The sequence below is a fragment of the Antarctobacter albus genome, assembly GCF_900101505.1.
Taxonomy (GTDB): Bacteria; Pseudomonadota; Alphaproteobacteria; order Rhodobacterales; family Rhodobacteraceae; genus Antarctobacter; species Antarctobacter albus.
Window position 1 is genome coordinate 330,964 of record NZ_FMZI01000005.1, and the last position, 42,146, is coordinate 373,109.

Sequence of the window (42,146 nt, forward strand, 5' to 3'; positions counted from 1 at the left end):
GACATGACCGCCTTGTTGCAGGTCAGGTTCCGGCGGCCGAAGTAATGGGCATAAATCACGCGCACGTTGGCGGCGGCGATCAGGCCCTCGTTCAGCTCCTGCATGACCGGGCTTTCGACATCCGTCACCTTCATCAGGTGATCGACGTCACGGTACAGGTACGGCGTGTCCAGCGCCGCGAAGGGCTGGTAAAGCGAGCCCAGCGCGCCGGCGGTGTTGTGCGAAAAGGCGATGGTGCCCAGCGACACGGCCTCGGCCAATTCCTGCAGCTTGCCCAGCTGGCTGTTGGGGAAGACCTGCACGTTGATGTCGCCACCCGACGTCTGGCCCAGCGCCTCGGCGAACCAGTCGGCCTGGGCGCCCGCGACAGAGGCGACCTCGTTGTTGTGACCATAGCGCAGGGTCGTGGCGGCAAGGCCGGGACGCGCCAGGAAGGGTGCGGCCAGGGCGCCGGCGCCGGTGGCCAGCAGGGTACGGCGGGTCAATCCTTGAGACTTCAGCATCGGGTCTCCTCCCAGATTATGATGCGTTTTGATGTTTCATCATGCCTTGGCTTGGCCCCAATTCATGATTTCAACAGGCTTGACCAAGGTTATGGTTTTGAGCCACGCTTCGTCAAAGGAAATGAAATGACGGTTTTTGAGGTCCGTCAAAAGAGCGCAGAATGACGGACAGCACAAAACCACAACTTTCCGATATTGCCGCACGCGCAGGCGTTTCGCTGGCCACGGTCGACCGGGTCATCAACCGACGCAAGGGCGTCAAGGAACGCACGCGCGGGCGGGTCCTGGAAATAGCCCGCGAGATCGGGTTCCTCTCGACCGAGGACGCCGAACGCTATGGCACGGAACGCCCCCTGAACATGGTCATGCTGCTGCCTGCGGGATCGAACCCCTACCTGCGCCTGCTGGGTGAACGGGTAAAGGCGCGGATCGGACGATCGGGTATAAACGACCCGTTCCTGCGCTGTTTCTTTATTGAAAGTTTCGATGCCACCGCACTGGCCGAGGCGCTGCGCAAAAATGCTGCCTGGGCCGATGCCATCGCCTTTTTCGCCATCGAGCATCCCGAGGTGCGCGAAGCCGCGCTGGAAGTGGCCGCAGGCGGCACCCGGCTGGTCACCATCGTTTCGGACCTGGGAACCCTGCCGGATGTCGCCCACGTCGGGTTGGACAACCGAGCCGTCGGGCGGACGGCAGGGTTGTTGATAGGGCGGCTGGCGCATTCGGATACCGGGGCCGTGGCGCTGGTTGCCGGATCGCGCCACTACCGCGCCCATTCGGAACGCGAGGCCGGCTTTCTCAGCATCCAGGAAGAGATGTTCCCGCACCTGCGCGTGATCGGTATGCGCGAGGGGCATGATGACGCGGGCGAGAACTATCGTCGCACGCTGGCCCTGCTGGATCAGGCGCCGGATCTTGTCGGCATCTACAACGTGGGCGGATCATCCAACGGGATCAGCCGCGCCCTGCGCGAGCGCGACAGGACGACTGTCACCTTCATCGGTCACGGCCTGACACCGGACACGCGCCGCGCCCTGCTGGAAGGCAGCATGGACGCCGTCTTCGACCAGGACCCGGACCTGTTGATCGAGGCCGCGATCCGGGCGCTGTCGCAGCCCGAACCGCGCCCACGCCCCCTGCGGCTTGAAATCTACTTCCGCGAGAACCTGCCCTGACACCACCTAGCCTGCCAGGTCGGCACCGCCATGCCGCGCCTCGAAACGCGCCAGGTCGCGCGCATCTGGGGCCTGCCCGGTAAAGGTCTTCACGTAGTTGGGGATCCGCGCCAGGCGCAGGCCGACATCTTCCTGCACCTGCATCGAGATATAGCCGATCTGCACCAGGTACATCGTGCGCGCCCGCACGTCGGCTTCATCCGGATCAAAGCCGAACCGCTCGAACATCGCCCGGATGGCCGAAAGGCGCAGTTCGTCCGTGGAATTCACCTTGGCGGCGATGGCGTCGGACTGGTGCGCCCAGCCCCGCACCGCCAGGTCCAGCCGGGGTTCGAACCCGCCCCCGGGCAGGAACACCCCGATCACCGAAAGCACCGCCTCGGTGATGGTCTCGGCAAAGCCCTCGGTCGCCTGGACAAGGCATCGGGTGTTGATCTCTTCCCAATCGTCCAGCAGCGCCTGCAGCAGGGCCTCCCGGTCGTCGAAGAACCAGTAGAAACTGGTTCGCGACAGGCCAAGCCTGCTGGCCAGCGGCTGGATCTTCACCGCGTCGATGCCCGAAGCGATGAAAGCCTCGCGCGCCGCGTCGAGCCAAAGCTCTCGCGATCCCCGCCACCCTTTCGTTTTTTCGTCCGTATCCTGCGTCATGACGGATCTTCTAGCAGCAGGACCGAGCTGCCACAAGAAAACTCGACACACATGAACACAAACTTGACATAGATGAACATTCAGTGCATCGCTGGCCCGTCAACACGCGGAGGCCCCATGTCCAACGATCCTCTTCTGCAGCCCTACCAGCTCAAGCACCTGACGCTGCGCAACCGCATCATGACCACCAGCCACGAACCGGCCTACCCCGAGGACGGGATGCCCAAGGAGCGCTACGCCGCCTATCACGCGGAACGGGCGAAAGCGGGCGTGGCGCTGACGATGACAGCCGGTTCGGCCGCCGTATCCAAGGACAGCCCCCCTGTCTTCAACAATATCCTCGCCTACAAGGACGAGGTCGTGCCGTGGATCCGCAACCTGACCGATGCCTGCCACGAACACGGCAGCGCGGTGATGATCCAGCTGACGCACCTGGGCCGCCGCACCGCCTGGAACAAGGGCGACTGGCTGCCCTCGGTTTCCTCTTCGAAACACCGCGAGCCGGCACACCGGGCGTTCCCGAAACTGGCCGAGGACTGGGACATCGAGCGCATCATCGCGGATTTCGCCGATGCCACCGAACGGATGCAGGCCGGCGGTATGGACGGGGTCGAGCTGCAGGTCTATGGCCACCTGCTGGACCAGTTCTGGTCTCCGCTCACGAATGATCTTGATGGCCCATATGGCGGTCGGACGCTTGAGTCGCGGATGCAATTGCTGAACGACGTTCTGGACGGCATTCGCAAACGGGTGGGCACCGAGTTCATCGTCGGCCTGCGCTATACCGCAGACGAGGCCGAAGCAGGCGGCATCACCTCCGAAGAGGGGATCGAGATTTCGAAACGCCTCGCCGCCGGGGGAAAGGTCGATTTCCTGAACGTCATTCGTGGCCGCATCCATACCGATCCCGCCATGACGGACGTGATCCCGGTGCAGGGCATGAAGAACGCGCCGCACCTGGATTTTGCCGGCGCGGTCAAGAAGGCCACGGGCATGCCCACCTTCCACGCCGCCAAAATCCCCGACGTGGCCACGGCGCGCCACGCCGTCGCGGCGGGTCTGCTGGACATGGTCGGCATGACCCGTGCCCACATGGCCGACCCGCATGTGGTGAAAAAGATCATCGAGGGGCGCGAGGATGACATTCGTCCCTGCGTCGGCGCCACCTATTGCCTCGACAGGATCTACGCCGCGGGTGAGGCACTGTGCATCCACAACGCCGCCACAGGGCGCGAGCTGACCATGCCGCATACGATCGCGCCTGCCGCCGACCGCAGGAAGGTGGTGATCGTCGGCGCAGGCCCCGCCGGTCTTGAGGCCGCCCGCGTCGCCGCCGAGCGCGGCCATGACGTGACGGTGTTCGAGGCGCAGCCCGACCCCGGCGGACAGGTCCGCCTGGCCGCGCAGAACCCGCGCCGGCGCGAGATGATCTCGATCATCGACTGGCGCATGGCGCAATGTGCCGCGCGCGATGTCGAGTTCCGTTTCAACACCTGGGCCGAGGTCGAGGACGTGACCGCGCTCGACCCCGACGTGGTGATCGTCGCCACCGGCGGCATGCCCAACACCGAACTCTTCGAGAGCGGCAAGGAGCAGGACCTGGTCGTCACCGCCTGGGACATGATCGCGGGCGACGTGAAACCCGGCCAGAACGTGCTGATCTACGACGAAAGCGGCGATCACCCCGGCCTCATGGCCGCCGAGGTCGCGGCCAACGCCGGCGCCACGGTCGAGGTGATGACCCCGGACCGGACCTTTGCGCCGGACATCATGGCGATGAACCTGGTGCCCTACATGCGCGCATTGCAGGACAAGGACGTGACCTTTACCGTCACCCGCCGCCTCCTGGACGTGGCCCGCGACGGCAACGAGTTGAAGGCAACGATCGGCACGGATTACAGCGATCTCAAGACCGAGAAACGCTATGATCAGGTGGTGGTGAACTATGGCACGCTGCCGATGGATGACCTGTATTTCGACCTGAAACCGCTGTCGTCGAACGGCGGGGCCGTCGACTACGACGCGCTGATCGGCGGCCAACCGCAGACCGTGACACGCGGCCCGGCGGAGGGGTTCCAACTGTTCCGCATCGGAGATGCTGTCAGCGCCCGCAATACCCATGCGGCGATCTATGACGCGCTGCGACTGGTCAAGGACATCTGAAACCGGCGAGGTTCACGCGGGTATCCCATGAAAAGAAGGGCGGCACCGGGGCCGCCCTTTCCTGTTTCCTCGCACGCTGGTTGGCGCGGCTCAGGCCGCTTCGGCGGCCAGCTCTGCCACGCCGGTCCCCAGCAAGTGCAGCAGATGTGGCGCAAAGCTGTGCCAGACGTCCATGCGGAACGCGGTTTCGCCATCGCGCCACAGCAGGACCGTCACGCCGTCGAAGTTGATCCGGCGCCCCTCGCCCACGGCGATGCTGTCGGGGTTGCGCGGCATGCCCAGCGTCAGAAGATCCACGGCACGGGGACCGTCCAGCACGAAGGTGACCTCGCGACCCGACACGTCGACCAGGCTGTGGGGCAGCGTGCCATAGACCTCGTCACAGGCCGCCTGCATACCCGCCGCCAGCGTCTCTGGCGCATGCAGCATCCATTCGTCGGGACCAAGGCACAGCGCCTGGGACTCACCCGACTGCGCGCGCTGGCCGATCCGCGTGGGCAGCGTCAAGCCCAGCGCCGCGTTGAGCGGCGCAAGATCACCGCGCGCCCGCAGGGACAGCCGTGCACATGGTGCGGCAAGGCTGACCCGCGCTACCGCGCTTTCCGCGAGGACCGAGGGGGTGAAAGAGGAAATCGGTGCGTTCATGACAGGCTCCTCAGATCTTCAGACGGGCGTTTTCGGGATCGACGAAGATCGTCGAGGTGATCTTTGCCGCGATGGTGCGGTCGGGCATCGGGATATGGACGGTCTCGCCCATCTTGTCGTGTCCGCCCTCGACCAGCGCCAGGGCGATGGGCCGGCCTACAGCGTCCGAGTGATAGGAGGAGGTCACATGCCCCACCATCTTCATCGGCACCGGCTGGTTCGGGTCAAAGACGATCTGCGCGCCTTCTTCCAGCCTGGACTGATCATCGGTCAGCAGGCCGACAAGCTGCTTGCGCCCGGGCGCGACAAGGTCAGGCCGTGCCAGCCCGCGCATGCCGACGAAGTCGGGCTTGTTCTTGCCCACGGCCCAACCCATGCCCGCGTCATAGGGCGTGACGGTGCCATCGGTATCCTGGCCGACGATGATATAGCCCTTTTCGGCCCGCAGGACGTGCATCGTCTCGGTGCCATAGGCGCAGATGCCATACTGCTGACCGGCCTCCCAGAGGGTCTCCCACAGCTTGCGGCCCATCGGTGCGGGCACGTTGACCTCGAACCCGATTTCGCCGGTAAAGCTGATGCGGAACAGCCGCGCGGGCATGCCCGCAACGGTGCATTCCACGCAGGACATGTGCGGGAAGGTCTCATCCGTCAGCTCCACGCCCTCGACCAGCCCGCCAAGCAGCTTGGCGGCGTTGGGACCGTTCAGCGCGACGGTCGACCATTGCTCGGTGGTGGAGGTCAGCCAGACGTTCAGGTCGGGCCATTCCGTCTGGAGATAGTCCTCCATCATGTTCAGCACCCGCGCCGCGCCGCCGGTGGTGGTGGTGACGTGAAAGCAGTCATCGGACAGGCGACCGATAACACCGTCATCGCGGATGAAGCCATCATCGCCGCAGAGCAGGCCATAGCGGCAGCGACCCGGCGCCAGCTTGGTCCAGGGGTTGGTGTACATGCGGTTCATGAACTCGACCGCATCCGGTCCCTTGACCTCGATCTTGCCCAGCGTGGAGGCGTCGAAGATCCCCAAGGACTTGCGCGTGGCGACGCATTCGCGGCGCACGGCAGCGTCCATGTCCTCGCCCGCCTTGGGGAAGTACCAGGCGCGACGCCACTGGCCGACCGGCTCAAACACCGCGCCGTTTTCCTCGGCCCAGCCGTCGATCTGGGTCTTGCGCGTCACCTCGAAGTGTTCGCCCCGGTGGTAACCCGCGAAGGCGCCGAAGGAGGTCGGCGTATAGGGCGGGCGGAAGGTGGTCAGGCCCACCTGCGGCTGCTTCTTGCCCAGCGCGTCGGCGGCGATGTTCAACCCGTTGATGTTGGACATCTTGCCCTGGTCGGTCGCCATGCCGTTGGTGGTGTAGCGCTTGACGTGCTCGATCGAACGCATGCCCTCGCGCACGGCCAAACGCAGGTCCTTGGCGGTCACGTCGTTCTGGTAGTCGACAAAGGCCTTGGCCTTGCCCGGGCTGCGGTCGGTCGGCAGTTCCTTGTGCGTGGTGCCGGTGCCGGGGCGATCCGCCTCGACGGCATAGGCCATCGTCGCAGGCGCCTTGCCCAGCGCCGCGGCCACCTCACGCCCCTTCTCGGCACCGTCGTTCAAAACTGCCTCGATCCCCCAGAGACCACGGCTTGCGCCTGCGATGACGCAATCCTCGGGCGTGTCCTTGGGCAGGAAGGTGGTCAGGTCGTCGTCCCAGGTGAGCGAGCCCTTGGTGTGCGAGAACAGGTGCAGCGAGGGGGTCCAGCCGCCGGACATAAGCACCGCGTCGCAGGCAATGGTATAACCATCGCCGACGGTGCCGCCCTTGACCGGGTTCACCCGCAGGGAATTGACCCGCAGGCGCCCTGTGGTGCCGGTGGCCGTATGCGCCAGCTTGACCTTGATGCCACGGTCCTGTGCGGCGGCCAGCAGATCCTCGCGGACGGTGTCGCGCGTATCGACAATGGCCTGAACACGGGCGCCGGCATCGGCCAGATCAAAAGCCGCGTACCAGGCAGAATCATGCGCAGTCAGGACAACCGGCTTCTTGCCCACCAGGACGCCGTAGCGGTTCAGGTAGGTCTGCGCCGATCCCGCCAGCATGACGCCGGGACGGTCGTTGCCGTGGAAGACCAGCGGCTTTTCCAGCGCGCCCTGCGCCAGCACGACCTGACCGGCCCGCACCCGCCACATCCGTTCGCGCGGCGTGTCGGCGGGCAGCTCCGGCAAGTGGTCGGTCAGCTTCTCGACCATGCCGATCATGTTCTGGTGGTAATAGCCGATGGCGGTGGTGCGGGTCATGATCCGGACGCCAAGACCCTTCAGTGCCTCGACTTCCGCCGCCAGCCAGTCCCAGGCCGGTTTGCCGTCGATCTGCGCCTGCGGCTCGGACAGCAGCGTGCCGCCTGCCTCCGGGTTCTCATCGACCAGGACGACCTTCAGCCCGTCCACGGCTGCCGCGCGGGCGGCGGCAAGCCCCGAGGGACCGGCGCCGACGATCAGCACGTCGCAATGCAGGTAACGCGAGGCGTAGTGGTCCGGGTCTTCCTCGGTCGGGGAGACGCCCAGGCCGGCAGCGGCGCGGATGAACGGCTCATAGACCTTGTGCCAGAAATTCTTGGGCCACATGAAGGTCTTGTAGTAGAAACCCGCAGAGAACAGCATGTAGGCGGCATCGTTGACCGCGCCGATGTCCCACTTGAGGCTCGGGTACTTGTTCTGCGAGGTCGTCTCCAGCCCCTGCCAGATTTCCTGCACCGTGGCGCGGGTGTTCGGCTCGAACCGGCCCTTGCCGCGACGGGTGCCGACCAGGGCGTTCGGTTCTTCCGATCCGGCGGCGACGGCGCCGCGCGGGCGATGGTACTTGAACGACCGGCCCATCAGGTGCACGCCATTCGCCAGCAGCGCCGACGCGACGGTGTCGCCCTGCACGCCCTTGTAGGACTTGCCGTCAAAGGTAAAGGTGACGGGCCGACCGGTGTCGACGCGGCCCTTGCCCGCTACGCGAAACTGGCTCATTTCAGGCCCTCCGTCAGGCTGGAGAGGTCGGGGCGCGGGGCGCCCGCCTTGTAGGTGGTCAGGAACTTGTCCGAAACAGTGTCGCGCACGGCGTTGAAGAACCGCCCGCAACCGTGGAAATGCCGCCAGCGCTCATAGTGCGGACCCTTGGGGTTGGCGCGGATGAACAGGAACTCCTCCCACTGGTCGTCGGTCTGGCCAGAGGGGTTTTCGGGGCGGATGACATGCGCCTGGCCGGCATAGGTGAACTCGGCCTCGGGCAGCGTCTCTTCGCAATAGGGGCAATGGATCAGAAGCATCTCGATATCCTCAGTGAGCCACAGCCGCGGCGGCGGCCTCGTCGATCAGGCGGCCGGTGCGGAACCGTTCCATCGTGAAAGGTGCGTTGATCGGGTGCGGTTCGTTCTTGGCGATGGTCCAGGCAAAGGTATGCGCCGCGCCGGGTGTCGCCTTGAACCCGCCGGTGCCCCAGCCGCAGTTGACATAAAGCCCCTCGACCGGGGTCTTGGAGATGATGGCCGACCGGTCCGGGGTCACGTCCACGATGCCCCCCCATTTCCGCAGCATCCGCATACGGTTGAAGATCGGGAAGACCTCTGTGATCGCGGCCACGGTGTGCTCGATCAGCGGCAGGCCGCCGCGCTGGCTGTAGGACGTGTACTGGTCGGTGCCAGAGCCGATCACCAGTTCGCCCTTGTCGGACTGGCTGATGTAGGCGTGCACCGCGTTCGACATGACCACGCAGGGGAAGATCGGCTTGACCGGCTCAGAGACCAGCGCCTGCAGCGGATAGCTTTCCAGCGGCAGGCGGACGCCGGCGGTTTCCATCACGACCGAGGTATGGCCTGCGGCAGAGACGGCGACCTTCTTGGCCTTGATGAACCCCTTGGCGGTCTCGACGCCGGCCACCGACCCGTCCGCGTTCCGGCGGATCGCCGTGACCGCGCAGTTCTGGATGATATCCACGCCGCGCATGGCGGCGCCACGGGCATAGCCCCAGGCCACGGCATCGTGCCTCGCCGTCCCGGCGCGTTCCTGAAGCGCACCGCCCATGACGGGGTAACGCGCGTTCGGAGAGATGTTCAGCGGCGGGCAGTAATCCTTACACTCCTGCGTCGTCAGCCAGCGGTTGTCGACGCCATTCAGGCGGTTGGCATGGATGTGCCGCTTGAAGCTCTGGACGTCATGCACGTTGTGCGCCAACATCAGCACGCCGCGGCGCGAATACATGACGTTGTAGTTCAGTTCCTGGCTGAGGTTCTCCCACAGGTCGACCGCGTGATCGTAGAGCTTCGCGCTCTCGTCATAGAGATAGTTCGAGCGGATGATGGTGGTGTTGCGGCCGGTGTTGCCGCCGCCCAGCCAGCCCTTGTCGATCACCGCGATATTGGTGATGCCGTGCTGCGTGGCAAGATAATAGGCGGCACCCAAGCCATGACCGCCCGCGCCGACGATGATCACGTCGTACTCTTTCTTGGGCTGGCTGTCGGGCCATTGCTCGGTCCAGGCCTTGTGGCCGGTCAAGGCGTTCTTCAGCAGGCTGAAGGCACTGAAATGGGTCATGGTCGGCACCTCTGGGGAATACTGCCGCGCAGCCCTACTGGCGTCCGGCGCGACTCGCAGGTATGATTGCGCCATCCAACCCGCAGGTTTGCGCCATGGCCAAACGCACCAGTTCAAAACCGCCCGCCCCTGCCCCACGCAAGCGGCTGAGCGTCGCCTTTCTGCTGGCGGACAGCTTTACCCTGTCCGCCTTTGCCAATTTCGTGGACGTTCTGCGGCTGGCCGCGGACGAGGCGGACATGTCGCGGCCCATCCTCTGCGACTGGGCGGTGCTGTCGGACACGATGACCCCGGTTCGGTCCAGTTGCGGCGTGCGCGTCACGCCGGACACCTCGCTGCGCCGGGCGGGCAAGTTCGATTACATCGTGGTGGTCGGCGGCGTGATGGGCGACAAGCCCGCGCTGAGCCGGGCGGAAAGCGCCTTTCTGACGGCGCGCGCCGAGGCCGGAACGCCCGTCGTGGGCCTCTGCACCGGGGTTTTCCTGCTGCACGAGGCGGGGTTGCTGGACGGCTATCGCTGTTGTGTCAGCTGGTTCCACCATCAGGATTTCGTCAACCGTTTCGACTCTGTCCAGCCGGTCTCGGACCAGATCTTTGTCGTCGACCGGGACCGGCTGACCTGTTCCGGCGGGCATGGCTCCGCCCACCTTGCCGCCTTCCTGGTTTCACGCCACGTCGGCCAGTCCGCCGCCATCAAGAGCCTGAACATCATGATGATCGACGAGGCCCTGCGCGGGGACGAGGCACAGCCGGGCCAGCAAACCGCCCGCACGCCAAGGGACGACCTGGTAAAACGCGCGATCCTGCGCATGCAGCAGAACATCGAGGTGCCGCTGTCGATTGCCGCGCTCGCCCGGCAACTGGGGGTTGGCAGGCGGACACTCGAACGGCGCGTGCTGGCCGATCTGGGACAGCCACCCTCGAAACTCTACCTGGATATCCGGCTGGACCGCGCCCTGCAAAAACTGCGCAGCACGAATGATCCCGTGGCCGAAATCGGGCTGGCCACCGGGTTCTGCGACGGCACCCACCTGGCGCGCGTGCTGAAGGCCGAACGCGGCTTTGCCCCGGGCGAATACCGCAAGGCCCAGGCCAGCCCGCAAGAGGACCTGCCCGCCGTCGGCATCCTGCTGAATCCAAGAGGCTGAACGCCACCGGTCGCAAATTCGATATGCAGAGTCGCAATTCTCGACGTGGCGGAAAGCGCCTCGTGCGATTGCGGCGCAAGAGGCACGGGGGCGGTCCGCCGACTCGCCGACCTTATCGACATTGCAACGCGATCAATCTCCCGCCGCAGGGCGGGCACACAGCAGAAAAGGTGCCGAATGCTGCGCGAATCTGATGTTCTTTCGACGTTGATGCGCCGAAAGCCCGATTATTCCCTCGCACAGGAGTTGTATTGCGATCCGGGCGTGTTCCAGGCCGACATGGACCGCATCTGGTACCGTGAATGGCTCTTTGCGATCCCCTCCTGCGAGATCCCCAAGCCCGGCAACTACATCGTGCACGAGATCGGCGCCTACTCCGTCGTCATCGTGCGCGGCAACGACGGCCAAATCCGCGCCTTCCACAACTCATGCCGTCATCGCGGGTCTGTCCTGTGCAAGACAAAGAAGGGCACCGGCCCCAAGCTGGTCTGCCCCTATCACCAGTGGACCTACGAGCTGGATGGGCGCCTGCTGTGGGCGCGCGACATGGGTCCCGATTTCGACGCCTCGAAACACGGGCTCAAGCAGGTACACTGCCGCAACCTGTCGGGCATGGTCTACATCTGCCTGGCCGATAACGCCCCCGCGATCGACGAGCTGGCCGCAGAAACCGCGCGTTACCTGGCGCCGCACGACCTGGAAAATTCCAAGGTTGCCTATGAAAGCTCCATCGTCGAGCTGGGCAACTGGAAGCTGGTCTGGGAAAACAACCGCGAGTGCTATCACTGCTCTGGCAACCATCCCTCGCTCTGCCGCACCTTCCCCGAGGATCCCCGCGCCATCGGCAACGACGAAAGCGGCGAACTGACCGGACTGCAGCAGGAGCACAGCGCGCGCTGCGAGGCGGCGGGTGCCCCCTCGGCCTTCAAGATGTCGGGACTGGGCGACTGGCGTTTCGTGCGCACGCCGCTGCTGGACGCCGGCGAAAGCTATACGATGGACGGCAAGGTCGCGGTGACGAAACCCAATTCCAACCTGCCCTTCCGGAACGCCGGCTCGCTGTTGAAATTCAAGTATCCCGCGACCTGGAACCACTTCCTGTCGGATCACGTCCTGCTGTTCCGTGTCACGCCGATCAGCGCAACGGAAACCGAGGTCTGCACCAAGTGGCTGGTCCACAAGGATGCGGTCGAAGGACAGGACTATGACCTCAAGCGCCTGACCGAGGTCTGGATCGCGACCAACGACGAGGACCGCGAAGTTGTCGAGAACAACCAGCGCGGCATTCTCTCGCCCGCCTACCAGCCCGGCCCCTATTCGCCGACCCACGAAGGCGGCAACATCCAGTTCGTCGACTGGTACGCTAACACGATGATCCGCGCGATCACCGGTGGCGTCACCCCGATCGCGGCGGAGTAAGAACATGGGACTGGACATGGACCTCACCGCTTCGGCGGATGACGGCATCTGGACCGACGCCGAGCCGCTGGTCTGCTGCGCGGTCGTGCCAGAGGCACCGAACACCGCGACCTTCAGCTTTGTATCGCCCTCCGGCGCGCAGTTCAGCTATGACCCGGGGCAGTTCCTGACGCTGGAACTGCCCGTTCCGGGCGGCACGGTCTGGAACACCTACACGATCTCGTCTTCACCCTCGCGGCCGCTGACCATCGCGGTCACGGTCAAGGCGCAGGCGGGCAGTGTCGGCACGCGCTGGATGCTGGGCCACCTGCAACCGGGGATGAAGATCAAGGCAATCGGCCCCGCCGGGATCTTCTCGCTGCCCCGCAAGGAGCAGAAGAAATACCTGTTCATCTCGGCCGGGTCCGGCATCACGCCCTCGCTGTCGATGACCACCTACCTCTACGACCGTGGCACCAACATCGACGTCACCTTCGTGCATTGCGCCCACCGTCCGCAGGACATCATCGCGCGCCAGCGGCTGGAACAGATGGCCTCGCGCGTGCCCTCGCTCAAGCTGTTCTTCATCGTCGAGGAGGATGATCCCTACCGGGTGTGGACCGGGCTGCGCGGGCGGCTCAACCAGCTGATGATCGGCCTGATCGCGGGCGACTACCTCGACCGCGAAGTCTATTGCTGCGGACCCGAGCCTTTCATGAATGCCGTGCGCGAAATGCTGATCGCGCTTGGTTACGACATGGACCGCTACCACCAGGAGAGCTTTACCGCCCCGGTCAAGGAAGAAGAGCAGCTGCCCGAGCATGACGACGTCATCCCGGACGAGGAGGCCAGCGCCAGCATCGCCTTCGCCCGTTCCGAGGTCACGGCGGACTGCACCGAGACGGACACCGTCCTGGCCGTCGCCCGCGGCGCCGGGATCGTCATCCCCTCGGGCTGCACCTTTGGCGTTTGCGGCACCTGCAAGGTCAAGAAGACCTCCGGTGAAGTGCACATGGTCCATAACGGCGGCATCTCCGAGGACGATATCGACGACGGTTACATCCTCGCCTGCTGCTCCAAGCCCATCGGCGCCGTCGAACTCGACGTCTGATACTCTCCGGCCCGCCTTGGCGGGCCGGGGTCGTTTGTCGTTGCGGGCACTTCGGAATCCGGCACGCCAGCGGGGGTGTGGCGGGCGGCATGATCTTCTCGAGCCAGAGGAGATCCCGCGATGACTGAGACCTTGACCCGCACGCTGCGCAGCACGCGGGACCTGCGGATGCTGCCGGGGCTGACCCGGGGCATTCCGCTTTGCGAGGTGACGGACGGGGCCCAGGTCGAGCGGATCGACGCGGCCTCGATGGACATCCTTGAAAATGTCGGCGTGATGTTTCGCGACCCCGTCGCGCTGGCCGACTGGAAGACGGCGGGTGCCAGGGTCGAGGGCGAGATGGTCTACCCGGACCGTGGGTTGATCCGCGACCTGATCGCCACGATCCCCACCGACTTCACCTATTCGGCGCGCAACCCGGCCGACAACCTCCGCCTTGGCGGGCCGCATTCGCTCTTTGTGCCGATGACCGGCGCGCCCTACCTGCGCGACCTGGACGACGTGCGGCGCATCCCCACGCTGGACGACCTGGCCATGTTCCACAAGCTGGCGCACATGGAACCCAGCCAGCATTCCTCGGCCCATCACATCGTCGAACCCTGCGACCACCCGATTTCGTAGCGGCACCTGCGCATCACCTATTCCTCGATGAAACACTCGGACAAGACCTTCATGGGCATGACCACCAGCCCGAAGAACGCCGAGGACGTGATGGAGAGTGCGCGATCCTCTTCGGCGAGGACTTCATGGAGCAGAACCCGGTCACCACCGGCAACTGCAACTCGCCGCTGGTCTGGGACGAGACGATGCTGGGCGCCATGCGCGCCTTCTGCCGCCGCAACCAGCCGGTGCTCTGCTCGTCCTTCGTGCTGGGCGGGGCCAACACACCCGACAGCGTGCCGGCCACGGTCGCGCAGCTGAACGCCGAGGCGCTGAGCGCGCTCGCCTATACCCAGATCATCCGCCGCGGATGCCCTGAACCAGGAGTATTGACTGAGAACTCCCCGTCTGGCCCCGCCCTTGCCGGCTGGTCTTCTTTGCACTCCTCGAAATCGACGATCGGCTCGCAGGGATCGTGGAAAATCTCTTTGAACAAGAGAGCCCCGGCGAGGTCATGGAACCCGAAGGTTGCCGCGCTGGTGGCCTTCCTGGCGGCTGGGGAAAGCGGCTTTGTCGCGGGGCAGGTCTACACGGTGGACTTAGACCGCATGGCCAAACTGAGCCTGCCGCAATAGCGGCAGGCGCGCGGCTCAATCGTCGCGCGCGCGCCATTCCTTGTAGCGCAGCACCGCATTGGCGCCGATCCGCTGGAAGGGCTGCGGTGGCAGGCGCCTGGGCTGTACCTCGGCGGCAAAATGCCGGGTGATGTCGCTGTCGACGCCGCAGGCCAATTCCGCCGCGCCGATCCCGGTCAGCGTGCCGCGCGCGGTGCCCAGCCCGTTCTGCACGCAGCCCGAGAACAGCCCCTCGTCCAGCCGGCGCATGACCGACACGCTGTTGAGCGTCAGGCAGAGGTGCCCGGCCCAGGAATAGTCCATCTTCATACCGCGCAGCTGCGGGAAACGGTCGTCGAACTTGCATTGCATGACCCGCGCGGCCCGTGCCACCTGGCCCGCGCCGATCTGGTGCCCCGGCGCCAAAGTGGCGCAGGTGCGCGTGACGATCCGGTTGCCGCCCTGGCCGCTGTCGTTGCGGCGCACCGTGGTGTCCATCGGGTCCGAGGGCGTGATGCCCCAGCGGCTCTGCCCGCCGAGGGCTTTCAGGGTCTCGGCGTCCAGTTCCGGCGTCATCACCGCGTAGAGAAAGAGCTGCATCAGCCGCTCCTACTCGAAGCCGAAGCTCTCGAGATGGCCGTTGACGGTCAGGGTGCCCGCCCGCAGCGCCCGCGCGCCGCGGATTGACCGCTTGACGTTGGCGGTAAAGATCGAAGCGGCCAGGCCGTACTCCGTGTCATTGGCCAGGGCGATCGCCTCGTCGAAGCCATCCACCGTCAGCACCGACGGCACCGGGCCAAAGATCTCTTCCCGGGCCTGGGACGCGTCCGGAGCGACCTCCAGGATGGTCGGCTCGACAAAGCCGTTCTCGGCCTTGCCGCCCATCACCACCTTGGGCCCCTTCAGGCAGGACCGGTCCTTGTCGAAATGCGCGGCGGATACCAGCGCACCCACCCGGCTCACCGGGCCCAGCGGATCGCCCATCCGCCATTCCCGGGCATGGGCCTTTACCCGTTCCAGCAGGGCCTCCTTGATGCCATTCTGCACGATCAGGCGCGAGGATGCGGAACAGTTCTCGCCCATGTTCCAGAAGGCGCCATTGACCACATGGGCCGCCACCCGGCCCAGGTTCTCGGCATCTTCCAGCACCACGGCCGGGTTCTTGCCGCCCATCTCCAGCGTGACTTCCTTGAGGTTCGATTCAGCCGCGTAGCGCAGGAAGCGCCGCCCGGTTTCCGTGGAACCGGTAAAACTGAGCGCATCCACGTCCATGTGACGGCCCAGCGGTTCGCCCACCTCCGGGCCAGTGTCCGGCAACACGTTGAAGACGCCCGCAGGCACGCCCGCCTCCATCGCCAGTTCGGCGATACGCAGCGCGGTCAGCGAGGTCTCCTCAGCCGGTTTCACGATCACCGAACAGCCCGCCGCCAGCGCCGGGCCGATCTTTCAGGCCAGCATCAGCAGGGGAAAGTTCCAGGGCAGCACGAGGCCGACGACCCCCACGGGTTCGCGGACAACCAGCGCGATGTGATCGTCCGAGGCCGGAGAGACCTGGTCGTAGATCTTGTCGATCAGTTCCGCGTGCCAGGTCAGGCAATGGATCGTCTCGGGCACGTCCACGGTCTCGCAGTCGTAGATCGTCTTGCCGCTGTCGAGGCTTTCAATCACCGCCAGTTCACGCGCGTTGCGCTTCATCAGCTTGGCCAGCCGGATCAGCACTTCCTTGCGCTGACCGGGATGCAGGCGCGACCAGCGGCCATCCTCGAAGGCGTCCCGGGCCTTCTGCACGGCAAAACCGACGTCCTCGACCCCGCAGGCGGCGACCTGCGCCAGAACCGCCCCGGTGGCCGGGTTCACGCTGTCGAAGGTCTTGCCTGATTGCGCGGGCCGAAAGCTGCCGTCGACGAAAGCCTGCACCGGCAGGGTCAGCCCGGCGGCGAAGGCCTTGTATTCCCCACGGGTCAACAGATCGCTCATTCTGCTGCCTCCGCCTGGGGTCCAGCCTCGATCTCGGCCACGGTACGTTTGAGGACGCGCACCACCTGTTCCATCTGCCGCCTGTCGTCCTTGTTGAGCCGGCGCAGCGGCGGTCGCGGCGGGCCGGCGTACTGGCCCATCTTCTCGCAGCCGTGCTTCACGCACTGGATGAACTTGCCGCCCTGCTCCAGCACCCGCATCAGGGGCATCATCGCCGACATGATCCGGCGGCCCTTGTCGAAGTCGCCTTTGACCCGGCAGGCGCGCCAAAGCGAAATATGCTCCCCCGGCAGGAAGTGCGATCCGGCGCAGACCCAGCTGGCCCGCGCCCTCGACATCGCCCTGTTCGATCAGCGCGATGAACTGGTCGTGCTGGTCCGCCGCAACGCTGCGCTGCTCGGCCATCGAGCGGTTGCGCGGGTTGTAGAAGGACATGCCGATCCGCGTGTGGTCGATCAGCAGACGCCACAGGCTGGGCCTCAGGAACTCGTTGTCGACCATCTCGCCGATGATGGCGTGAAAGCGCTGGTTCATCAGCGCACGCCCGGCGGCATCCCCCTCCCGGATCGCCTTGCGAAACAGCTCCTGCGTGTCTTTCAGCTGCATCACCTGTGCCTCGGTCGCGTTCTCCGCCGGAAGCTGGTGCAGCGCCTCGCGCAGCGGCGGACGCGAAATATAATAGGTCTGCGCAAGCTCTGCCTCGTCGAGGTAGCTGCCGGGCTCGAACACCTGAGTCAGAATTCTGCGCCGCACGTCCTCGACGCGCCGCGCCTTCTTGCTAATCGCCTGCTCGCCCATGCCGTCAACTCCGATCCGTTCCGGTCGGGCGCCTGCGCTGGCCAACACCTTTCGTCGTCCGCCCAACCCAGTAATACATTTTGTCTACAATGAAACTTTATGCAGCCTGACAAGCAGTGGATCATCGTCCGAGCACACGGGGCGTCTGCCGACTCCATGCACCAGCCGCCTGCCGGCATTGCGAGAAAGCACCAAGGGGAATGAGACAGGCCCGGCACATCGTCTTAGCCCTGGTCGAAGACATCACGCATATCGCCTTTGCCTGCGCGGTGCATCCGCTGCGGATCGCGAACCTGATTTCAGCTCAATCTCTGTATCGCTGGTCCTACGCCTCGCTTGACGGGAAAAACGCGCGCAGTTCGGACGGAACGCAGATCGCGGTGCACCACGGGTTCGACGCCCTGCCCGATAGTGACCGCATCTTCGTATTGTCTGGCATCGGGATGCAGACCCAGGACCACTCGGTCCTGCTGACCTCTCTGCGTCGCCAGGACCGGCTGACCCGGACACGGATCAGCGCGCTTTGCTCCGGCAGTTGGGTGCTGGCCACGGGCGGCTTCCTGAACGGGTGCGATGCCGCGATCCACCGGGACTACCACGACAGGTTCATGGAGGCTTTCCCCGAGGTGAACCTGATGCGCAATGTCTTTGTCGCGAACGGCAAGTACCCCACGGCCTCTGGCGGAACCGCGACGGCGGACCTGATGCTGCACCTGATCGCGGAAGACCACGGCCAGGACCTGTCCGTCGCATTGGCGGACCAGATAGTCTACAACGCCGTGCGCGAGGCGACCGCCGTGCAGAAAGTGTCGCTCCAGTCGCGCAGCGGCATACGCAATCCACATCTTGCCGCCGCCATCACCCGGACGCGCGATCACCTCGACAGTCCGATTGCCCCCATGATCATCGCGCAAGACCTGGGGATCTCGACCCGTCAACTCGAACGGCTCTTCGGGAAGGACCTGAACGCCTCACCGAAAAAGTACTACATGAAGATGCGGCTGGAACGGGCACGGCACCTGTTGGTTCAGACAGAGATATCGATCCTCGACGTGGCGCTTGCCTGCGGTTTCAAAATCCCCGGCCATTTTGCAAAGGTCTACCGGACGACCTTTGGCGTCACACCCATTATGCAGCGCGGGCGGCTGTCCCGGTCCGCCCCAAGGCCCTATGGCCATGATTCTCTGGCGGGCCGACGAGGACGCAAAGGGCCGCGAAGCGGCCAGCAAACCGGTCGCACAAGCCACGCCGCACAACCAATGGAGGTGGGAAAGCCCGCGTTTCGGGCAGATCGCCCTTGATCCGGGCACCTATGGTGTACCACCCTTGGCCCCTGGCCGGCGGACGTGTTCAAGCCGGCAAATCCCTGATTTCCGGTACATCTTCGGCAACCAGTGGGCCATTCTTCGCTAGACCATGTTGGAGAAAGGAGGGGCTGGCAGCGTTCCGAATGAACCAGCCCCCTCCCCCAATAGACCAATTTTGCGGCAAGCGCCGGCGCTGCTGACGAACTGGGCAAATCCCCGCAAATATCTAAATTGATGACATAAAAACTGAAACCCGCACTCCATGGACCGGCGATTTTTGGCGATGCGCCCACCTTCCGTTAGAAAAATTGTTTCTCTTGGGTGAATGTTTTGTTTGAAAAGTGCCAATTTTCCGTCATCATGACCACAGGTCCATTCGACCGCGAATGTGGTTCAAAATGGTTCCCAGCTCGCTGGCATTGGTCTTCCGTCGTGTTTTTCGGTGTCAGCCAAGTGAGCCGGCCAAGAAAGACCGGAACAAGACAAAGTCCAAGAGGGAAGACGAAATGTCACTCGACGTAAGCGCAATATACGCCGAACAAGTCACACTGAATTCACTGGTCCAGAACGTCCTGTACGCCTCTGGCACCGTGGGGGCGATCCTGGTCGTCGTGGGGCTGTTGCTGATCGATGCGGGCACCGCCCGCCGCAAGAACCTTTTCAACTCGACCATCGAGAAGACCCTGGGGTTCTTCCTTGGGTTCGCCACCTACTACGTCATCGGCTTCGGCTTCTGGGCCGCGCAGTACTACATCATGGTTGACGCCACGCTGATGGACTCTATCAAGGACTGGTGGATCGGCGGTGCCATGACCAACGTGCACGCACATGACGTCGACCCGGCTGTGTTCCCCGGGCTGAACACCTTCCAGATCTTCATCTTCTTCCTGGCGGTCTTCGCGGGGATCATCAACATCCTGCTGCATTTCTCGGTTTCCGAGCGGATGAAGCCGGCGGCCTATTACATCACCTGCGTCGTCGCCACGGTGGTGTCCTCGGCGCTGAGCCTGGCAACCTGGGGGTCGGTCGGTCCGCTGACCAACATGGGCTTCCACGACTTCTTCGGCGTGGGCTTCGTCTACATGTTCCCGGCGGGCATGCTGCTGGTCTTCACTCCGATGCTGGGCAAGCGCCCCGGCATGATGGAGCCGCACCCGCGCGTGTCGGCCTACCTGGCCCCCAGCATCGGCCTCTGTGCCCCCGGCCTGCTGATGATCTTCGCCGGTCTGCCGATGGTCATCCTGTCCTGCATGTTCTTCTTCGATCCCGAAGCCCTGGCGGTCAGCGTGACGATGGCGGAAACCAGCGTCGGCGTGGCCCTGAACAACTACGCTCTGGTCTGGGCGGGTGGCGCCATCACCGGCATGATCCTGGCCTACAAGTCGGGCAACTACGCCTACACCCTGCTGGGTCCGCTTGCAGGCTACGTTGCGGGCGCCTCGGGCTTTGACGTCTACATGCCCTGGCAAGCCTTCATCGTGGGCCTGGTCGCGCCGATCGCCTCCTACATCGTGTACGAGTTCACGCTCAAGCGCGGCATCGACGAGCACAAGCTGTTCCCGCTCTTCATCGGCGCCGGCTCGCTTGGCATGATCTGCGTGGGCATCTTCAAGGCAGGTACACCGCGCGGCGGCTACCTGGGTATCGAGGAAGGCGCCTATGCCTTCCAGCACGGTGAGATCTCGCTGGTGATGCAGCTTGTCGGTATCGTGACTTGCCTGGGCACCGGCGCAGTGACCGCCCTGGTCCTGTCGGTGATCCTCAAGGCCACCGTCGGTCTGCGGATCGACGACGACGACCAGATCGACGGGCTGGACAAGCTCTACTGGGATCTGGAACCGGATGTCGTCACCCACGCGGACAACGTCCCGCGCAGCTGACGCCAAGCCCCCAAGGAAAGGCCCCGGACGTCACGCCGGGGCCTTTTTGCTTTCGACGCAGCTTGTGGCGGGTTGAACCCATGTCCTACCATGCTGCACAAGCACAGCCGGACAGCCCTGACGGACAAGCAGATGCCGAACACCAGAAATGCCGAAGTCGCGCCCGATCACACCATCGGGGAAACCGTGCGCATCGTGGTCGACAAGCTTTTGGTACGCATCCAGTCAGGGGAGTACCCGCCCGACTCGCGCCTGCCCAGCGAACGCGCCCTTGCCGCGGAACTGGGCGTGTCACGCAACACCGTGCGCGAGGCATTGGATGTCCTGGAAAGCCGTGAACTGATCCGCCGCCGGCAGGGCAGCGGCAGCTTTGTCACCTACCAATCGCACCGCGCGGAGGCACCGATGCCCGGATCCGTCGGCGAACGCACCAGCCCGCTGGACCACCTCATCGTCCGGTCGATCATCGAACCTGAGATGACACGCATGGCGGTGATGAACATGACGCCCAAGGACCTCGACGGGCTGGCCCAGGTCGTGGCCCAGATCGAGACCGTGCGCACCGATCTGAATGAATTCATCCGCTGCGAGGAAGAGTTCTATCGCTCGATCGCACGGGCCACCCGCAACCCCCTGCTGGAGGCCTGCTACGAGCTGACAATCGAGGTTTGCCGTCAAAGCTTCCGGACCGCGCTGATGCGCAAGCACCTCACACCCGGCCGCATTCAAAGCTACCAGGCGCGGTTCAACTCTCTGTTCAATGCAATTGCCACGCGCGACGTCGAGGCCGCTGTCGAGATCACCAAGCTGCACCTGGTGGAAGAACAAAAGCTGTTCCTGCACGAGGGTTGACCGTCGCGACGCCCCCGCCCCGTCAGTCGATGATCTCGCGCGCCGTCAGTCCGGTCTGAATTTCGCCCATCTCGACCCGCTGCTGCCAGAGCTGGCCAACCCGGCCCATGTGGTCGCGAAGCAGCTCTTCGTGGCGTTCCAGCCAGTCGGGGACGGACAGGAACTCGGCGATCCGGGCCCGGCCTTCGCGCAGACGTACCACCGGCCAGTCCCCGATCAGGGCATTGTTGATGCCGAACATATGTTCGCCCCACCAGCGCGCGGGGCCAAAGGCATGAGTGACCGGCTCCATCTGTTTCATCGTGGTCAGGACAGAGACCGGGTGAACCGAGGCCACCTTTTCCACTGCCGCGTGCCAGATTTCCAGGATGGCAACATATTCCCAACTCACCGCGCTCCAGGTCCCCGGGTAGCGGCTGTTGTATTCCTTGAAGAAGGCACTCGGCTTGTTGAAGAAGAACGCCTTGCGCGCCAGTTTCGGGTCGTCGAAATCCGGGAACTGGAACAGCGATCCTTCCATGAAACTCTCGGAGGTCCGGGCCACGATGCGTTCGTAGTTGTCCAGAGTGCAGGACAGGATGCGCCCCTTGAACCCCTTCTCATAGGCGTATTCCGTCATCGCGTGCACCATTGGCGTGTAGCTGGTGCACCAGCACAGGACGTCCGGTTCCGCCTCCAGCATCGGCCCGACGATTTCGGCCACGTCGGTCTGTTCGGGATCGTACTGGATGTCCTTGACCACTGGCAGGCCCTCGGCCTCGAAGGCTGCGCGATAGGTCGCGGTCGACGGCAGGCCCAGCGCGTCCTTCTGGCTGCAAATCGCAATGCGCCGCAGATGCGGTTCGTTCTTGGCCAGCCACTCCACCCCGGTCACGTTGTAAACCGGGTGCACCTCTGACGGCGCGATCAGATAGCGCGTGTCCGGTGACAGGTCGCTGGGCAAAAGGGTCGATGTCAGGACTCGATTTTCCGTCAGGAAGTTGCGCAGCGGGGTGAAGGTATCCCCGCCCAGCATCATCAGCAGCTTGACCTGCTCGCTCAGCACCAGATGACGCGCGCCCTCCATCGCCCGTTCAGGCTCGTACCCGCAATCGAAGGGGACGATTCGCAACGGGTACCTGCGGCCGCCGATCAGGATGCCGCCGGCCTTGTTCAACCATTCCGCCCAAAGCCGCACGCCATTGAGCCCCGGCAAGCCCCAGGAACTGACGGGACCGCTCAATGGGGCCAGGAAACCGATGCTGACAGGCTCGTTCATGCCCACCCGGTCGGAGGGAAACATGGATGTCACGGCGATACGGTGAGCGAAGCTGGAGTTGAGCATACCAATTGCTACCACTCAAACCGCCTATCTCAAAACATGATTTTCTTTATCTGACGGGAAATTTGTTGCCTGATGTGAAAAATTATTGACAGGACCCCTGATCAATGGCCAGATTTGGTTCAACCAAAAAGAACCAATTGATGCCTGTCAGACATGGGAGACAGATATGACCAAGAAACGCGTCGCGATCATCGGAGCGGGCCCGTCCGGACTGGCCCAACTTCGCGCATTCCAGTCCGCCGCGGACAAGGGCGAAGAGATCCCCGAGATCGTTTGCTTTGACAAACAGGACAACTGGGGCGGCCTGTGGAACTACACGTGGCGGACCGGGCTGGACGAAAACGGCGAGCCGGTCCACTGCTCGATGTATCGCTATCTCTGGTCCAACGGCCCCAAGGAAGGTCTTGAATTCGCGGATTATTCCTTTGAGGAGCACTTCGGCAAGCAGATCGCGTCCTATCCGCCGCGCGCCGTTCTCTTCGACTATATCGAAGGCCGGGTGAAGAAGGCCGGCGTGCGTGACTGGATCCGCTTCAATTCCGCCGTGCGCTGGGTCAACTACAACGCCGACACCGGCATGTTCACGGTCACGGTCCATGACCACGCCAAGGACCACGTCTACTCCGAGGACTTCGATCACGTGATCTGCGCCTCTGGCCACTTCTCGACCCCGAACGTGCCCTACTACGAGGGTTTCGAATCGTTCAACGGCCGACTGGTCCATGCGCATGACTTCCGCGACGCGCGCGAATTCTCGGGCAAGGACATCCTCGTCGTCGGTTCCTCCTACTCGGCCGAGGACATCGGGTCGCAGTGCTGGAAATATGGCGCCAAGTCGATCACCTCCTGCTATCGCAGCGCGCCGATGGGCTTCAAATGGCCCGACAACTGGGAAGAAAAGCCGGCGATGGAAAAGGTGGACGGCAACACAGTCTACTTCTCGGACGGCACCACGCGCGACGTGGACGCAATCATCCTCTGCACCGGCTACAAGCACTACTTCAACTTCCTGCCGGACGACCTGCGCCTGAAAACCGCGAACCGCCTGGCCAGCGCGGACCTCTACAAGGGCGTGGTCTATGTTCACAACCCCAAGATGTTCTACCTGGGGATGCAGGACCAGTGGTTCACCTTCAACATGTTCGACGCACAGGCATGGTGGGTGCGTGACGCGATCCTCGGCAAGATCGACCTGTCCAAGGTCTCGAAGGACGAGATGATGGCAGACGTGAAGGAACGCGAGACCCGCGAAGAGGCGGATGACGACGTGAAATACGCGATCCGCTATCAGGCCGACTACATCGAGGAACTGGTGGCCGAAACCGACTATCCCAGCTTCGACATCGACGGTGCCTGCCAGGCCTTCTACGAGTGGAAGAAGCACAAGGCAGAGGACATCATGGGCTTCCGCAACAACCGCTACAAGTCGGTGATGACGGGAACGATGGCGCCCGTGCACCACACGCCCTGGAAAGACGCGCTGGACGACAGCATGGAAGTCTACCTGCGCAACTGATGCGAATGGCCTCCGGGGCTCCGAGCCCCGGACCGACCTGCGGCACGCGGCGCATTTCGCTCCCGTCGCGACGAACCGCAGCCCCTGCGCCGGGATCACAACGGGCCATGCCCTGCGTGTTCCCGGCATTTTCATGTCCGATATACCGCCCCTCCCCTGTCAGGAACGCCCGTGACACCTCCGCAGGGCGCCGGATGCACATTTCAAAAGCTCTTTTGGCCCAAAATGCACCTTGGGGAAAATTATTTTCCCAACAAGGATTGCGTCTTATGCAACCATCGGCGACAGATTTGATGCCCCATGTCCGATTTGTGCCCATTTTCGTCTGATCGGGGCAGCGACTCCCAGCTAACTATGACGGAAGATGGACCAAAGGAGTCCGAATCTATGCACTACTCAGGGTTCAAGGTCATCAAGGAAGCGCTCACCGGCCATCGCGGCTGGGGTCCGGCCTGGCGCGATGCCACGCCAAAGGCGCAATATGACTACGTCATCATCGGCGGCGGCGGGCATGGCCTCGCCACGGCCTACTATCTCGCCAAGGAGTTCAAACAGGCCCGTATCGCGGTGCTTGAAAAGGGCTGGATCGGCGGTGGCAACGTGGGCCGAAACACCACGATCATCCGCTCCAACTACCTGCTCGACGGCAACGAGCCCTTCTACGAATTCTCTCTGAAGCTTTGGGAAGGGCTGGAGCAGGACCTGAACTACAACGCCATGGTCAGCCAGCGCGGCATCCTGAACCTGATCCATTCGGACGCCCAGCGCGATGCCTTCATCCGGCGCGGCAACGCGATGATCCTGAACGGCGCGGACGCCGAACTGCTGAGCACAGCCCAGATCGTCGAGCGTTACCCCTTCCTGAACGTGAACAACGCCCGTTTCCCGATCAAGGGCGGGCTGGCCCAGCATCGCGGCGGCACGGTCCGCCACGACGCGGTGGCCTGGGGCTATGCCCGCGCTGCCGACCGGCGCGGCGTCGACATCATCCAGAACTGTGAAGTCACCGGCTTCCGGATCGAGAATGGCACCTGCAAGGGTGTCGAGACCTCGCGCGGTTTCATCGGCGCGGGCAAGGTCGCTTCCTGTGTCGCGGGCTCCTCCTCGCGGCTGATGGAGAAGGCCGGGATGCGGCTTCCGATCGAGAGCCACGTCCTGCAGGCCTTTGTGTCCGAAGGTTTGAAACCCCTCCTCCCTGGGGTAATCACCTTCGGCGCCGGCCACTTCTATTGCAGCCAGTCCGACAAGGGCGGCCTGGTCTTCGGCGGCGACCTCGACGGATACAATTCCTACGCGCAGCGCGGCAACCTGCCGGTGGTCGAGGATGTCTGCGAAGGCGGCATGGCGATCTTCCCCAACCTGGGCCGTGCGCGCCTGTTGCGGATGTGGGGCGGGATCATGGACATGTCGATGGATGGCTCGCCCATCATCGACCGCACCCATATCGACGGGCTCTATTTCAACGGCGGTTGGTGTTACGGCGGCTTCAAGGCCACCCCGGCCTCGGGCTATGCCTATGCGCATCTGCTGGCCACCGACACCCCGCACAAGACTGCCACCGCCTATCGCTTCGATCGTTTCGCCACCGGCCACATGATCGACGAAAAGGGCATGGGCAACCAGCCCAACCTGCACTGAGCGAGGACCGGACATGCTGATAAACCACCCAATCCTTGGCCCCCGCGACGCTGCCGAATTCGTCTACAAGGGCGACGCGAGGCTGATCCACCGCCCCGACTGGCAGGCGGACGACGCAGTCGCACAGTTCACCGACTACGGCTATTTGCGCGACAACCCGGCGGGCCTGCACCGCGAATTGTGGTTCCACGAACAGGGCGACCGGTCCTGGCTGGTCGTGACCCGCGACACCACCACACATGAAATCACCAAGGTAGAGCTGGCGCGCGATGTCGCGCGGGCCGAGGGGCGCTCCAGATGAGTGACAAGAACCGACTGAACGGCGGCCTGATCGAACGCAACAGGCCCATGTCCTTCACCTTCGACGGCAAGCGCTACGGCGGCTATGCCGGGGATACGCTGGCCTCGGCACTCTTGGCAAACGGCGTGCGCCTGATGGGCCGGTCCTTCAAGTACCACCGCCCGCGCGGCGTCCTGACCGCCGGTTCTGAAGAGCCGAATGCCATTGTCGAGTTGCGCAGCGGCGCCCGGAAAGAGCCGAACACCCGCGCCACCACGGCGGAACTCTTCGACGGGTTGACCGCCAATTCGCAGAACCGCTGGCCGTCGTTGAAGTTTGACGCGATGGCGATCAACGACCGGCTGTCGACCTTCTTTGCCGCCGGGTTCTACTACAAGACCTTCATGTGGCCCGCCGCCTTCTGGGAAAAGCTCTACGAGCCGATGATCCGCCGCGCCGCGGGCCTTGGCACGCTGGCGCATGAACCGGACCCGGACTGCTATGACAAGGGTTTCCTGCATTGTGACGTGTTGATCATAGGCGCGGGTCCTGCCGGTCTTGCAGCCGCGCTGACAGCCGGGGAATCCGGCGCCCGCGTGATCCTCGCCGACGAGGATTTCCTGCTGGGCGGCCGGCTGAACGCGGAAAACGGCCTGCTGGCGGACGAGGACGGCGTGACCTGGGCCGCGCAGACGGTGGCCCGCCTGCAAGCCATGCCCAACGTGCGGGTCATGCCGCGCAGCACCGTGATCGGCGCCTTCGATCACGGTATCTATGGCATGGTCGAGCGGGTCAGCGATCACCTGGCGGAACCCGCCGCCGGAAAACCCCGGCAGATCCTGTGGCGCATCTATTCCAAGCGCACGATCCTCTCTGCCGGGGCCACGGAACGGCCCATCGTCTTTGAAAACAACGACCGGCCCGGCATCATGCTGGCCTCGGCCATGCGCAGCTATGCCAACCGCTGGGCGGCGACACCGGGCAAGGCCGTGGCCGTCTTCACCAACAACGACGACGGCCACCGTACTGCCGCCGACCTGCACGCCAAGGGCGTCAAGGTCACGGTGATCGACACCCGCCCCGACGCCGGAGTGACCCCGGACTACGAGATCCTCTCCGGTGCCCAGGTGATCGACACCAAAGGGCGGCTCGGGCTGAAATCCGTTGATGTGAAGCTGTCGAACGGCGGCACGCGGACGCTCTTTGTCGATGGCCTGGGTGTTTCCGGTGGATGGAATCCCAACGTTCACATGACCTGTCATCAGCGCGGACGCCCGCAATGGGACGAGACGCTTTGCGCCTTTGTGCCCGGCGGCACAATGCCGACCGGCCTGATCCCCGCGGGCGCCGCCAATGGGGCCTTCAGCACCCATGCGGCGCTCAGCTCGGGCCAGGACGCGGCGGCCACTGCCCTTGGCGACCTTGGCCTGACCGTCACCCGCCCCGACCTGCCGGGCGCCGAGGACGCGCCGGTGCGCGTCGCCCCCTTCTGGCACGTCAAAGGCGCCAAGCGCGCCTGGGTCGACCAGCAGAACGACGTGACCGCAAAGGACGTGAAACTGGCGCATCAGGAGAACTTTACCTCGGTCGAGCACCTCAAGCGTTACACGACGCTGGGCATGGCCACGGACCAGGGCAAGACCTCGAACATCGCCGGTCTGGCCATCATGGCAGAGGTCGCGGGCAAGCAGATCCCGGAGGTCGGCACCACCATGTTCCGCCCGCCCTACACCCCCACCGCCATCGGCGTGCTGGCCGGTCGGTCGCGGGACAAGGACTTTCGCCCGGTCCGCAAGACCCCCAGCCACTACTGGGCCGAGGAACAGGGCGCCGTCTTTGTCGAGGTCGGCATGTGGCTGCGTGCGCAATGGTTCCCGAAACCCGGTGAAACCCATTGGCGCGAAAGCGTCGACCGCGAGGTCCTGCAGACCCGGAAATCGGTCGGAGTCTGCGACTGTACCACGCTGGGCAAGATCGACGTCCAGGGCGCCGACGCGGCCGAGTTCCTGAACAAGATCTATGCCAACGGCTTTGCCAAGCTGGCCGTGGGCAAGACACGCTATGGCCTGATGCTGCGCGAAGACGGCATCGCGATGGACGACGGCACCGCCGGTCGCCTGGCCGAGGATCACTTTGTCGTCACGACCACCACGGCCAATGCCGTTCCGGTCTTCCGGCACATGGAATTCGTGCGCCAGTGCCTGTACCCGGACATGGACGTGCAGCTGATCTCGACCACCGAGGCCTGGGCGCAATACGCCGTCGCCGGCCCCAACTCGCGCAAGCTGCTGCAAAAGATCGTCGACCCCGAATTTGACATCTCGAACGAGGGCTTCCCCTTCATGGCTTGTGGCGAGATCACGGTCTGTGGCGGGTTGCGGGCGCGGCTGTTCCGGATCTCCTTCTCGGGCGAACTGGCCTTCGAGATCGCGGTGCCGACCCGCTATGGCGACGCGCTGATGCGCCGGCTGATGAAGGAGGGCAAGGAGTTCGACGTGACTCCCTACGGCACCGAGGCGCTGTCCGTCATGCGGATCGAAAAGGGCCACGCTGCGGGCAATGAGCTGAACGGAACCACCTCCGCTTTCAACCTCGGCATGGGCCGCATGGTGTCCAAGAAGAAGGACTCGATTGGGTCGACCCTGTCGGAACGCCCCGGCCTGAACGAGGAGGACGCGCTGAAGCTGGTCGGTTTCAAGCCGGTCAACGCGGAACACAAGGTTCCTGCCGGTGCGCACCTGATGACGAAGGGCACGCCCGTCGATGCGGCGCACGACCAAGGCTATATCACGTCGGCCTGCTACTCGCCCAACCTGGGCTGTCACATCGGCATCGGCTACCTGAAATCCGGCGACACCCGCCTGGGCGAGGTCGTGCGCCTTGTCAGTCCGCTGACCGGGGTCGACCACGATGTCGAAGTCGTCAGCGCCCATTTCGTCGACCCAGAGGGGGAACGTCTCCGTGCATGATCTGAAACCCATCACCCCGCTTGGCGCCGTCGACCCGCGCGTCGACAATATCGGCCCGCTCACCCTGACCGAGATCACTTCAGTCGCCCTGGCCTCGGTCGCCGCAAGGCTGGGGTCCGAGGAGGCCACTCGCAAGACGCTGGGCGAGCTGATCGGGGCCGAGGCCCCCGCCCCGTCACGCCATGCAGGCGACATGTTGACCGCCTTCTGGACAGGCCCGGATCAATGGATGGTCGAGGCGCCCATCAGCACCCACGAGGATCTGGCCCATCGGCTGGTCGCGGCCTTTGGCACCGATGCCAGCGTGACCGAACAGACCGACGCCTGGTGCCGCTTTGACCTGAAGGGAGAAGACCACCCGGCAGTGATGGAACGGCTTTGCGCCGTCGACCTGGCCAACTGGCAAGGCGGCGAGGTGCAGCGCACCACCATCGACCACCTAGGCTGTTTCGTACTTGCGCGCGATGCCCGCACCCTGTCGGTGATCGGCCCGCGCAGTTCTGCCGGATCTCTGCATCATGCGTTGATCACCGCCTGCCGGTCGGTATTCTGAACGGATCAGACCGAGGGCACCGGACGGTTGCCCTCGGTTCTGTAAAGGTTGATCCGCTTGCGATCTTCCTGCGGGCTCAGCCCGTATTCGGCCCGGTAGTGACGGGTAAAATGCTTGGCGCTGGCATAGCCCACCGCCGCCGCTACATCGGCCACCGCATCGTTGGTATACATGACGATCTGCCGGGCCGCTTGCATCCTGAGCCAGCGAAAATAGGTGGTCGGGTTCTGCCCCGTCGCCTGTTTGAAGCTGCGTTCAAGGTGACGGGGCGAAATATCAAGCCTTTCCGCCAGCTCGGCGACCGAGACAGGCGTCGTCATGTCGGCGGCAAAGACCTCGATCGCGCGGGACACGATGGGCGAAAGGTCATCTTGGATGCTGCCGGTCAGATGCACCGGCACCGATTGCTTGACCCCGATCTTGCGCATCATCGGATGCTGGAACCAGCAGGCCACCTCTGTCGCCACATGACCGCCCAATGCCGCGTCGATGAAGCCCAGCGCCAAGTCAAAGGCCGCGGCCGCGCCAGAGGCCGTGACGCAACGTCGTGACACCTCGATGACCTCGTCGCTGTGGGGAATGTCCGGAAACTCGGTGGCAAAAGCCGCCTCATAGCACCAATGCACGGACAGTCTTTCGCCCGGGACCGCACCACTTCGGACCAGCGGAAAGACCCCCCCGCTGATCGCGCCCAGCGTGCAGCCGTGCCGCCCAAGCCGTCGCAGATGTGCCGCGCTGCGCGGGTCGGCAAACTTGACTGCCGGCGCTGAAAGCAACAGCAGGTAATCCACCTCATCTACGTCTTCCAGCAATGTCTGTGGCTCAAACGGGATGCCCGCGCTGGACTGCACCGCCTGGGGCGCTTCGGCCACCAGTGTCCATTCAAAGGCGGTGGTGCGCGAAATCTCGTTCGCGGCGCGCAGGGGTTCGATCACCGATGTCAGGCAGGCCATCGGGAATCCCGGGAACAGGAGGAAGCCGATCTTCTTCGTCATCAGAACCAATCTCCGACCAATCCGACCAATTTTTAACCACAGGAATATTTTTTTGCAATGGAGTGAATTTTCGCTACACTAAGACCATATACAAGTGACCGGAATTTGAGGCTAAATCCAGAGAGACCGCATGAATGTAGAGTCGTCGAAAACCATGACCAAGCTCATCCAGGATCCGCACAGCCTGCGCGAGGAACGAGAGAAGGTACTGGAGGTCGCCATCGGTCGTGAAGTCCGGGCCTATCGCAAGCAACAGGGGATCACGGTCGCGGAATTGTCCCGGCTGACCGACCTGTCCATCGGGATGCTGTCCAAAATCGAGAATGGCAACACCTCGCCCTCTCTGACAACCCTGCAGACACTGGCCAATGCCCTCTCGGTCCCGTTGACCGCCTTTTTCAAGGGCTACGAGGAACGCCGCGAAGCCGTGCATACCAAGGCTGGCGAGGGTCTGGAAATCGAACGGGCCGGCACCCGCGCAGGCCATCAGTACAACCTCCTTGGTCATATCGGGTCGAACTCCAGCGGCGTGATCGTCGAACCCTACCTCATCACGCTGAACACCGAATCCGACACCTTCAAGACCTTCCAGCACGACGGGATCGAGATGATCTACATGCTGGAGGGCAAGCTGGGCTACCTGCACGGCAACCAGCACTACCCGCTGGAACCGGGCGATACGCTGTTCTTTGACGCCGACGCACCGCATGGTCCCGAGGTGCTGATTGAACTTCCGGCGCGCTATCTCTCGATCATCTGCTATCCGCAAAAGACCTGATCACCGGGCCCGGTGACGCAAAAAGCCCCCGCAGTGCGGGGGCTTTTCCGTTCCCTGTCACTTTTGCAGTGGCGGTTCGGTGTCGAGATCAGGCCAGACACCGGGCGAGGTCGGCAGGCCGTCATCATACTGGCTGAGATAGTCCAGCATCATCGGACGGTTGTCGATGAACCCCTTATAGGTCGCCAGTTCCTCGGGCAGGTCGCGGATCACCCGGTGCAGGCGGCGCCCCCATTTCGGAATACTCACGATGTCCTGGAAGGCGATCAGGTAGCAGCGGATCGGGAACAGCAGCGCGTTCGAGCGCGGCAGCCGGTAGAAGGTCTGCAGTTCGACACGCAAGTGCTGCTTGGACCCGATGTTTTCCGGTGTCAGGGTCGTCTTCTGCACACCCCATTTGTGATAGTTCTCGGGGCTGGTATCCAGCAGCGGGTTGACCGTCATGGTCCAGTTCAGCCGCCGCGCCGGGGCGCCCTGCTGGATGTTGAGCAGGAATTTCAGCGCCCGCTTGAAGATCCCCATCTCATGCGCCAGCGGCACGGGTGCGTGCCACTCGAAGAAATCCATGCCGATGTCGAAATCCAGGCTCCAGTCCGCCTGGGTCGTGATCATGCCCGCGTCCATGTAGAGCATGTCGTTACGCTGATCGAGCACCGCGTAATCGCCCTGCGCCTGCCGCGTGATGTACTCCAAAGGCCCGCAGGGCAGTGTCGTCTCGTCGAGGAAGGTAAAGGTATGGTCGATGCCCATCGGCTTGTTGATCCAGCGCCAGCGATTGCCGTCGCGGTGCAGCTCGAACAGGTCCGGGTAGTCCTCGGACTTGGACACCATGATCAGTTCCAGCGTGTCCCAGCCGGCCAGCGTCATATGCGGCAGAGACTGGCAACGCAGCGGATCGTCGGCCAGGACGATGGCCCGGTCCCGCATTTCCGAAACGTAATGCTCGTCGACGTCGAACCGCTTTTCGTAGACCGACCCCTCTGGCCCGCCCCGGTGCTGCTCCATGTTCACCGAATACATGTAGCTGTCTTCGTGGAACGGGAACGGAAAGCGCTTGATGGCCCAGTCCGAATTCCGGAACGAATAATCGTCGCGGAAGGTCTCTTCGTTGAATTGAATCGTCATGGTCGCTCCCCCTATCGGTCCAGAACCAGCGTCTTGCCGACAAAGCGGCTGACGCAGGGCATGATCTTCTTGCCGCTGGCATGTTCGTCATCATCCAGCCAGTGATCGCGGTGGATGAACTCGCCATCCGCCTCGACGACATCGGTCTCGCACTGACCGCAGGCACCGCCGCGACAGAGGAAGGGCGCCTCGACGCCGCAGCGTTCGATTGCTTCCAGCAGGCTTTCGTGTTCGCCTACCTGGATGACGATGTCGGACTTGCACAGGCGCACCTCGAAGGGTTTGCCGGGCTGCGGGGCCAGGAATTCCTCGGAATGCACGTTCTCATCCGGCCATCCATGCGCGGCAGCGGTCTTGTGCACCCACTGGATCATGCCCTGCGGCCCGCAAACGTAAACATGCGTGCCCAGCGGCTGACCATCCAGCAGATCCTCCAGCGCGATGGCCTGTTTCTTGTCGTCGTAGTAGACATGCACCTTGTTCGGATGGCGCGACGTCAGCTCGTCCACATAGGTGCCCAAGGCCTCGCTGCGGCAGGCGTAATGCAGCTCCCAGGCGCCACCCATCCGTTCCAGGTGCGCGATCATAGCCATGAAAGGCGTGATGCCGATGCCGCCGGCAAGAAAGACATGCTTGCGCCCGCGCAGGTCCAGCGGGAACAGGTTCACCGGATAGGTGATCGTCATCGCGTCGCCGACCTTGACCTTCCGGTGCATGAAGAGCGAGCCGCCACGGCCCTCATCATCGCGCCGGACGGAGATGGCGTATTTGGAGGAATCCGCCGGATCGGACATCAGCGAATAGGGATTGAGCCGCGTGCGGCCGTCGTCGTTCATCTCGACCACGGTATGCGCGCCCGCCGAGAACGGCGGGAAGGGCAAACCGTCACGGCGCGTGAATTCGAACCGGGTGACCAGATCGTTCAGGGGGACAATGGCGCTGACCTCGACCTCGATCTTCTCGGCGCCTGCCTTGGCTTTCTGGGGGGCAGCACTCATTTGTATAGCTCCACGGGTTCGGGCACGTTTCCGGGATCCTCGGCGTCCACCCGGACGCCCTGGAAGGCAGCCAGCCGGCGCGAATAGTGATCGCGCACGAACAGGTTCAGCCCGCAATGCGAACAGACGAAGGGATCGGTCATCACGTCCTCGGTGATTCCCTTGCAGTGCACGCACTGCATTCGACGCGCGACCGATCCGCGATGTTCGGTCTGAATCGCGGAATGCGGGATGCCGGCGGTCATCGCCTCGTTCTGGGCCTGTCCCATCAGCCCCTCGGTCCCGGTCAGGTAGACCTGCAGACCCATGTGGGCGTCCGAGAGCACCCGGCGGATGCGCTGGACAGAGGCCTCGTAGGTCGGGCCGACATAGAACTGCGCCGGTTCCAGAGCCTTCAGGCGATCGACATAGGTCTCACCCGTGGCCTTGGGGATATAGATGATATGCGCCGCGCGAAAGATCGACGCGTCCTGCGCCGCGAGGTCCAGCAGGGCCTCGGCGCCCTCGGCATCCGCGATCATCAGATGCGCCTTGCCCGGTCGCGGTTCAAGCGTGCCATAGACAGGCCGGCTCCGGATGCTTTCGGGGAATTGGAACTTCGACATGCTGCCGTGTCTCCCTTGGGATTCTTGGTGGCAAAAAGGCGCGGCCCGGGGGTCGCGCCTTCTGCATGGCCGGGCGTCAGCCCTTGGCGGTGCGGATTTTCTTGTCCTTGTCGTAGAAGGGCATTTCTTCGGCGACGCAGGGGATTTCGGTGCCATCCGCGTTGCGCACCGTCATCTTGGTTCCGGGAACCGCACAGTCGACCGGCATCCGCGCGATCCCGACCGTGTGGTCGAAAAGGTCCGACCGCATGCCGTAGGTCACGACACCGACCGGCTTGCCGTCCTTGAGCAGTTCGGCGCCCTCGTCCGCGGCAGTGGTGCCTTCGAGGCGGACACCGTAGATCTTGAACCGCTCCTTGCCTTCCAGCGCATAGTGGTTCTCGGCGCCGCGGAAGCCCTTCTTGCCAGGGGAGACGGTGAATTCCAGCCCCAGTTCCCAAAGCGAGTCGCCGCAGGCGCTGCCATCGGCAAAGGGATAGGTTTCCGAGTTGTCGCCCGGGTAGAACAGCAGGTAACTTTCGGTCCGCAACAGGTCGAGCGTCGAGAACTGGACCGGGCGGATACCCATGTCCTTGCCGTCTTCGAGGATGGCATCCCACAGCTCGATCGCGTGGCGGCCCTCGCAGAAGATTTCATAGCCGCGCTCGCCGGTGTAGCCGGTGCGCGAAATCATGACCGGCTTGCCGAACAGCTTGGTCTGGATGATCCCGAAATATGCGAGGTCGCGGATGCCCGCGACGTGTTTTTCCAGGAAGTCCACGGCCACCGGCCCCTGCAGCGACATGTCGTGCAGGTCATCATCGAAGATCATCGAGACGTTCTTGCCGTAGGCGGCCATTGCCAGGCTTTCGTGGCCGGTCCCGGTGCCGTGCACCAGCAGCCAGTAGTTGACCGAGACGCGGTAGATCACGCAGTCGTCGATGAACAGGCCGCGGTCGTCCAGCATCGCGGCATAGACCGCGCGGCCCGGCATCAGCTTGTCCACGTTGCGGGTGGTGGCGCGGTCGATCACGGCCGCCGCGTGCGGACCGCTGAGGTGAACCTTCTTGAGGCCCGACACATCCATAAGGCCGGCCTTGGTGCGCACCGCCTCGTAGTCTGCCTTGGCGCGTTCGTCGGAGTGGTCATAGAACCAGGCGGTTCCCATGCCGTTCCAATCTTCCAGTTCACCACCGATTTCCGCATGACGCTGAGCCAGCGCCGACGTCCTGTAGATGATCGCCATTCCTTGTCTCCCTGACTCTTAGGTTTGGAGATATTGAGACCGATCCTCCGGAAAAAATCAATACCTGTGTTAAGATTATTTTCCTGACGGGAAACGCATCACAAGCATGATAGCCGGAACGACCATAGGGTAAGACTGACACAAATCTACCCTGCGAGTGAAATAAATTTGACATGATGAATGAGATTCGCTTCCCATTGGTAAAATAAGTTGCACCAAAATCAAAATCCAACACACAGGGAGATAAATAATGGATGGCAACCTGAACGCCCTGACCACGGTGTTCACCGAGTTCTACTACTGGGTGACCGTGGTCTTCATGTTCCTGATTCACGTCGGGTTCTGCATGTACGAGGTCGGCGCGAGCCGCCGGCGCAACCATATGCACACGCTCATGAAAAACGTGATGGTGATCCCGCTGGTTACAGTCACGTTCTTCTTTTTCGGCTGGTGGATCTACTGGGCCTTCCCGATGTTCCCCTTCTTCGGCGGGCTCAACCACGAGATGGGCTCTGGCAACCTGCCCTGGGCACAGACGATGGGCCCGAACGCCGCAGACCGAATCACCGGTGTGTTCTGGGCAGCCTTCCTGCTGTTCTCCTGGACGGCAGCCTCGATCGTGTCGGGTGCCGTGATCGAACGCATCCGCTCCTCGGCCCTTTGGGTGCATGCGGTGCTGATCGGCTCTGTCTGGTGGATCATCGATGCGGCCTGGGGCTGGCACTATGATGGCTGGATGGTGAAATTCCTCGGCTATCACGATGCCTATGCATCCGGGGTGATTCACGCGATTGCGGGCGGATACGCACTGGGCGTGATCGCTGTTCTGGGTCCGCGCATCGGCAAGTTCGCCAAGGACGGCACGCCGCGCGACATTCCCCCGCACAATCCCTGGATGCTCACCATCGGGATCTTCCTGATCTACACCGGCTTCTGGGGTTTCTACGCGGCCTGCAACGTGCCCGTGATTTCTCCTGAAGGTATCGGCGGCCAGATCACCGGCACCACCTGGACGGCCACCAACATCTACCTGGCGCCGACGTCCTTGTCCGGCATCACCTTCAACTTCCTGATGTCCCTCTCTGGCGGCCTGATGGCGGCTTACGTGGTGTCCAAGGGCGATGCCTTCTGGACCTTCTCCGGCGGTCTTGCCGGGGTGATCACCGCCTCCGCGGGCAACGACCTCTATCACCCGGTACAGGCGATGCTGATCGCCGCCGTTGGCGTGGTCATCGTCTATCGCCTGCACTTCTGGGTCGAACGCCGGTTCAAGCTGGACGATGCCGTCGGCGCCGTCGCAGTACATGGCTATGCCGGTTTCGTGGGCCTGATCATCGCGGGCTTTGTCCTCTGGGGCGCGCCGTCTTCGCCTTATGAAGGCTACGCCACCGTCAACCCGCTGGGGCAGTTCATCGGCGCCATGATCATGTTCTTCGGTCTCGGGTTCCTGCCCGCCTTCGCCGTGTCCAAAATTCAGGCAGCGATGGGCGTGTTGCGCATTCCCGAGGAGGTCGAGCTTGAAGGTCTCGATTACGCCGAACACCATGCCTACGAGGAGGCCAAGGAGGCCATCATCGAGGCCGACAAGGCCCACCTGGCCACCAAACTCACCCCCGCAGAATAAGGAGCGTCCACTATGTCCTCGATTGGTTACGAAAGCTGGGCCGTAGACCTGGCGGATGTTGGTCCGATCTACCCCTTCCAGGGGTCGGAAATGCTGATGGTCGCGCTTGGCGTGATCTTCTGGCTGGGCTGGCACCGCATCCAGTTCGTGCGGGAAAGCGAACACCTGGAACGCGCCAAGAAACGCGCCCTGGACCATGAAAAGGTCCAGCAAAGCGTCGAACGGTACTGATCACGAGTCCGGCAAGGGCGGGCACATCGCCCGCCCTTGCCTCTCAGGAAAAATTTTTTCATCTTAGTTGCGGCATCGCTTTTCCGGTGCTAGCCTGAACCGGTCAGCCCGAACCGGGTAGAATCAAGAAAGTGGAGCGACACCAGAATGTGCGGAATTGTCGGACTGTTCCTGAAGGACAAGGCGCTAGAGCCCCAGCTGGGTGCCTTGCTCACCGATATGCTGATCACCATGACCGACCGCGGCCCCGACAGCGCCGGGATCGCGATCTATGGCGCCGAGGACACCTCGGCCTCGAAACTCACCGTCCAGGCCGAAGACCCGGACACCGCCTTTGACGGCCTCGCAGACAAGATGGCCGCAGCCCTGGGTGGCAAGGTCACACTGACCCGCAACGACACCCACGCGGTTCTGCAGGTCCCCGCCGGCAAAGCGGAGGAGGCCCGTACCGCCCTGCGCGAAATCGCTCCGGAGGTCCGCGCGATGTCCTTTGGCGACACGCTGGAAATCTACAAGGAAGTCGGCCTGCCCAAGGACGTGGCAGCGCGTTTCGACATCGCCAAGATGTCGGGCACCCACGGCATCGGCCACACCCGCATGGCCACCGAATCCGCGGTGACGACACTGGGCGCGCACCCGTTCAACACCGGCTCGGACCAGTGCCTGGTCCACAACGGCTCGCTCTCGAACCACAACTCGCTGCGCCGCAAGCTGCAGCGCGAGGGTATCCATATCGAGACCCAGAACGACACCGAAGTCGGCGCGGCCTACCTGACATGGAAGATGCAGAACGGCGCGACGCTGGGCGAAGCTCTCGAGGCCTCGCTCGAGGATCTCGACGGTTTCTTCAACTTTGTCGTCGGCACCAAGGACGGCTTTGGCGTCGTCCGTGACCCGATTGCCTGCAAACCCGCCGTCATGGCGGAAACCGACCAATACGTGGCCTTCGGCTCTGAATACCGGGCGCTGGTGAACCTGCCGGGCATCGAAACCGCCCGCGTCTGGGAACCTGAACCCGCGACCGTTTACTTCTGGACCCACGACCAGGCCCCCAACCCGAAAAAGAAGGCGGCATGATGCAGACCTACGATCTTCAAGCCAACAGCCTGCGCGAGCTGAACGCCGCGCTGCATGCCCAGGCGAATGACACCAACCAGACCAGCTGGGAAATCGTGAACCCGCGCGGCAGCCACGCCGTCGCTGTGGGCCTCGACGCGCCGATCGAGGTCAGCGTCAAGGGCTCGACCGGCTACTACACCGCCGGCATGAACAAGCAGGCGACCGTGCATGTGCACGGTTCTGCCGGCCCCGGTGTCGCCGAGAACATGATGTCCGGCACCGTGGTCATCGAAGGCGACGCCAGCCAGTACGCCGGCGCCACCGGCCACGGTGGTCTGCTGGTCATCAAGGGCAACGCCTCGTCGCGCTGCGGCATCTCCATGAAGGGGATCAACATCGTGGTGCACGGCAACGTCGGCCACATGTCCGCCTTCATGGCACAATCGGGCAACCTGGTGGTCTGCGGCGACGCGGGCGACGCCCTGGGTGACTCGATCTACGAGGCGCGCCTCTTCGTGCGCGGCTCTGTGAAATCGCTGGGCGCGGACTGCATCGAGAAAGAGATGCGCCCCGAACACATCGAAATCCTGCGCGACCTGCTGAACCGTGCCGGAAGCGATGCCAAGCCTGAAGAGTTCAAGCGGTACGGCTCGGCCCGTCAGCTGTACAACTTCAAAGTCGACAACGCGTATTGAGGGAGACATGAGCGTGAAAGACATCAAGGACAAGACGCCCCCTCGGACGATGCCCATCCAGTCGGCGACCTTCTCGAACCCGATCAACGCCGAAATCCGCCGCGCGGCGGCCACCGGCATCTATGACATCCGCGGCGGCGGCGCCAAGCGCCGGGTCCCGCACTTCGACGACCTGCTGTTCCTCGGCGCCTCGGTCTCGCGTTATCCGCTCGAAGGCTACCGCGAGAAATGCGACACCAAGGTGACTCTGGGCACGCGCTTTGCCAAGAAGCCGATCGAGCTGGACATTCCGATCACCATCGCGGGCATGTCCTTCGGCGCGCTTTCGGGCCCGGCGAAAGAGGCCCTGGGCCGCGGCGCTTCGGCGGCGGGCACCTCGACCACGACCGGTGACGGCGGCATGACCCCAGAAGAACGCGGGCATTCCTCCAAGCTGGTCTACCAGTACCTGCCCTCGCGCTACGGGATGAACCCCGACGATCTGCGCAAGGCGGATGCGATCGAGGTCGTGGTCGGTCAGGGCGCCAAGCCCGGCGGCGGTGGCATGTTGCTGGGCCAGAAGATCTCGGACCGCGTGGCCGAGATGCGCAACCTGCCCAAGGGCATCGACCAGCGGTCCGCCTGCCGTCACCCCGACTGGACCGGCCCGGACGACCTGGAAATCAAGATCCTCGAACTGCGCGAGATCACGGCCTGGGAAAAACCGATCTACGTCAAGGTCGGCGGCACCCGCCCCTACTATGACACCGCCCTGGCGGTGAAAGCGGGCGCCGACGTGGTCGTTCTGGACGGCATGCAGGGCGGCACCGCCGCCACCCAGGACGTGTTCATCGAACATGTCGGCCTGCCGACACTGGCCTGCATCCGCCCTGCGGTTCAGGCCCTGCAGGACCTGGGTGTGCACCGTGAGGTCCAGCTGATCGTCTCCGGCGGTATCCGCACCGGCGCCGACGTGGCCAAGGCCATGGCCCTGGGCGCCGACGCGGTGGCCATCGGCACCGCCGCTCTGATCGCTCTTGGCGACAACGACCCGCGCTGGGAATCCGAATACCAGAAGCTTGGCACCACTTCCGGCGCCTACGACGACTGGCACGAGGGCCAGGACCCGGCGGGGATCACCACCCAGGACGCCGAGCTGCAAAAGCGCCTCGACCCGATCGAGGCCGGACGGCACCTGCGCAACTACCTCAGCGTCATGACGCTGGAGGCGCAGACCATCGCCCGTGCCTGTGGTCACAACAACCTGCACAACCTCGAACCCGAGGACCTGTGCGCGCTGACGATGGAAGCGGCTGCAATGGCCCGCGTTCCACTCGCCGGCACTGAATGGTACCCCGGCAAACCCGGCTTCTGAACCAACACGGCGCGGCCTCTTGTAAGAGGCTGCGCCGCTTCACAAGATGGCGCGCAAACAAGATGACGCCCATCGCGAGACAATAGGACAGAGAGGATGACAAAAATGGCAAAAGATCAGGCCGCGCCGGACGCAAAGATCGACCTCGCCACCTACGCCGCTGAACGCGGCGTCAAGTATTTCATGATCTCCTTCACCGACCTGTTCGGTGGACAACGGGCCAAGCTGGTTCCTGCGGCGGCCATTGCCGACATGCAGGAAGACGGGGCCGGTTTCGCCGGTTTCGCGACCTGGCTGGACCTGACACCGGCACACCCCGACATGCTGGCCGTTCCGGATCCGTCTTCCGTCATCCAGCTGCCCTGGCAGCCCGACGTCGCCTGGGTGGCCGCCGACTGCGTGATGGAAGGCAAGCCCGTCGAACAGGCCCCGCGCAACGTGCTGAAGCGCCTGATTGCCGAAGCCGCCGAAGAGGGTCTGCACGTCAAGACCGGTATCGAGGCCGAATTCTTCCTGTTGACGCCGGAAGGCGACAAGATCTCGGACCCCTTCGATACCGCCGCCAAGCCCTGCTACGATCAGCAGGCAGTGATGCGCCGCTACGACGTGGTGCGCGAGGTTGGCGACTACATGCTCGATCTCGGCTGGAAGCCCTATCAGACCGACCACGAAGACGCCAATGGCCAGTTTGAGATGAACTGGGAGTTCGACGACGTCCTCAAGATCGCCGACCAGCACTCCTTCTTCAAGTTCATGGTCAAGTCCGTCGCCGAAAAGCACGGCTACCGCGCGACCTTCATGCCCAAGCCCATCGAGGGTCTGACCGGCAACGGATGCCATGCGCATATCTCGGTCTGGGATGCGCCCGGTGACGCGGCCAAGGTCAATGTCTTCGCAGGCGAAGGCGAAGGCCAGACCGGTGAAGTCGGCCTGTCCGAACGCGGCAAGCACTTCCTTGGCGGAATCATGAAACACGCCAGCGCGCTGGCGGCGATCACCAACCCGACGGTCAACAGCTACAAGCGCATCAACGCACCGCGCACCATGTCCGGCGCCACCTGGGCGCCCAACACCGTGACCTGGACCGGCAACAACCGTACGCACATGGTCCGCGTCCCCGGCCCCGGCCGGTTCGAACTGCGCCTGCCCGATGGCGCCGTGAACCCCTACCTGCTGCAGGCGGTGATCATCGCGGCGGGCCTGTCGGGGATCCACTCCAAGGCCGATCCGGGCAAGCGCCACGACATCGACATGTACGCCGAAGGCCACAAAGTCCGGGGCGCACCCAAGCTGCCGCTGAACATGCTCGACGCGATCCGCGAGTATGACAAGGACAAGGAACTGAAGAAGATGATGGGGGAGGATTTCTCCTCGTCCTACATCAAGATGAAGAAGCAGGAGTGGAACTCTTTCGTGACCCACTTCAGCCGCTGGGAGCGCGAGCACACGCTCGACATCTGAGGCGTCCCCCCTCGCCCCAGACCGGAAAGGCCGTTGTGTTTCGCAGCGGCCTTTCTCTTTTTTCTTCATCAGAGAAATGTGGCGGGGACAAAAAAAGGCGGATCACGATACCATCGTGATCCGCCATCTCCGGGCTTAGAGGAAGGAAGGGGGGCCTCAGAGCTCGGGATAGATCGGGAACCGTTTGCAGAGGGCGTCGACCTCAGCCTTGACCTTTTCCTCGACCGCGGCGTTGTTGTCCTCGCCGTTGGCGGCCAGGCCGTCGACGACCTCGATGATCCAGTCCGCGATCTGGCGGAACTCGGCCTCGCCGAAGCCGCGGGTGGTGCCCGC

33 protein-coding genes and 5 pseudogenes (1 of these 38 running past the window's edge) are annotated in these 42,146 nt (G+C 63.7%); 21 read left to right on the plus strand and 17 right to left on the minus strand.

Annotation, left to right across the window (positions count from 1 at the left end):
- Nucleotides 1-503: the 5' portion of a TRAP transporter substrate-binding protein gene (locus BLQ71_RS11295; RefSeq protein ID WP_074621789.1), read on the minus strand. Its footprint begins 511 nt before the window's first position; 503 of the gene's 1,014 nt are visible here — the first part of the coding sequence; it begins with the start codon at nt 501-503; its stop codon lies off the left edge, out of view.
- A gap of 161 nt (nt 504-664) precedes the next feature.
- Here BLQ71_RS11295 and BLQ71_RS11300 point away from each other — a divergent pair, with 161 nt between their 5' ends.
- Nucleotides 665-1,678 carry a LacI family DNA-binding transcriptional regulator gene (locus tag BLQ71_RS11300; protein ID WP_074621790.1) on the plus strand — a complete coding sequence of 338 codons (1,014 nt, stop codon included), beginning with the start codon at nt 665-667 and terminating at the stop codon, nt 1,676-1,678.
- Between the two features lie 6 nt (nt 1,679-1,684).
- On the opposite strand, the gene BLQ71_RS11305 is transcribed toward BLQ71_RS11300, so the two are convergent.
- A complete protein-coding gene (locus BLQ71_RS11305; protein ID WP_074621791.1) occupies nt 1,685-2,326 on the minus strand; it encodes a TetR/AcrR family transcriptional regulator in 642 nt (213 codons plus the stop codon).
- Nucleotides 2,327-2,443: 117 nt separating this feature from the next.
- Here BLQ71_RS11305 and BLQ71_RS11310 point away from each other — a divergent pair, with 117 nt between their 5' ends.
- Nucleotides 2,444-4,489 (plus strand): NADH:flavin oxidoreductase, encoded by a 2,046-nt coding sequence (locus tag BLQ71_RS11310; RefSeq protein WP_074621792.1) that lies wholly within the window; start codon nt 2,444-2,446, stop codon nt 4,487-4,489.
- A 90-nt stretch (nt 4,490-4,579) separates the two neighbouring features.
- On the opposite strand, the gene BLQ71_RS11315 is transcribed toward BLQ71_RS11310, so the two are convergent.
- Genes BLQ71_RS11315 through BLQ71_RS11330 form a run of 4 tightly spaced genes read right to left on the minus strand, consistent with a single transcriptional unit; the run spans nt 4,580 to nt 9,698 of the window.
- Nucleotides 4,580-5,134, minus strand: coding sequence for a sarcosine oxidase subunit gamma (locus BLQ71_RS11315; RefSeq protein WP_074621793.1), 555 nt, complete (start codon nt 5,132-5,134; stop codon nt 4,580-4,582).
- A gap of 10 nt (nt 5,135-5,144) precedes the next feature.
- Nucleotides 5,145-8,135: a sarcosine oxidase subunit alpha gene (locus BLQ71_RS11320; protein WP_074621794.1), complete on the minus strand. Its 2,991-nt coding sequence runs from the start codon at nt 8,133-8,135 to the stop codon at nt 5,145-5,147.
- The gene (locus BLQ71_RS11325; protein ID WP_069208938.1) at nt 8,132-8,434 is read right to left on the minus strand and encodes a sarcosine oxidase subunit delta; all 303 of its coding nucleotides are present in this window, start codon (nt 8,432-8,434) and stop codon (nt 8,132-8,134) included. The genes BLQ71_RS11320 and BLQ71_RS11325 overlap by 4 nt, the downstream gene beginning before the upstream one ends.
- 10 nt (nt 8,435-8,444) lie before the next feature.
- Nucleotides 8,445-9,698, minus strand: coding sequence for a sarcosine oxidase subunit beta family protein (locus tag BLQ71_RS11330; protein WP_074621795.1), 1,254 nt, complete (start codon nt 9,696-9,698; stop codon nt 8,445-8,447).
- A 95-nt stretch (nt 9,699-9,793) separates the two neighbouring features.
- On the opposite strand from BLQ71_RS11330, the gene BLQ71_RS11335 reads away from it, so the two are divergent.
- The 4 genes and pseudogenes from BLQ71_RS11335 (at nt 9,794) to BLQ71_RS11350 (ending at nt 14,590) form a co-directional block, all read left to right on the plus strand.
- A complete protein-coding gene (locus tag BLQ71_RS11335; RefSeq protein ID WP_074621796.1) occupies nt 9,794-10,846 on the plus strand; it encodes a GlxA family transcriptional regulator in 1,053 nt (350 codons plus the stop codon).
- A gap of 177 nt (nt 10,847-11,023) precedes the next feature.
- A complete protein-coding gene (locus BLQ71_RS11340; protein ID WP_074621797.1) occupies nt 11,024-12,265 on the plus strand; it encodes an aromatic ring-hydroxylating oxygenase subunit alpha in 1,242 nt (413 codons plus the stop codon).
- A 4-nt stretch (nt 12,266-12,269) separates the two neighbouring features.
- Complete coding sequence (locus tag BLQ71_RS11345) at nt 12,270-13,355, plus strand: FAD-binding oxidoreductase (RefSeq protein WP_074621798.1); 1,086 nt, start codon at nt 12,270-12,272, stop codon at nt 13,353-13,355.
- A 168-nt stretch (nt 13,356-13,523) separates the two neighbouring features.
- Nucleotides 13,524-14,590, plus strand: a pseudogene (locus tag BLQ71_RS11350) (trimethylamine methyltransferase family protein).
- 15 nt (nt 14,591-14,605) lie between these two features.
- On the opposite strand, the gene BLQ71_RS25765 reads toward BLQ71_RS11350, so the two are convergent.
- The 4 genes and pseudogenes from BLQ71_RS25765 to BLQ71_RS11365 all read right to left on the minus strand — a co-directional run.
- Complete coding sequence (locus tag BLQ71_RS25765; RefSeq protein ID WP_083342222.1) at nt 14,606-15,169, minus strand: FAD-binding oxidoreductase/lyase; 564 nt, start codon at nt 15,167-15,169, stop codon at nt 14,606-14,608.
- A gap of 18 nt (nt 15,170-15,187) precedes the next feature.
- Nucleotides 15,188-16,546: pseudogene (locus BLQ71_RS11355) on the minus strand (aldehyde dehydrogenase family protein); the annotation flags it as partial.
- Nucleotides 16,543-16,866: pseudogene (locus BLQ71_RS11360) on the minus strand (dihydrodipicolinate synthase family protein); the annotation flags it as partial. The pseudogenes BLQ71_RS11355 and BLQ71_RS11360, both read right to left, overlap by 4 nt.
- Nucleotides 16,867-16,921: 55 nt before the next feature.
- A pseudogene (locus BLQ71_RS11365) lies at nt 16,922-17,344 on the minus strand (GntR family transcriptional regulator); the annotation flags it as partial.
- 200 nt (nt 17,345-17,544) lie between these two features.
- Here BLQ71_RS11365 and BLQ71_RS11370 point away from each other — a divergent pair.
- The 3 genes from BLQ71_RS11370 to BLQ71_RS11380 all read left to right on the plus strand — a co-directional run bounded on the left by BLQ71_RS11370 (nt 17,545) and on the right by BLQ71_RS11380 (nt 21,383).
- Complete coding sequence (locus BLQ71_RS11370; RefSeq protein ID WP_074621799.1) at nt 17,545-18,645, plus strand: GlxA family transcriptional regulator; 1,101 nt, start codon at nt 17,545-17,547, stop codon at nt 18,643-18,645.
- A gap of 512 nt (nt 18,646-19,157) precedes the next feature.
- A complete protein-coding gene (locus BLQ71_RS11375) occupies nt 19,158-20,531 on the plus strand; it encodes an ammonium transporter family protein (RefSeq protein WP_043146944.1) in 1,374 nt (457 codons plus the stop codon).
- A 132-nt stretch (nt 20,532-20,663) separates the two neighbouring features.
- Nucleotides 20,664-21,383: a FadR/GntR family transcriptional regulator gene (locus BLQ71_RS11380; protein ID WP_043146979.1), complete on the plus strand. Its 720-nt coding sequence runs from the start codon at nt 20,664-20,666 to the stop codon at nt 21,381-21,383.
- A 22-nt stretch (nt 21,384-21,405) separates the two neighbouring features.
- Here the strand turns inward: BLQ71_RS11380 and BLQ71_RS11385 are convergent, their stop codons facing one another.
- On the minus strand, nt 21,406-22,707 hold the full coding sequence (locus tag BLQ71_RS11385) for an ABC transporter substrate-binding protein (RefSeq protein WP_074621800.1): 1,302 nt from the start codon (nt 22,705-22,707) through the stop codon (nt 21,406-21,408).
- Between the two features lie 166 nt (nt 22,708-22,873).
- Between BLQ71_RS11385 and BLQ71_RS11390 the strand changes: the two genes are divergently transcribed.
- From BLQ71_RS11390 to BLQ71_RS11410, 5 genes are all read left to right on the plus strand, one after another.
- Entirely contained in the window at nt 22,874-24,223 is a 1,350-nt protein-coding gene (locus tag BLQ71_RS11390; RefSeq protein ID WP_043146948.1) for a trimethylamine monooxygenase, read from the plus strand.
- A gap of 387 nt (nt 24,224-24,610) precedes the next feature.
- Nucleotides 24,611-25,861: a sarcosine oxidase subunit beta family protein gene (locus BLQ71_RS11395; protein WP_069208934.1), complete on the plus strand. Its 1,251-nt coding sequence runs from the start codon at nt 24,611-24,613 to the stop codon at nt 25,859-25,861.
- Between the two features lie 13 nt (nt 25,862-25,874).
- Nucleotides 25,875-26,162 (plus strand): sarcosine oxidase subunit delta, encoded by a 288-nt coding sequence (locus BLQ71_RS11400; RefSeq protein ID WP_074621801.1) that lies wholly within the window; start codon nt 25,875-25,877, stop codon nt 26,160-26,162.
- Nucleotides 26,159-29,110 (plus strand): sarcosine oxidase subunit alpha family protein, encoded by a 2,952-nt coding sequence (locus tag BLQ71_RS11405; protein ID WP_074621802.1) that lies wholly within the window; start codon nt 26,159-26,161, stop codon nt 29,108-29,110. The genes BLQ71_RS11400 and BLQ71_RS11405 overlap by 4 nt, the downstream gene beginning before the upstream one ends.
- Nucleotides 29,103-29,663, plus strand: a complete 561-nt coding sequence (locus BLQ71_RS11410) for a sarcosine oxidase subunit gamma (RefSeq protein WP_074621803.1) — start codon at nt 29,103-29,105, stop codon at nt 29,661-29,663. Before BLQ71_RS11405 ends, BLQ71_RS11410 begins: the two co-directional genes overlap by 8 nt.
- Nucleotides 29,664-29,668: 5 nt before the next feature.
- Here the strand turns inward: BLQ71_RS11410 and BLQ71_RS11415 are convergent, their stop codons facing one another.
- On the minus strand, nt 29,669-30,658 hold the full coding sequence (locus BLQ71_RS11415; RefSeq protein ID WP_074621804.1) for a GlxA family transcriptional regulator: 990 nt from the start codon (nt 30,656-30,658) through the stop codon (nt 29,669-29,671).
- A gap of 130 nt (nt 30,659-30,788) precedes the next feature.
- Here BLQ71_RS11415 and BLQ71_RS11420 point away from each other — a divergent pair, with 130 nt between their 5' ends.
- Nucleotides 30,789-31,436, plus strand: coding sequence for a helix-turn-helix domain-containing protein (locus tag BLQ71_RS11420; RefSeq protein ID WP_043146960.1), 648 nt, complete (start codon nt 30,789-30,791; stop codon nt 31,434-31,436).
- 57 nt (nt 31,437-31,493) lie between these two features.
- Here the strand turns inward: BLQ71_RS11420 and dmmC are convergent, their stop codons facing one another.
- From dmmC to BLQ71_RS11440, 4 genes are all read right to left on the minus strand, one after another.
- Complete coding sequence (gene dmmC, locus BLQ71_RS11425) at nt 31,494-32,561, minus strand: dimethylamine monooxygenase subunit DmmC (protein WP_069208930.1); 1,068 nt, start codon at nt 32,559-32,561, stop codon at nt 31,494-31,496.
- Nucleotides 32,562-32,572: 11 nt separating this feature from the next.
- Nucleotides 32,573-33,559, minus strand: a complete 987-nt coding sequence (locus tag BLQ71_RS11430) for a PDR/VanB family oxidoreductase (RefSeq protein WP_074621805.1) — start codon at nt 33,557-33,559, stop codon at nt 32,573-32,575.
- Nucleotides 33,556-34,164 (minus strand): dimethylamine monooxygenase subunit DmmA, encoded by a 609-nt coding sequence (dmmA, locus tag BLQ71_RS11435; protein WP_043146966.1) that lies wholly within the window; start codon nt 34,162-34,164, stop codon nt 33,556-33,558. The genes BLQ71_RS11430 and dmmA overlap by 4 nt, the downstream gene beginning before the upstream one ends.
- Before the next feature lie 76 nt (nt 34,165-34,240).
- Nucleotides 34,241-35,389, minus strand: coding sequence for an aminomethyl transferase family protein (locus BLQ71_RS11440; protein WP_043146967.1), 1,149 nt, complete (start codon nt 35,387-35,389; stop codon nt 34,241-34,243).
- 250 nt (nt 35,390-35,639) lie between these two features.
- On the opposite strand from BLQ71_RS11440, the gene BLQ71_RS11445 reads away from it, so the two are divergent.
- From BLQ71_RS11445 to glnT, 6 genes are all read left to right on the plus strand, one after another.
- Nucleotides 35,640-37,013, plus strand: coding sequence for an ammonium transporter (locus tag BLQ71_RS11445; RefSeq protein WP_043146969.1), 1,374 nt, complete (start codon nt 35,640-35,642; stop codon nt 37,011-37,013).
- 12 nt (nt 37,014-37,025) lie between these two features.
- Nucleotides 37,026-37,244, plus strand: coding sequence for a hypothetical protein (locus tag BLQ71_RS11450; RefSeq protein ID WP_043146971.1), 219 nt, complete (start codon nt 37,026-37,028; stop codon nt 37,242-37,244).
- 147 nt (nt 37,245-37,391) lie between these two features.
- On the plus strand, nt 37,392-38,321 hold the full coding sequence (locus BLQ71_RS11455) for a class II glutamine amidotransferase (protein WP_043146973.1): 930 nt from the start codon (nt 37,392-37,394) through the stop codon (nt 38,319-38,321).
- Nucleotides 38,321-38,998, plus strand: a complete 678-nt coding sequence (locus tag BLQ71_RS11460; protein ID WP_074621823.1) for a GltB/FmdC/FwdC-like GXGXG domain-containing protein — start codon at nt 38,321-38,323, stop codon at nt 38,996-38,998. Before BLQ71_RS11455 ends, BLQ71_RS11460 begins: the two co-directional genes overlap by 1 nt.
- A gap of 7 nt (nt 38,999-39,005) precedes the next feature.
- Entirely contained in the window at nt 39,006-40,352 is a 1,347-nt protein-coding gene (locus BLQ71_RS11465) for an FMN-binding glutamate synthase family protein (protein ID WP_172430590.1), read from the plus strand.
- A 105-nt stretch (nt 40,353-40,457) separates the two neighbouring features.
- Nucleotides 40,458-41,813: a type III glutamate--ammonia ligase gene (gene glnT, locus BLQ71_RS11470; protein WP_074621806.1), complete on the plus strand. Its 1,356-nt coding sequence runs from the start codon at nt 40,458-40,460 to the stop codon at nt 41,811-41,813.
- Between the two features lie 156 nt (nt 41,814-41,969).
- Here glnT and glyA read toward each other — a convergent pair.
- Nucleotides 41,970-42,146 (minus strand): annotated as a pseudogene (glyA, locus tag BLQ71_RS26810) (serine hydroxymethyltransferase); the annotation flags it as partial.

Excerpts from the sequence above, each read along its gene's own strand:
- BLQ71_RS11440 (WP_043146967.1), bottom strand. The coding sequence starts at position 35,389 with ATGGCGATCATCTACAGGACGTCGGCGCTGGCTCAGCGTCATGCGGAA.
- BLQ71_RS11345 (WP_074621798.1), top strand. The coding sequence starts at position 12,270 with ATGGGACTGGACATGGACCTCACCGCTTCGGCGGATGACGGCATCTGG.
- BLQ71_RS11450 (WP_043146971.1), top strand. The coding sequence starts at position 37,026 with ATGTCCTCGATTGGTTACGAAAGCTGGGCCGTAGACCTGGCGGATGTT.
- BLQ71_RS11300 (WP_074621790.1), top strand. The coding sequence starts at position 665 with ATGACGGACAGCACAAAACCACAACTTTCCGATATTGCCGCACGCGCA.
- BLQ71_RS11380 (WP_043146979.1), top strand. The coding sequence starts at position 20,664 with ATGCCGAACACCAGAAATGCCGAAGTCGCGCCCGATCACACCATCGGG.
- BLQ71_RS11310 (WP_074621792.1), top strand. The coding sequence starts at position 2,444 with ATGTCCAACGATCCTCTTCTGCAGCCCTACCAGCTCAAGCACCTGACG.
- BLQ71_RS11455 (WP_043146973.1), top strand. The coding sequence starts at position 37,392 with ATGTGCGGAATTGTCGGACTGTTCCTGAAGGACAAGGCGCTAGAGCCC.
- glnT (WP_074621806.1), top strand. The coding sequence starts at position 40,458 with ATGGCAAAAGATCAGGCCGCGCCGGACGCAAAGATCGACCTCGCCACC.
- BLQ71_RS11335 (WP_074621796.1), top strand. The coding sequence starts at position 9,794 with ATGGCCAAACGCACCAGTTCAAAACCGCCCGCCCCTGCCCCACGCAAG.
- BLQ71_RS11405 (WP_074621802.1), top strand. The coding sequence starts at position 26,159 with ATGAGTGACAAGAACCGACTGAACGGCGGCCTGATCGAACGCAACAGG.
- dmmA (WP_043146966.1), bottom strand. The coding sequence starts at position 34,164 with ATGTCGAAGTTCCAATTCCCCGAAAGCATCCGGAGCCGGCCTGTCTAT.
- BLQ71_RS11370 (WP_074621799.1), top strand. The coding sequence starts at position 17,545 with ATGAGACAGGCCCGGCACATCGTCTTAGCCCTGGTCGAAGACATCACG.
- BLQ71_RS11330 (WP_074621795.1), bottom strand. The coding sequence starts at position 9,698 with ATGACCCATTTCAGTGCCTTCAGCCTGCTGAAGAACGCCTTGACCGGC.
- dmmC (WP_069208930.1), bottom strand. The coding sequence starts at position 32,561 with ATGACGATTCAATTCAACGAAGAGACCTTCCGCGACGATTATTCGTTC.
- BLQ71_RS11430 (WP_074621805.1), bottom strand. The coding sequence starts at position 33,559 with ATGAGTGCTGCCCCCCAGAAAGCCAAGGCAGGCGCCGAGAAGATCGAG.
- BLQ71_RS11395 (WP_069208934.1), top strand. The coding sequence starts at position 24,611 with ATGCACTACTCAGGGTTCAAGGTCATCAAGGAAGCGCTCACCGGCCAT.
- BLQ71_RS11385 (WP_074621800.1), bottom strand. The coding sequence starts at position 22,707 with ATGCTCAACTCCAGCTTCGCTCACCGTATCGCCGTGACATCCATGTTT.
- BLQ71_RS11315 (WP_074621793.1), bottom strand. The coding sequence starts at position 5,134 with ATGAACGCACCGATTTCCTCTTTCACCCCCTCGGTCCTCGCGGAAAGC.
- BLQ71_RS11305 (WP_074621791.1), bottom strand. The coding sequence starts at position 2,326 with ATGACGCAGGATACGGACGAAAAAACGAAAGGGTGGCGGGGATCGCGA.
- BLQ71_RS11340 (WP_074621797.1), top strand. The coding sequence starts at position 11,024 with ATGCTGCGCGAATCTGATGTTCTTTCGACGTTGATGCGCCGAAAGCCC.
- BLQ71_RS11415 (WP_074621804.1), bottom strand. The coding sequence starts at position 30,658 with ATGACGAAGAAGATCGGCTTCCTCCTGTTCCCGGGATTCCCGATGGCC.
- BLQ71_RS11390 (WP_043146948.1), top strand. The coding sequence starts at position 22,874 with ATGACCAAGAAACGCGTCGCGATCATCGGAGCGGGCCCGTCCGGACTG.
- BLQ71_RS11325 (WP_069208938.1), bottom strand. The coding sequence starts at position 8,434 with ATGCTTCTGATCCATTGCCCCTATTGCGAAGAGACGCTGCCCGAGGCC.
- BLQ71_RS11320 (WP_074621794.1), bottom strand. The coding sequence starts at position 8,135 with ATGAGCCAGTTTCGCGTAGCGGGCAAGGGCCGCGTCGACACCGGTCGG.
- BLQ71_RS11375 (WP_043146944.1), top strand. The coding sequence starts at position 19,158 with ATGTCACTCGACGTAAGCGCAATATACGCCGAACAAGTCACACTGAAT.
- BLQ71_RS11445 (WP_043146969.1), top strand. The coding sequence starts at position 35,640 with ATGGATGGCAACCTGAACGCCCTGACCACGGTGTTCACCGAGTTCTAC.
- BLQ71_RS11465 (WP_172430590.1), top strand. The coding sequence starts at position 39,006 with ATGAGCGTGAAAGACATCAAGGACAAGACGCCCCCTCGGACGATGCCC.
- BLQ71_RS25765 (WP_083342222.1), bottom strand. The coding sequence starts at position 15,169 with ATGCAGCTCTTTCTCTACGCGGTGATGACGCCGGAACTGGACGCCGAG.
- BLQ71_RS11420 (WP_043146960.1), top strand. The coding sequence starts at position 30,789 with ATGAATGTAGAGTCGTCGAAAACCATGACCAAGCTCATCCAGGATCCG.
- BLQ71_RS11400 (WP_074621801.1), top strand. The coding sequence starts at position 25,875 with ATGCTGATAAACCACCCAATCCTTGGCCCCCGCGACGCTGCCGAATTC.
- BLQ71_RS11460 (WP_074621823.1), top strand. The coding sequence starts at position 38,321 with ATGCAGACCTACGATCTTCAAGCCAACAGCCTGCGCGAGCTGAACGCC.